Source organism: Streptomyces sp. NPDC003247 (assembly GCF_042888135.1).
Classification (GTDB): Bacteria; Actinomycetota; Actinomycetes; order Streptomycetales; family Streptomycetaceae; genus Streptomyces.
The window spans coordinates 1-57,671 of sequence record NZ_JBIAPF010000022.1 but is presented as its reverse complement, the minus strand read 5'-3'; the positions used below and the strand labels follow the sequence as shown (position 1 = coordinate 57,671).

General features: G+C 73.4%; 42 protein-coding genes and 1 pseudogene (1 of these 43 running past the window's edge). 21 read left to right on the top strand and 22 right to left on the bottom strand.

The genetic code is table 11. The features are described from left to right. Together ACFYWQ_RS41755 and ACFYWQ_RS41750 are read right to left on the bottom strand one after the other, a co-directional pair. Positions 1 to 1,587, bottom strand: the 5' portion of a protein-coding gene (locus ACFYWQ_RS41755; protein WP_389525529.1) for a glycoside hydrolase family 43 protein. It extends 141 nt beyond the left edge of the window; 1,587 of the gene's 1,728 nt are visible here — the first part of the coding sequence; it begins with the start codon at positions 1,585 to 1,587; the stop codon falls past the left edge of the window. A 137-nt stretch (positions 1,588 to 1,724) separates the two neighbouring features. Then, the gene (locus tag ACFYWQ_RS41750; RefSeq protein ID WP_389525526.1) at positions 1,725 to 2,441 is read right to left on the bottom strand and encodes a TetR/AcrR family transcriptional regulator; all 717 of its coding nucleotides are present in this window, start codon (positions 2,439 to 2,441) and stop codon (positions 1,725 to 1,727) included. Positions 2,442 to 2,621: 180 nt separating this feature from the next. On the opposite strand from ACFYWQ_RS41750, the gene ACFYWQ_RS41745 reads away from it, so the two are divergent. The 3 genes from ACFYWQ_RS41745 (at position 2,622) to ACFYWQ_RS41735 (ending at position 7,438) form a co-directional block, all read left to right on the top strand. After that, positions 2,622 to 4,226: a CocE/NonD family hydrolase gene (locus ACFYWQ_RS41745; protein ID WP_389525569.1), complete on the top strand. Its 1,605-nt coding sequence runs from the start codon at positions 2,622 to 2,624 to the stop codon at positions 4,224 to 4,226. A gap of 270 nt (positions 4,227 to 4,496) precedes the next feature. Next, entirely contained in the window at positions 4,497 to 5,321 is an 825-nt protein-coding gene (locus ACFYWQ_RS41740; protein ID WP_389525523.1) for a hypothetical protein, read from the top strand. Positions 5,322 to 5,440: 119 nt separating this feature from the next. After that, positions 5,441 to 7,438, top strand: coding sequence for an NAD-binding lipoprotein (locus ACFYWQ_RS41735; RefSeq protein WP_389525520.1), 1,998 nt, complete (start codon positions 5,441 to 5,443; stop codon positions 7,436 to 7,438). 480 nt (positions 7,439 to 7,918) lie between these two features. On the opposite strand, the pseudogene ACFYWQ_RS41730 reads toward ACFYWQ_RS41735, so the two are convergent. After that, positions 7,919 to 8,845: pseudogene (locus ACFYWQ_RS41730) on the bottom strand (LysR substrate-binding domain-containing protein); the annotation flags it as partial. Positions 8,846 to 8,941: 96 nt separating this feature from the next. Here ACFYWQ_RS41730 and mdlC point away from each other — a divergent pair. The 4 genes from mdlC to ACFYWQ_RS41710 all read left to right on the top strand — a co-directional run bounded on the left by mdlC (position 8,942) and on the right by ACFYWQ_RS41710 (position 14,801). Next, a complete protein-coding gene (mdlC, locus tag ACFYWQ_RS41725; RefSeq protein ID WP_389525517.1) occupies positions 8,942 to 10,522 on the top strand; it encodes a benzoylformate decarboxylase in 1,581 nt (526 codons plus the stop codon). A gap of 43 nt (positions 10,523 to 10,565) precedes the next feature. Then, complete coding sequence (locus ACFYWQ_RS41720; RefSeq protein WP_389525515.1) at positions 10,566 to 12,020, top strand: benzaldehyde dehydrogenase; 1,455 nt, start codon at positions 10,566 to 10,568, stop codon at positions 12,018 to 12,020. 258 nt (positions 12,021 to 12,278) lie between these two features. Next, positions 12,279 to 13,535, top strand: a complete 1,257-nt coding sequence (locus ACFYWQ_RS41715) for an MFS transporter (protein WP_389525512.1) — start codon at positions 12,279 to 12,281, stop codon at positions 13,533 to 13,535. A gap of 189 nt (positions 13,536 to 13,724) precedes the next feature. Continuing rightward, entirely contained in the window at positions 13,725 to 14,801 is a 1,077-nt protein-coding gene (locus ACFYWQ_RS41710; RefSeq protein ID WP_389525509.1) for a tyrosine-protein phosphatase, read from the top strand. A 71-nt stretch (positions 14,802 to 14,872) separates the two neighbouring features. Here the strand turns inward: ACFYWQ_RS41710 and ACFYWQ_RS41705 are convergent, their stop codons facing one another. After that, positions 14,873 to 16,435, bottom strand: coding sequence for a polysaccharide lyase family 1 protein (locus ACFYWQ_RS41705; protein ID WP_389525506.1), 1,563 nt, complete (start codon positions 16,433 to 16,435; stop codon positions 14,873 to 14,875). Positions 16,436 to 17,420: 985 nt separating this feature from the next. Here ACFYWQ_RS41705 and ACFYWQ_RS41700 point away from each other — a divergent pair. The 5 genes from ACFYWQ_RS41700 (at position 17,421) to ACFYWQ_RS41680 (ending at position 22,211) form a co-directional block, all read left to right on the top strand. Next, positions 17,421 to 17,729, top strand: a complete 309-nt coding sequence (locus ACFYWQ_RS41700; RefSeq protein ID WP_389525503.1) for a hypothetical protein — start codon at positions 17,421 to 17,423, stop codon at positions 17,727 to 17,729. A 357-nt stretch (positions 17,730 to 18,086) separates the two neighbouring features. Continuing rightward, positions 18,087 to 18,554 (top strand): DUF4334 domain-containing protein, encoded by a 468-nt coding sequence (locus ACFYWQ_RS41695; protein ID WP_389525501.1) that lies wholly within the window; start codon positions 18,087 to 18,089, stop codon positions 18,552 to 18,554. 40 nt (positions 18,555 to 18,594) lie between these two features. Then, a complete protein-coding gene (locus ACFYWQ_RS41690; RefSeq protein WP_389525498.1) occupies positions 18,595 to 19,689 on the top strand; it encodes a zinc-binding dehydrogenase in 1,095 nt (364 codons plus the stop codon). Between the two features lie 432 nt (positions 19,690 to 20,121). After that, complete coding sequence (locus ACFYWQ_RS41685; RefSeq protein WP_389525496.1) at positions 20,122 to 20,580, top strand: DUF485 domain-containing protein; 459 nt, start codon at positions 20,122 to 20,124, stop codon at positions 20,578 to 20,580. Further along, positions 20,577 to 22,211 (top strand): cation acetate symporter, encoded by a 1,635-nt coding sequence (locus ACFYWQ_RS41680; protein WP_389525493.1) that lies wholly within the window; start codon positions 20,577 to 20,579, stop codon positions 22,209 to 22,211. The genes ACFYWQ_RS41685 and ACFYWQ_RS41680 overlap by 4 nt, the downstream gene beginning before the upstream one ends. 48 nt (positions 22,212 to 22,259) lie before the next feature. Here the strand turns inward: ACFYWQ_RS41680 and ACFYWQ_RS41675 are convergent, their stop codons facing one another. From ACFYWQ_RS41675 to ACFYWQ_RS41615, 13 genes are all read right to left on the bottom strand, one after another. Further along, the gene (locus ACFYWQ_RS41675; RefSeq protein WP_389525490.1) at positions 22,260 to 25,520 is read right to left on the bottom strand and encodes a family 78 glycoside hydrolase catalytic domain; all 3,261 of its coding nucleotides are present in this window, start codon (positions 25,518 to 25,520) and stop codon (positions 22,260 to 22,262) included. A 32-nt stretch (positions 25,521 to 25,552) separates the two neighbouring features. Continuing rightward, positions 25,553 to 28,999, bottom strand: coding sequence for a glycosylhydrolase-like jelly roll fold domain-containing protein (locus ACFYWQ_RS41670; RefSeq protein ID WP_389525487.1), 3,447 nt, complete (start codon positions 28,997 to 28,999; stop codon positions 25,553 to 25,555). 261 nt (positions 29,000 to 29,260) lie between these two features. Then, complete coding sequence (locus ACFYWQ_RS41665) at positions 29,261 to 31,849, bottom strand: beta-L-arabinofuranosidase domain-containing protein (RefSeq protein ID WP_389525484.1); 2,589 nt, start codon at positions 31,847 to 31,849, stop codon at positions 29,261 to 29,263. Positions 31,850 to 32,176: 327 nt separating this feature from the next. After that, positions 32,177 to 32,731, bottom strand: coding sequence for an NADPH-dependent FMN reductase (gene ssuE / locus ACFYWQ_RS41660; protein WP_389525481.1), 555 nt, complete (start codon positions 32,729 to 32,731; stop codon positions 32,177 to 32,179). A gap of 100 nt (positions 32,732 to 32,831) precedes the next feature. Next, positions 32,832 to 33,602 (bottom strand): alpha/beta hydrolase, encoded by a 771-nt coding sequence (locus ACFYWQ_RS41655; RefSeq protein WP_389525479.1) that lies wholly within the window; start codon positions 33,600 to 33,602, stop codon positions 32,832 to 32,834. A 294-nt stretch (positions 33,603 to 33,896) separates the two neighbouring features. Further along, positions 33,897 to 35,237, bottom strand: coding sequence for an LLM class flavin-dependent oxidoreductase (locus ACFYWQ_RS41650; protein WP_389525476.1), 1,341 nt, complete (start codon positions 35,235 to 35,237; stop codon positions 33,897 to 33,899). 28 nt (positions 35,238 to 35,265) lie between these two features. Further along, positions 35,266 to 36,120, bottom strand: a complete 855-nt coding sequence (locus ACFYWQ_RS41645) for an ABC transporter ATP-binding protein (RefSeq protein ID WP_389525473.1) — start codon at positions 36,118 to 36,120, stop codon at positions 35,266 to 35,268. Then, entirely contained in the window at positions 36,117 to 37,046 is a 930-nt protein-coding gene (locus ACFYWQ_RS41640) for an ABC transporter ATP-binding protein (protein WP_389525471.1), read from the bottom strand. The genes ACFYWQ_RS41645 and ACFYWQ_RS41640 overlap by 4 nt, the downstream gene beginning before the upstream one ends. After that, the gene (locus ACFYWQ_RS41635) at positions 37,043 to 37,930 is read right to left on the bottom strand and encodes an ABC transporter permease (RefSeq protein ID WP_389525468.1); all 888 of its coding nucleotides are present in this window, start codon (positions 37,928 to 37,930) and stop codon (positions 37,043 to 37,045) included. Before ACFYWQ_RS41635 ends, ACFYWQ_RS41640 begins: the two co-directional genes overlap by 4 nt. Before the next feature lie 3 nt (positions 37,931 to 37,933). After that, a complete protein-coding gene (locus ACFYWQ_RS41630; RefSeq protein WP_389525566.1) occupies positions 37,934 to 38,962 on the bottom strand; it encodes an ABC transporter permease in 1,029 nt (342 codons plus the stop codon). Between the two features lie 152 nt (positions 38,963 to 39,114). After that, positions 39,115 to 40,686 (bottom strand): ABC transporter substrate-binding protein, encoded by a 1,572-nt coding sequence (locus ACFYWQ_RS41625; protein ID WP_389525466.1) that lies wholly within the window; start codon positions 40,684 to 40,686, stop codon positions 39,115 to 39,117. 484 nt (positions 40,687 to 41,170) lie between these two features. Then, entirely contained in the window at positions 41,171 to 42,085 is a 915-nt protein-coding gene (locus ACFYWQ_RS41620) for a DsbA family protein (RefSeq protein ID WP_389525462.1), read from the bottom strand. After that, a complete protein-coding gene (locus tag ACFYWQ_RS41615; protein WP_389525459.1) occupies positions 42,082 to 42,513 on the bottom strand; it encodes an RrF2 family transcriptional regulator in 432 nt (143 codons plus the stop codon). Before ACFYWQ_RS41615 ends, ACFYWQ_RS41620 begins: the two co-directional genes overlap by 4 nt. 139 nt (positions 42,514 to 42,652) lie before the next feature. Here ACFYWQ_RS41615 and ACFYWQ_RS41610 point away from each other — a divergent pair, with 139 nt between their 5' ends. Continuing rightward, entirely contained in the window at positions 42,653 to 43,159 is a 507-nt protein-coding gene (locus ACFYWQ_RS41610) for a cupin domain-containing protein (protein WP_389525456.1), read from the top strand. Between the two features lie 43 nt (positions 43,160 to 43,202). Here the strand turns inward: ACFYWQ_RS41610 and ACFYWQ_RS41605 are convergent, their stop codons facing one another. From ACFYWQ_RS41605 to ACFYWQ_RS41585, 5 genes are all read right to left on the bottom strand, one after another. Beyond that, positions 43,203 to 45,110: a hypothetical protein gene (locus tag ACFYWQ_RS41605; protein WP_389525454.1), complete on the bottom strand. Its 1,908-nt coding sequence runs from the start codon at positions 45,108 to 45,110 to the stop codon at positions 43,203 to 43,205. A gap of 310 nt (positions 45,111 to 45,420) precedes the next feature. Continuing rightward, positions 45,421 to 46,203 carry an SDR family NAD(P)-dependent oxidoreductase gene (locus ACFYWQ_RS41600; RefSeq protein WP_389525451.1) on the bottom strand — a complete coding sequence of 261 codons (783 nt, stop codon included), beginning with the start codon at positions 46,201 to 46,203 and terminating at the stop codon, positions 45,421 to 45,423. After that, positions 46,188 to 47,489 (bottom strand): histidinol dehydrogenase, encoded by a 1,302-nt coding sequence (hisD, locus tag ACFYWQ_RS41595; RefSeq protein WP_389525448.1) that lies wholly within the window; start codon positions 47,487 to 47,489, stop codon positions 46,188 to 46,190. Before hisD ends, ACFYWQ_RS41600 begins: the two co-directional genes overlap by 16 nt. A 35-nt stretch (positions 47,490 to 47,524) precedes the next feature. Then, positions 47,525 to 48,472 carry a VOC family protein gene (locus tag ACFYWQ_RS41590; RefSeq protein ID WP_389525445.1) on the bottom strand — a complete coding sequence of 316 codons (948 nt, stop codon included), beginning with the start codon at positions 48,470 to 48,472 and terminating at the stop codon, positions 47,525 to 47,527. Beyond that, positions 48,469 to 49,434, bottom strand: coding sequence for a fumarylacetoacetate hydrolase family protein (locus ACFYWQ_RS41585; RefSeq protein WP_389525442.1), 966 nt, complete (start codon positions 49,432 to 49,434; stop codon positions 48,469 to 48,471). Before ACFYWQ_RS41585 ends, ACFYWQ_RS41590 begins: the two co-directional genes overlap by 4 nt. Before the next feature lie 257 nt (positions 49,435 to 49,691). Between ACFYWQ_RS41585 and ACFYWQ_RS41580 the strand changes: the two genes are divergently transcribed. The 8 genes from ACFYWQ_RS41580 (at position 49,692) to ACFYWQ_RS41545 (ending at position 57,530) form a co-directional block, all read left to right on the top strand. Continuing rightward, a complete protein-coding gene (locus tag ACFYWQ_RS41580) occupies positions 49,692 to 49,997 on the top strand; it encodes an antibiotic biosynthesis monooxygenase family protein (RefSeq protein ID WP_389525440.1) in 306 nt (101 codons plus the stop codon). A gap of 95 nt (positions 49,998 to 50,092) precedes the next feature. After that, positions 50,093 to 51,217 (top strand): FAD-dependent monooxygenase, encoded by a 1,125-nt coding sequence (locus tag ACFYWQ_RS41575; RefSeq protein WP_389525437.1) that lies wholly within the window; start codon positions 50,093 to 50,095, stop codon positions 51,215 to 51,217. After that, complete coding sequence (locus ACFYWQ_RS41570) at positions 51,214 to 52,218, top strand: amidohydrolase family protein (RefSeq protein WP_389525434.1); 1,005 nt, start codon at positions 51,214 to 51,216, stop codon at positions 52,216 to 52,218. Before ACFYWQ_RS41575 ends, ACFYWQ_RS41570 begins: the two co-directional genes overlap by 4 nt. Beyond that, on the top strand, positions 52,215 to 53,192 hold the full coding sequence (locus ACFYWQ_RS41565; RefSeq protein WP_389525432.1) for a cyclase family protein: 978 nt from the start codon (positions 52,215 to 52,217) through the stop codon (positions 53,190 to 53,192). Before ACFYWQ_RS41570 ends, ACFYWQ_RS41565 begins: the two co-directional genes overlap by 4 nt. A gap of 47 nt (positions 53,193 to 53,239) precedes the next feature. Continuing rightward, positions 53,240 to 54,610 (top strand): FAD-binding oxidoreductase, encoded by a 1,371-nt coding sequence (locus tag ACFYWQ_RS41560; protein ID WP_389525429.1) that lies wholly within the window; start codon positions 53,240 to 53,242, stop codon positions 54,608 to 54,610. A 3-nt stretch (positions 54,611 to 54,613) separates the two neighbouring features. Further along, on the top strand, positions 54,614 to 55,570 hold the full coding sequence (locus ACFYWQ_RS41555; protein WP_389525426.1) for a fumarylacetoacetate hydrolase family protein: 957 nt from the start codon (positions 54,614 to 54,616) through the stop codon (positions 55,568 to 55,570). Positions 55,571 to 55,726: 156 nt separating this feature from the next. Beyond that, the gene (locus ACFYWQ_RS41550; protein WP_389525423.1) at positions 55,727 to 56,710 is read left to right on the top strand and encodes a LysR family transcriptional regulator; all 984 of its coding nucleotides are present in this window, start codon (positions 55,727 to 55,729) and stop codon (positions 56,708 to 56,710) included. 43 nt (positions 56,711 to 56,753) lie between these two features. Next, positions 56,754 to 57,530, top strand: a complete 777-nt coding sequence (locus tag ACFYWQ_RS41545; RefSeq protein WP_389525421.1) for an SDR family NAD(P)-dependent oxidoreductase — start codon at positions 56,754 to 56,756, stop codon at positions 57,528 to 57,530. Positions 57,531 to 57,671: the final 141 nt, after the last annotated feature.

The window sequence follows — 57,671 nt, the reverse complement described above, 5'->3', positions numbered from 1 at the left end:
GGCGAAGGCCCCGGTGAAGCCCAGGGAGCGGATCCGCCCGTCCACGAACTCCTCGGCGTGCTCGTCCGACAGCACGGCCGCGTCCAGGGGTGAGCCGATGGAGCGCCAGCCCCGGCCGGTGTCGTGGCGGAAGGTGAGCCGGCGTCCTGCGAGGTCGAGGCCCAGGCGGAGGCGGGTCAGGTCGCCGAGCGGCTCCTGGCCGGCCTCGTCCACCGTCAGCGAGCCCCGGTCGCAGGCCGCCACCCGCAGCACCGCCTGTCCTTGGTCGTCGGCGGTGACGTGCAGGAAGTACCAGTTGCGGGAGTTGTAGTAGGCGGTGATGCCCGCCAGGTGCTGGAAGCCGTGGGGCCGGAACTCCATCGTGGCTTCGAGCGTGCAGTGCGGGGAGGTGACCCGCCGGGCGACCAGGCTGGCGCCGGTCAGGCTCTGCGGGGAGCGTCCGCCCCGCAGCCGCAGGTGCGAGGGGCGTTCGGTGAGGGTGCACCAGTCGGGTGTGGCGGGACGGCGCAGAGTGGACCAGTGGGGGCCGAGGACGGGCGCGTCGAACCCCTCGACGTCCCCCGTGCTCCCCGTGTCCCCCGTGCTCCCCGTGTCTCCCGTGGGCTCGTCGCCGTCCTCCGGGGGCGGGGGTCCGGCCGCGGGCAGGGCGGGGGCCGGTATGACGAGCGCGGGCGCCCCGGTCGGGGTGCGCGGCCATCCTTCGGGGGTCCAGGTGACGGGCGCCAGAGCGGTCTCGCGGCCCAGGACGCACGGCCCGCGGCGGCCGTAGGGCCGGGCCACCAGGTAGGCCAGGTACCACTCACCGGTGCGTGTCTCGACCAGGCTGCCGTGGCCGGCCTTCTGCAAGGGTAGGCCGGGATCGTGCCGCGCGGTGATGAGCGGGCCGGCCGGATCGCGCTCGTAGGGTCCGGTCAGGTGACGCGACCGGGCGACGGTGACCTGGTGCTCGTACCCGGTTCCGCCGTCCGCGGTGAGCAGGTAGTACCACTCGCCGCGCCGGTAGAGGTTCGGTCCCTCGATCCACCCGGCCTGCGGCGGCAGGACGACGGGCACCGGGTCCCCGACGAGACGGCGCGAGGAGCGGTCGTAGCGCGTGGCTTCCAGGCCCGCCGAACCGCCGTGGCCGGGGCGCCAGTCGTGCACCAAATTCAGCAGTCGGCTCTCCGCGCCGTCGTGGAAGAGCGAGGCGTCGAATCCGCGGGCGTGCAGCGGGACCGGGTCCGACCACGGTCCCTCGATCGACGGGGCGGTGATCAGGTGGTTGGGGCTGTCGGTGAAGCCTTCCGCGTAGGTGGAGACGTTGCTGTACACCAGGTGGAAGAGGCCGTCGACATGGGTGAGGTTGGGGGCCCACACCCCGCCGGAGTCCGGGCAGCCGGTCAGGTCCAGCAACCGGGCCTCGTCCAGTGCGCCGCCCAGTGGCCGCCAGTGCACCAGGTCCCGGGAGTGGTGCAGCCGCACGCCGGGGAACCACTCGAACGTCGAGGTCGCCAGGTAGAAGTCGTCCCCCACCCGCACGAGGGACGGGTCGGGGTGCGAGCCGGGGAGGATCGGATTGCGGACGACCCGGCTGGTGTGCTGCGGCATGCGTTCCCTCAGGAGTACGGACGGTCCGGCGGGACGGCCGCAAGATCGGCGGCCGGTCCCCGTCGGACCGTAGTGTCGAACGCGGATATCGACAACGGGTCCGTCCCCGGCCCAAGGGGTGCCTGACGTGTGCGGGGTCAGGTCGTGTCGAGGCCGTCGATCAGGCGGTTGAGGAACCGGGTGAAGGTGGCTTCGGGGGTGAGGGGGCGTCCGGGGGCCGAGAGGGCCTCGGCGAGTTCCGGGTGGTGGCCGTCGGCGGCGACGGCGGCGAGGTAGCGGGCTTCGGCCGCTCCCCGGTCGGTGGTCCGCGCGGTCGCGGCCTGGGCGATCTCATGGCCGACGTGCCCGGCCACGAAGGCGGTGAGCTGGGCGAAGATCTCCAGCTTCGCCGCACCGTCCAGTCCGGTGGGTCTCAGGGCGGCGAGGGCGCGCTCCAGGAAGGCCAGGGTGCGGGGGCCGGGGGTGCGGCGGGTGGACAGGGCGGCGGGCAGCCAGGGGTGTCGCAGCATGAGGTCGCGCTGGAGGCGGGCGACGGCCTTCAGGTCGGCTCGCCAGTCGCCGGTGAGCGGGTCCGTCGTCGGCAGTTCCCCGCTGACGTGGTCGACCATCAGTTCCAGCAGTGTCTCCTTGTCGGGGGCGTAGCTGTAGAGCGACATGACGCCGGCTCCGACCTCGGCCGCGACCCGCCGCATGGTGACCGCTTCGAGTCCCTCGGCGTCCGCGAGGGTGACGGCCGCCGCCGTGATCGCCTCACGGCTGAAGGAGGGCCGACGGCCCCTGCGCGGCTCGTCGGGCCGCAGCCAGAGCCGTGCGGGGTCGACGCCCGTGGTACCGGGCTCTCCGTCTCGGGGCACGGTCTCGCGCTCCTTCCCCTGGCTGTCGCGGCGTTCCTTGCCGGGATCATCCAAGCATCCCTTATTCTCGTACACCGTACGGAATAAAGGAGGGGAACAATGCCGTCACGCATGCCCGACACCGCGGCCGGGCCACCCTGGGTTCCACCGGCCGGCAGGCCGCCGCTGTCCTCGCGGATGATGCGGGCGACCTGGCGAGGCCTTCCGGCGAAACGGCACACCGTGGGATGGGAACCTGGGCTGGTGGTGCCGGCCGACGACGGCAGCCCGCTGATCACCGACCACTACTTCCCGCGCGCGGACGGCGACTTCCCCACCCTCCTGGTCCGTTCGCCCTACGGCCGCGGTCTGCCGTGGTCGCCCCAGTACGGCCTGCTCTTCGCCGAACAGGGCTTCCACGTGGTCCTCCAGAGCTGCCGCGGCACCGGCAGTTCGGGCGGTACGTTCGACCTGTGGCGCAACGAGGCCGCCGACGGACGGGCCACGGTGTCGTGGCTGCGCGAGCAGCCCTGGTTCGACGGAACACTGGGGACCGTCGGCCCCAGCTACCTGGGCTACGTGCAGTGGGCCCTCGCCCTGGACCCGCCGCCGGAACTGAAGGCGATGGCGGTGCAGGTGGGCCTGCACGACCCCTACGCGCTGTTCTACGCCGACGGTGCCCTGCGCCTGGAACACGCCCTCGCCGTCGGTGTGGGCATGACCTGTCAACACCAGGGCATGGCACCGTTCCTGAGGGCGACGCTGCGGCTGCAACGCCGCCTGCACGACGTCACTGCCGCCCAGCCCCTGCGCGGGGCACACGTGTCCGCCCTCGGGGTCGAGGTGCCCTGGCTGGACGACGTCATGACACACCCGGACGCCGAGGACGTGTACTGGCGCGGTGCGTCGGCGGCGGAGGCGGCGGAGCGGCTCCGCGTGCCCACGAGTCTGGTCACCGGACGGCACGACGTACTGCTCGACCAGACCCTCGAGCAGTACGACCGGCTGCGTCGGGCGGGATGCGGGACCGCCCTGCTCGTCGGCCCCTGGACCCACACCTCCGCCCTGCGACAGGGATGGCCCGAGGTGTTCGCCGAGAGCCTCGCGTGGCTGCGCGCCCACCTGTGCGCCGACCCCTCCGGCCTGCGCCCGACCGCGGTGCGCGTGCACATCGGTGGCGAGAACACCTGGCGGGACCTCGACACGTGGCCGCCGGCCGCGGCCACCACCTCGTGGTACCCCGCCCCGGGCGGGTACCTCACCCGGCAGACCCCCACGGACTCCGCGCCGCTGACGTCGTTCCGCCACGACCCGGCCGACCCGACCCCGTCCGTAGGCGGCCCTCTGCTCTCCCGCACCGCGGGCCCTCGGGACAACCGCGCCCTGGAGGGCCGCGCCGACGTCCTGACGTTCACCGGTCCCCCGCTGACCGAGCCCCTGGACCTCCTGGGCCCGGTCTCCGCACGGCTGAGCATCTCCACGGACACCGGCCACACCGACGTCTTCAGCCGTCTGTGCGACGTGGACCCGCAGGGCCGCTCCGTCAACCTCTGCGACGGGCTGGGCCGGCTCCGGACCGCCGAGCACGGGCTCGCGCACGTCACCGTGCCGATGAGCGCCACCGCCCACCGCTTCGCCGTCGGTCACCGCATACGCTGGCAGATCAGCGCGGGCGCCCATCCGCGCTACGCCCGCAATCCCGGCACCGGGGAATCGCCGGTGGACGCCACCACCTTCGTACCGGTGCGCATCACACTGCACACGGACTCGGCTCTGACGCTCCCCCGGGGTTCCGGACTCACCTGATCCTCCCGGTGACATCGGTCCCGGCGCACACACCTACGAACTGATGCGCGGCGAAGGGCTGCTTCCGTGGTGACGTGGGGGGCTCGGGACAAGTCCGGGCTGTCGTTGGGGAGAACATCCGCCCCGCTCATCCGTAATATCGGTACGACACGGCATGCAGCAGCAACTGCCGCGAGCCGCGGCACCTGTGGAAAGGGTGCGCGACGGATGTCGCACGGGGCACGGGGTTCCGACCCGTCGCCCGTGGGCCCATGAAGGAGCGTGAGGATCATGTCCGACGTCACGACCGCGTCAAACGGGGTGACCTCCCAGTACGCCGCCCAGGTGGCGGGGGACTTGGAGCGCAACCTCAAGGAGCAGGAACGCATCGCCGGTGAGATCGCCGTGCTCCAGGGGCAGTTGGCGGCCCTGGAACAGGACCGTTCCGTGCTGCTCAACGTCCAGCAGGCTCTCGGCGTCGAGCCCGCCGTGCCACCGGCGGCGGCAGTCGCGGTGGAACCGGCGGCGGCCGCACCGGGACCGGTCGCCGAGGTGCCCGCACCCCGCGGGAAGAAGCAGCCCGCGACGGGCACCGCCCAGCGGAAGAGGACCGGGAAGTCCGCCCCGCCGGCCCGCAAGCAGGACGGCAGGAAGAAGGCGGCCCGGACGACGACCGCCCGGACGACCGAGGCCGGCGCGACGACCGCCCCGACCACCGAGGCCCGTGCGACGACCGCCCGGACGACCGGAGCCGGTACGACGGCCGCCGAGCCGGCCAAGCCCTCGCTGGTCTCCCTGGTCCGCGAGCACCTGGCCGGCCAGAACGAGCCCCGCTCCGCGGCCGAGATCGCCCAGTGGCTGGACAAGCACCACCCCGAGCGCGGCATCAAGACGACCGTGGTGCGCAGCACCCTCGAAGGGCTGGTCGCCAGGAACCAGGCCCACCGCAGCAAGCAGGGCACGTCCGTCTTCTACACCTCCCCCGACGCACCCGAACCGGCCGCCGACCACAAGCAGGAGCCGGAGCAGGAGAAGGGTCAGGAACAGGGGACGGAGCGGGGACAGGCACAGGCACAGGCACAGGACCAGGGGCAGGGGCAGGAGCAGTCCGGCTGAGGACTCGGTCTCGGCCGAGGCGGCCCGAAAGGATGAATGACCCGCTGACACGGCGTGTCGCGGACCCGGGATCAGCACGCTTCGACCCGGGAACGTGAGACGGGTGTCGGGAGGCGCGTGTGGCAGGGCGGCAGCGGCCGAGTTCGCTACGGGACCGAGCCCGTTACCTGTTCGACAGGACACTGGCGCGCAGTACGGGCACACTGCTCGGCTGGCTGGCCGTGTGCTGCCTGTCCGTCGTCGTCCCCCTCAGCACCCTGCTGGTGTGGACCGACCCCGACGCGCCCCGGTCGCTGTCCGGTCGGCTCACGGCCGTGTGGCGCACCAGCGCGGAGACCCTCCGCCTGGGCGGGGTGACCGGCGCGCCGCTGCGCATGCTGCTCTCCGCGGTGCTCGGGCTGATCGCCCTGCTGTGCGTGTCGACGCTGGTGGGGGTGGTGACCACGGGGCTCGGTGACCGGGTGGCCGAGCTGCGGCGGGGGCGCTCGACGGTGCTGGAGCGGGACCACGCCGTCGTCCTCGGCTGGTCGGACCAGGTGTTCACCGTGGTCGGTGAGCTGATGGCCGCGCGCGCCGACCGGGGGCGGGGTGTGGTCGCCGTGCTCGCCGACCGGGACACGGCCGAGATGGAGGCGGCGCTGGCCGCCGTGCCGGGCGTCGCCGGCAGCGCCCGCCTGGTCTGCCGCACCGGCGCGCTGACGGACCCCGCGGCCCTCGGGCTGGTCACCCCGGCCGCGGCGGGGGCGGTGCTGGTGCTGCCGTCGGAGCGCGCGGGCGCCGACGTGGAGGTCGTCCGCGTCCTGCTGGCGCTGCGGGCGCTGCACGGCGGCACGGTGGCCGGGCCGCCGGTGGTGGCCGCCGTGCGGGACGCACGCTATCTGCCGGCCGCGCGGCTGGCCGCCGGTCCGCGGAGCACGGTCCTGGAGACCGAGCTGACCGCGGCTCGGATGCTGGTGCAGTCGGCCCGGCGGCCCGGACTGTCGGCGGCTCTGCGTGACCTCCTGGACTTCGACGGGGCCGAGTTCCACCTGGTAGACGCCCCGGAACCGGCGGGTCTGTCCATGGCGGAGGCCGCGCTGCGCTTCGAGGCGTCCTGTGTCGTGGGGCTGCTGCGGGCCGACGGCCGGCCTCTGCTCGGACCGGCGCCGGACATTGTCCTCGGCAGCGGGGAGCGGCTGGTCGTCGTCGCCCACGACGACCTCGCCGAGGTGCCCACCGACTGCCGTGAGCTCGTCGACCCGACGGCCGTGGCGTCGTCGGCACCGCGGCCCGACGGGCCGTCGCGCACCCTGATGCTCGGCTGGAACCGGCGCGCGCCGCTGGTCGTCGACCTCCTGCGCCGGACCGCCCGGCCGGGATCGGTCCTCGACGTGGTCGGCGCGGCGGACACCGGTCCCGTACCGGCGCGGCCCGCCGGCCTGGCGGACGCGGAACCGCTCACCGTCACGCACCACGCCGGCGACCCGGTCGGTCCCGAAACCCTGCGTGCGCTCGACGTGTTCGGCTACGACAGCGTCCTCGTGCCGGTGCCGGACGCGGACACGGGCCCCGAACGGCCCGACGACCGCACCCTGCTGACCCTGCTGGTCCTGCGGTCGTTGGAGGAGGAGACGGGCCGGGCGCTGCCGGTGGTGGCGGAACTGAGCGACCCCCGCAGCCGGGCCCTGGCCCCGCTCGGGCCGGCGTCCGACGCGATCGTCCGGGGCGAGCTCACCGCACTGCTGATGACGCAGATCTCCCACAACCCGGCGCTGGCACCGGTGTTCGAGGCGCTGTTCGCCGGCCGGGACGGCGGGCTCGCCCTGCGCCCGGCCGGACACTACGTACTGCCGGGCCGTGAGGCGTCGTTCGCGACCGTCGTCGCGGCCGCCCTCGAACGCGGTGAGTACGCGATCGGCTACCGCGTCCACCGCCCGCACACCGCGCACCGTGACGACGAGCTGCGGCTGTGCCCCGGCAAGGCCGAACGGCGCGAGTGGGGTGCCGAGGACGAGGTCCTCGTGCTGACGCCGACCGCCGGTGGGCCCGGCGTCACGGACGCCCGGCACGACGGGCTGCCCGCGATGCGGCGGCACCACGAAGGGGACGACTCGCCGTCCGGTGTGCCGACGGGGTGAGGCGTGGTACGCGGCGGGCGGGCGGGCACGCGGGACGGGCGCGGCGCCGCGCGGGACCCGTCGGCCCCGGCCCACTGCCTCGGTGAACTCGGTGAGCGCCGAGCCGGGCGGTACCGGGCGGCCCGCCGGCATGGGGCAACCCGACGGCATGGGGCAACCCGACGGTGCCGAGCGACCCGACGGCACGAGGCGGCCCCGGCGGTGCCAAGCGGCCTCCGGCGGCATGCGGCGGCCCTGCCGCACTGAGCGACGTCGGGCCACAACAAGCGTCCTGCGGCGCCGAGTTCAGCCCCGCGGCACCGCAACCCGCACCCCACCCCCTGCACCGTCCTCGGCACCTTCGCCGCCCTCGCCGCCCTCACCGTCCTCGGCACCTTCGCCCCCCTCGCCGTCCTCGCCGTCTTCGAGGCCATTCGCCTCGGTCCCCCCGCCGCCAGCCGTCGCCTCGGGTCCGGGCATGTGGAGCGCGCCGTCGGGAGCGGCGGCGGGCGGCAGTTGGGACGGGCTCACGAGTTCGCCCAGCACCTCGGCCATGAAGCGGACCAGCCACCGCTGCGAGGAACTGCGCGAGGACTCGTGCCGGGCGTAGAGCGCCACCTCGATCGGCTCGGTCTCGAAGGGCAGCCGGACCAGGCGCACGCGGTGGGAGGCGCTGAAGACCTCCGCCACGTACTCCGGGACGATGGCGATCAGGTCGGTCTGCTCCAGCACGTAGGGCAGCGTCGAGAAGCGGGTGGCGTCGACGACGACGCGGTCCAGCAGCCCGTGCGAGGCGAGGACCGCGCGGGGCAGGACGTGTCCGCTGGGACCGTAGACGGTCGCGTGCCGCTCCGCCGCGAGCTGTTCCGCCGTGACCGAGCGGCCCCGGATCCGGGGGTGGTCGGCGGCGACCATGGCGACGTAACGCTCCTGGAAGAGCGGGATGCGCACCGTCCGGTGCGAAGTCAGCACCGGGGTGGCCACGAACGCGTCCAGTTCGCCGCGCCGCAGCTGGCTCTCGGCCTCGTCGACGTCGAACGGGCGGACCGCGAACGACACCCGGGGGGCGCGCTCGCGGGCCGCGGCCAGCAGCCGCGGCAGCAGGGTCGTCTCGCCGAGGTCCGACAGGGCGAGCGTGAACCGTCCCGACATGGTCATGGGGTCGAAGTCGTCGGACTGGCGGATCGTCGCGTCGATGTCGGCCAGGGCGCGCTGCAACGGCTCGTAGAGCCGGCGGGCGCCCGCGGTCGGGGTCAGTCCCCGCCCGGTGCGCCGGAACAGCTCGTCGCCGAAGTGCCGGCGCAGCTTGGCCAGGCTGTAGCTGACGGTGGGCTGGGTGACGTGGAGGGTGTCCGCGGTGGCCGTGACACTGCCCGTCTCGTACAGCAGGACGAAGACGCGGGCCAGGTTGAGGTCGAAGCTCCTCATATCGACCGAGTCTATATCGCGGATCCACAACATCTATTGGCGCCCCTCTGGGGTGCTGCCTAGCGTGTCCCGGGTCACCCGGAAAGGAAGGTCCCGTTGCCCTCCGTACGTCATGTCTCCCACGCGTTCCTGCAGCGTCAGGGCCTCACCACCGTGTTCGGCAACCCCGGCTCCAACGAGCTGCCCTTCCTCGCCGAGCTCCCCGACTCCTTCCGGTACGTCCTCGGTCTGCACGAGGGCGCCGTGGTCGGCATGGCGGACGGTTACGCCCAGGCCACCGGCCGCCCGGTGCTGGTCAACCTGCACGCCGCCTCGGGCTCCGGGAACGCGATGGGCACGCTGACGAACGCCGTGGCCTCCCGGACACCGCTGGTGATCGTGGCCGGTCAGCAGGTGCGGTCGGCCATCGGCCCGGAGTCCCACCTGTCCATCGTCGACGCGCCCGCGCTGATGAAGCCGCTCGTCGGCTGGGCCGCGGAGCCGGCGTGCGCCCAGGACGTTCCGCGCGCGCTCGCGCAGGCCGTCTTCGAGGCACGTCTCCAGCGGCGGCCCACGTTCCTGTCCGTGCCGTACGACGACTGGGCCGCCGACGCCGGGGACAACAGCGCGGCCGTGCTGGACCGGCAGGTGCGGCGCTGCTCCGCGCCCGGTCCGGACCAGGCCGACGCGCTCGTCGAGCAGGTACGCGCCGCCCGCCGGCCCGCGCTCGTGCTGGGCGGCGACATCGACTCGGCCGGGCTGTTCGACGACGCCGTGCGGCTCGCCGAGCGGCTGGAATGCCCGGTGTGGGCGGCGCCCTCGCTGTTCCGCCTGCCCTTCCCCAACCGGCATCCTCAGTTCCGCGGGGTGCTGCCGGCGGGGATCGCGCCGGTGGCGAAGGCGTTCGAGGGGCACGACCTCGTGCTCGTCCTCGGGGCGCCGGTGTTCCGCTACCACGAGTACCTGCCCGGCCGGTACCTGCCCGAGGGCACCCGGCTGCTCCAGGTGACCGACGACGCCTCCGCCGTGGCGCGGGCGCCGATGGGCGAGGCGCTGGTCGCCGACCCCGCCGCCGTCATCGAGCTGCTGGTGGAGGCCCTGGACGCGCCCGCCGCGCCGACGGCGGCGTACCGGCCGGTGCCCGAGCCGCCCGGTGCCCGGGGTCCGCTGCTCCACCCCGAGCAGGTCTTCGCCGCGCTGCGCGACGAGCTGCCCGAGGACACCTCCTACGTCGTCGAGTCCACCTCCACGAACGCCGCGTGGTGGCGGCAGATGGACCTGCGCCGGCCCGGCTCCTACTACTTCCCGGCGGCCGGCGGGCTCGGCTTCGGCCTGCCCGGCGCGGTCGGCGTCGCCCTGGCCCGGCCCGACCGGCCGGTCGTGGGCGTCATCGGGGACGGCTCGGCCAACTACGGCATCACCGCCCTGTGGACGGCCGCGCAGCACCGGGTGCCCGTGACGATCGTGCTGCTGCGCAACGGGACGTACGGCGCGCTGCGCTGGTTCGGCGATCTGCTCGGCGTGCCGGACGCGCCCGGCATGGACATCCCGGGGATGGACTTCACCCGCATCGCGGAGGGCTACGGAGTCAGCGCCCGGCACGCCGGTGACGTCGAGGAACTGCGCGCCGTACTGGCCGAGCGGCCGGACGGTCCGCGGCTGGTGCAGGTCGACACCGCTCTGACCACCCCCTCCTGACCGGCCTCCCGACCGACCTTCCACACGAGGAAAGGCACAGCTCATGACACTCCTGGACAGCGCCGTCTGGGGCAAGAGGTTCTTCAGCGACGGCTGGCGGGACGCCGTCCACGCGTATCCGGTCGTCGAGCCCGCGACCGGGGACCAGCTCGGCACCGTGGGCCTGGCCACGGCCGAGGACGCGGGCCGCGCCGCCGCCCGCGCCGCCGAGGCCCAGCGGGACTGGGCGGCGACGTCCCCGCAGCGGCGGGCCGCCGTGCTGCGCCGCGCGGGCGAGCTGTTCACCCGGTACGCCGCCGAGGTCGGGGAGTGGCTGGTGCGGGAAGCCGGCTCGGTGCGGTCCAAGGCGGACTTCGAGGTGGGGCTCGCGGTGGGCGAGTGCTTCGAGTGCGCCGCGCTGCCCACGCACCCGCAGGGCGAGGTGCTCACCTCGGAGGAGGCCCGCTGGTCGTTCGCCCGACGCCGGCCGGCCGGCGTCGTCAGCGTGATCGCGCCGTTCAACTTCCCCCTCATCCTCGGTCTGCGCTCGGTGGCGCCGGCGCTCGCGCTCGGCAACGCCGTGCTGCTGAAGCCCGACCCGCGCACCGCGGTGAGCGGCGGTGTCGTCATAGCGCGGATCTTCGAGGAGGCCGGGCTGCCGCCGGGCGTCCTGCACCTGCTGCCCGGCGACGGCTCGGTCGGCCGGGCCGTCGTCGAGGCGCCCGAGGTCCGGGTCGTGTCGTTCACCGGCTCGACCCCCGTCGGGCGGGCCATCGGCGAGCAGGCCGGGCGGCTGCTGAAGCGGGCCCACCTGGAGCTGGGCGGCAACAACGCCCTCGTCGTGCTGCCCGGCGCGGACGTGGACAAGGCGGCCTCCGCGGGCGCGTTCGGCTCCTACCTGCACCAGGGGCAGATCTGCATGACGACCGGCCGCCACATCGTGCACGAGTCGCTGCTGGAGGAGTACACGGCGGCGCTCGCCGCGAAGGCCGGGGCGCTGCCGGTGGGCGACCCCGCCCGTGAGGACGTGGCGCTCGGCCCGATCATCGACCGGCGCCAGCTGGAGCGGGTGCACGGCATCGTCACCGACAGCGTCGCGGCGGGCGCGACCCTCGTCGCGGGCGGCGAGATCGTCGGCAACGGGTACCGGGCCACCGTCCTGAGCGGGCTGACCACCGACATGCCCGCGTGGCGTGAGGAGATCTTCGGTCCCGTGGCGCCCGTCATCGGCTTCTCCACGGTCGAGGAGGCCGCGCGGATCGTCGACGACTGCGAGTACGGGCTGTCCGTGGGTATCCTCGGCGACGTCGGTACGGCGATGAGGCTGGCCGACCTGATCGACTCCGGCAAGATCCACATCAACGAGCAGACCGTGGGCGACGAGCCCAACGCGCCGTTCGGCGGTGTCAAGGCGTCCGGGACCGGATCCCGGTTCGGCGGCGCCGCCGCCAACGTCGAGGCCTTCACCGAGACCCAGTGGGTGACGGTCCGCCCGGACATCGCCGACTACCCCTTCTGAACCCGCTCAGCTCCCGCGCGGGCCCGTGGCGTCCACGGCCCGCGCGGCACCGGCTCCCCCGTGAGCCGTCACCCCCTGCGGCCCGCCGGCGCTCGCTTCCCCGCGAGCCGTCACCACGGCGGTCCGCCGCAGCTCGCTCCCCGGCGAGCCGTCACCACGACGGATCAGGGGTTCCGCCGTCCTTCCGGCCGCCGGACCCCCGCTTTCCGTCAGCCGCACACCCCGTCCTCCGTAGCCGCCCTTGGGGGGAATGCCGTCATGGCCTCCACCACCACGTCCGCCACATCCGCACAGACCGGCAGAGCCGGCCGCAACGCCTGGACGGTGATCCTGTGCTGGATCACCGTCCTGCTCGAGGGCTACGACCTCGTCGTCCTCGGCGCCATCATCCCGACGCTGCTCAAGACCCACCACCTCGGCATGACCGCCGCCGACGCCACGACCATCGCGACGCTGTCGCTCGTGGGTGTCGCCGTCGGAGCCGTCCTGGTGGGTCCGCTCGCCGACCGGCTGGGCCGGCGTCTGCTGCTCATCGGCTCGGTGGTCGTGTTCTCGCTGTTCACGATCCTGGTGCCGCTGGCGGACTCCGTCACGATGTTCGCGTTGCTCCGTCTCGTCGCCGGTCTGGGCCTGGGCGCCTGCATGCCGGTGTCGCTGACGATGATGGCCGAGCACATGCCGGCCGGCCGCCGGGCCCGGGCCAGCACGCTCACCATGACCGGCTACCACACCGGTGCGGTCATCACCTCGCTGCTGGCCCTCCAGGTGACCGACAACTGGCAGGTCCTCTTCTACATCCTGGGCGTGGTGGGCTTCCTCGTCGCCGCCGTCCAGTGGTTCCGCCTGCCGGAGTCGGAGGCGTTCGTGCAGGCCAAGCAGGTGAGCGGCGACCGGCGGGTTCCGTTCACGGAGCTGCTGAAGCCCGCCTACCTCCGTGCGGGCATCGGCGTCTGGCTGGCCTCGTTCATGGGTCTGCTGCTGGTCTACGGCCTCAACACCTGGCTGCCCAAGCTGATGAACGACGCCGGCTATCCCGTGCCCACGGCCGTCACCCAGCTCCTCGTGCTCAACCTCGGCGGTGTCGTCGGTCTGGTGCTCGGCGGGTTCGTCGCCGACCGGCGCGGCATCAAGGGCACCGCCCTGGCCTGGTTCGGGGCGGCGGTGCTGATGCTGGCGTGCCTGAGCGTCAAGATGGACAGCGACCTGCTGCTCAACACGGTCGTCTTCTTCACCGGCGTGTTCGTCTTCTCGGCCCAGGTCCTCGTCTACGCCTACGTCACGCAGTACTACCCGGCCGCCATCCGCGGCACCGCCCTCGGCTCGGCGTCCGGCATCGGCCGCATCGGCTCGATCATCGGCCCGTCGATCACCGGCGCCCTGGTCGCCGCCGGCATCGGCCACCCGTGGGGCTTCTACTTCTTCGCCGTGGTCGCGGTCCTCGGTCTGCTGGCGGTGCTGACGCTGCCGCGCACGGCGGAGCACGCCGAGGCCGAGGCCCCGACGACCGGCGGCTGAGCGGCCCGCCCCTCCTCGGCGGCCCGGACCCCTCCCCCGGGGTCCGGGCCGCCGTGCGTGTGCGGGGGCCGGTCGGGTCGGTGCGCACGGGGCGTCATGGGGGCGTCGGCCAGAGCATGGCATCGGGACGACGACGGCACTTCGGGGACTGTTCACCTCCGGCTTCCCTCCGTGGCGAACGATCCGGCCATGACTCACATGACACACGTCAGGACGGCCGCGCGCGCCCTGACGGCGGCCGCCGTGCTCGCGGGCGTCGCCGCCCCCGCCGCCGTCGCGGCCCCGGCGTCCCGCCAGAGCGCCTCGGAGCGCATCCCCTTCACGGCTGCCGAGGTCACCGCCCAGGACGACGGCTCGTACCGCATCACCTGGGAGGCGCCGGGCGTGCGGCGCGTCGCCGTCCGCGCGGGCGGGCGTACCGTCGCCACCGGCGGCCCGACCGGTTCGGTCACGGTCAGGGGCCTGGCCGCCGCCGACCGGCAGTGGTTCGACCTGGTGCCCGACCGGGGCGGCAGGCTGCGCCTGGCCGACCGGCTGATCAAGCTCGACGGCGCCGTCAACTTCCGTGACGCGGGCGGCTACCGCACCGCCGACGGCCACTGGGTGAAGATGGGCGTCGTCTACCGTTCGGACGCGCTGAACAACCTCACCGACGCCGACCTCGCCAAGCTCAGGCGGCTCGGTCTGTCCGTCGACTACGACCTGCGCATGACGTCCGAGCGGACCGCGGCGCCGGACCGGCTGCCCACCGGTGTGCGCTACGTGGTGGCCAACGTCAGCGGCGACGCGGCGGGCGGCGGCTACACGATGCCCACCACCGCCGAGGGCGCCGCCCAGATGATGATCGCCGGCGAGAAGGCGATGGTGAGCGGCGAGACGGCGAAGGCCGCCTACTCCACGGTCTTCGACGGCATCACCGCCGACGCCGACGGCTCGCTGTACCACTGCACCGCGGGCAAGGACCGCACCGGCTGGGCCAGTGCCACCCTGCTCACCGCCCTCGGGGTGCCGCGTGGGACGGTCATGCGGGACTACCTGGCCTCCAACGACTACCGTGCCGAGGCCAACGCCGCCGCCCTCGCGGCCCTGCCGGCCGACCAGGCCGCCGTCTACAAGCCGCTGCTCGACGTCCGCGCCGAGTACCTCAACTCCGGGTTCGACGAGGTCGAGGACGCGTACGGCTCGTTCACCGCGTACGAGAAGAACGCCCTCGGCCTGGACGCCGAGGACGTCAGGAAGCTGAAGTCCCGGTTGCTGGTGGGCTGACGGCCGACGGGAACCGTCACTCGAACGGGCCGCGGTTCGAGTGACGGTCACCGTCGTGCCGTCGGGGACCCCTACTGGTCGTAGGTCTCGAACTCGGCGACCTTCGGCGTGGCGGTCGAGCCGGTGATGTCGAAGGTGACCTTGCTGAGGGAGGTGCGCGGGAACGAGATGGTCCCCGCCCCGCTGCCGGAGGTCAGGACGGCGCCGGTGTCGGCGTTGAGGACCCGCCAGGACCCGATGGCGCCCTCGGACCCGGACGCCTCCCGGATGACGATGGTGGAGACGGCGGTGGCCGAGCCCCACTTGATGGAGATGGAACCGGTCGAGCCGGTCGGCGACCAGTAGGTGCTCAGGTCACCGTCGCGCACATTGCCGTAGCTGGTGCCACTGGCCTTGCTGGAGCCGTCGGAGCCGGCGCCCAGGCTGAGGTTGGTGCCGCTGGGCTGGGTCGCGCTCGACGTGGGAGTGGGCGTGGGCGTCGCGGAGGTGGCCGTGGCGGTCGGGGTCGGGGTGGACGTCGGTGTCTGCACCGTGCAGTTGCCGTCCGACACCTGGAGCCCGGTGCCGGCGCCCGCCGTCCGGCTGACGACGTCCGGTACGCAGGCGGCGGCGTCGAGCGTGTACGCGTAGGGGATGCTGACGGTGGTGTTGGACTGCGGGTCGGGCCCGGCCGGGTTGTTCTCCTCGCCTGCCTCGGACCAGGTCACGTTGTCGAAGACGTTGCCGCTGACCTGCCAGTAGCCGGCCTCGTCGGTGTAGAAGGTGCCCAGGACGTCCTTGGAGTCCTCGAAGTAGTTGTTGTCCACCTTGGCGCGGGCCCCGGCACGGGAGTTGATGCCGGACTCGTTGAGGCTCACGTAGTGGTTGTTGTAGATGTGGGCGATACCGCCGCGCAGCAGCGGCGTGCGGGAGTCGATGTTCTCGTAGAGGTTGTGGTGGAACGTGACGTAGCCGTTGGTGAGGTCGCTCTCGCTGGACCCGATGAGGCCGCCCCGGCCGGAGTTGCGCAGGATGCTGTACGACAGCGTCACGTACTGGGTGTTGTCCTTCATGTCGAAGAGGCCGTCGTAGCCCTCGGACTCACCGCCCGACGCCTCCAGGGTCGTGTGGTCGACCCAGACGTTGCGGACGTCGCTCTCCATGCCGATGGCGTCCCCGCCGTTGGACGTGGGCGAGCCGGACTTCTTGACGTTCTTGACCGTCACGTTCTGGATGATGATGTTGCTGGCCTCGCGGATGTGGATGCCGAGCTGGTCGAAGACGGCACCGCTGCCGACGCCGACGATCGTGACGTTGCTGATCTGCTTGAGCTCGATCACCCCGTCGGCGGTGTTGCAGCTGTCGCCCGACACCTTGGCCGTGTTGCCGTGGTTAATGGTGCCCTCGACCTCGATGGTGATCGGGGTGGTGCTGTCGGCCCGTCCGCACAGAGCCGCATGGATCTCGGTGCCCGTGGTGGCCCGTACCGTCTCGCCGCCCGCGCCGCCGGTCGTTCCGCCGTTCTGGGTGGCGTAGCCGGTGGCGCTGCCGGTCGCCGCCGACGCCTCGGGCATCGACAGCGTCACTCCGACCGCGGCCGCGATGGCCAGGGCGGCCGAGGCGGCGGAGAGTCTCAGTGCGACTGGTCGTCTCATCGTGCGTCTCCTGATCCGTCTTCGAACATGGGGAGGTGCTGCGGTACGCCGACCTCGCGTCGGCTGTCCGGGGCGGCTGCCGGATCGGCAGGGGACCTCGTGTCCCGGGCGGCCCGGCGGGGCCGGTGGGGCCGGTCGCCGGGCAGGCCGAAGTCGGCCCTGGTGCGGATGGCTCTGTCGACGCGCCCGGGCGGCCACCGCGGCCCGGAGCGCCTCGGACCGCCGGCGCGGGGCGGACGCTCACGTCCGTGTGTCCCCCGTGCCGGCGTGCTGACGGACGGCGGCGGCCCGGCCCCGGCGCGGTGACCGCCGGGGCAGGCGGCCGGCCCGCCGTCCGTCAGAGGAAGCCGCCGCCGCCTGGAGCGCGGTGGACGGCGTGGTACGTGTGCGGCATGGCGTGCACCCTTCGTTCCTCGGCACGCCGGCGTCGCTGGACAGCCCCGTGCCGGATCTCCGGCGGCTCGTGCACACGTCGCGGCGGCCCCCGCGACGAACGGCCCCCTGGGAGCGGTCCCACACTCACCAGAAAGCGCTTTCTCCTGTTCCGACCGCGACAATAGGGCGGGGTGCGGCCGGCTGACAAGGGTCTGTCACGGGGGAGGTGCGGTCGGCGACGGATCGTGTGACAGATCGTCAATAAGCGTTGGGACGCGGCGGTTTGGGGACCGACGGCAGGTTCGACGGATTCGACGGTACGGAGGGTCGACGACATCGCCGTCGCCGTCCACATCGAGACCGGCGACGGCAACGGGAACGGTTCCCTCGGCCGGGCCGACGGCTTCCTGAAGACCCGGTGCACCCTCGAAACCGCCGTGCACGAGCTCCGGTTCGACGAGGACGGCTCCGGCAGAGGTGCCCGGCGCGGCCCGACACCTGCCGGTGCGGGTCCACGGGCGCGGGCCGGGGCCGCCCGCGCCGCAGCACGGAGTCAGTACGTCCGGGTCACGGACGGGTGTTCCCCCGCATTCGGCGAGCCGGACGGGGCATGAACCACTCCGTGATGGCCTGTGCCTGCGCCGACATACCCGGCGCCGCCCGTTCCACCGTGCTGTTCGGCCTCATCATGCCGATCGCGCTCGCGCTGCTCACCGTGGCCGTGCTGACCGTCGTCTGCGCGGTTGCCTGGACCGCGGACCGTCTGCTGCGCCGCCCGCCCACCCGGGCGGAGCGGCACGACACCGACGCCCCGCCACCCGGTGCCCCGGCCGGCCCACCCTCGGACCCGGAGCCCGAAGCGCGGACCGGGCTGGACGCGTTCACCTGGACCGAGGAACACCCGGACCCGCGGCACTGAGTCACGGTCCCGGGCCCCGGGGTGCCGAGAGCCCCGAAGCGCTGGGGACAACGGGGGCCTGGGGCGTCCTTGAGCACCCGCCGGGGCGGGGTTCGGCACGCCGCCCATGACCGCTACGCCGGGCCCGCCTCGATCGAGGTGTTCCCCCACAACGGCCACGAGGACGGAGCCGAGTACGACCTGCCGCGGAAGCCGGCGACACTGCGGCAGGTCCTCGGCGGCCGACCGGCGTACCCTCCGGGCCGTGTTCTTCCCTCCTGCCCACTTCCCTCCTGCCCCTGGCACTCCATGAAACAGTGATACATAATGCCAATGTTTGTTTCATGCAGTGGTCTCCCACAGAGGGAAGGACAGCCGATGGACATCGACGAGGCGCGCGCCCGGTTCGCGGTCCTGCGCGGCAAGGACTCCGCCGTCCCGGCCGGGGAACTCGACGCCGTCTGGGCCGCGTTGCCCACCGTCCGCGTCGAGGACGTCCTCGGCGAGTGGCGCGGCAGCGGGTTCGACACGGGGCACCCGCTGTACCGGCGTCTGCGGTCCTCCGGCTGGTACGGCAAGTCGTTCCTCTCGGCCGACGACGCCAAGCCACTGATCATGCGCGGGGAGGACGGGCGGCTGTACTCCGACACCGAGCTGGGCAAGGGCGAGGCCAGTCTGTGGATGGTCGAGTTCCGGGGCGAGTCGACGGCGACCATGGTCTACGACGGCCAGCCGGTCTTCGACCACTTCAAGGCGGTCGACGACCGCACCCTCATGGGGATCATGAACGGCAAGGGCTTCGGCGAGGACGGTCCCTTCTTCTACTTCATCCTCGACCGCGTCTGAGCGGGCCGGCCGGTCCCCCCGACGGAGACGGAGCCTGAGCGTGAAAGCCGCAGTGGTGGACGCGGAGGGCGGCGGATTCGCCCTCCAGGACATCGACATCGCCGAGCCCGCGGGCCACGAGGTGCTGGTGGAGGTGAGGGCGTCCGGCCTCTGCCACACCGACCTCACCCTCGCCACCCACGCCCTGACCCGCTACCCCCCGCCGGTGGTGCTGGGACACGAGGTCGCCGGTGTCGTCACCGCCCTCGGACCGCGCGCCACCGCCTTCGCCGTCGGCGACCACGTGGTGGGCTGCCTCGTCCAGTGGTGCGGCGACTGCCCCGCGTGCCGGGACGGCAGGAGGCACCAGTGCGGCCGCCCCGGAACCACCCTGCGCGATCCGCACCGGCAGGCCCCCCGGCTCAGCCGCGCGGGCCGGCCGGTCACCCAGGCGATGGGGCTGGGCGGCTTCGCCGAGCGGGTCCTCGTCCACGAGAACCAGCTGACCGCCGTCCCGCGGCGGATGCCGTTCGCCCCGGCCGCCCTGCTGGGCTGCGGGGTGCTGACCGGCGTGGGGTCCGTGCTCAACGGCGCGCGCGTGCGGGCCGGGGAGACCGTCGCCGTGATCGGCGTGGGCGGCGTCGGGCTGAACGCGGTGAGCGGGGCGGTGATCGCCGGCGCCTCCCGCATCGTCGCGGTCGACGTGCGGCCCGGCAGACTGCGGCGGGCACGCGCCTTCGGCGCCACGGACGTCGTCGACTCCACGGCCACGGACGCCGTCGCGGCCGTGCGCGAACTCACCGGGGGCGGGGTGCGGCACGCCTTCGACGTCGTCGGCGTGGCGGCCACGACGGACCAGGCGCTGCGCATGACCGCCCTCGGGGGCGCCGTGCACGTGGTGGGCCTGGCGGACGGGAAAGAGGAACTGAAACTGTCCCTGCCGCGGCTGCTGCTGGAGCAGAAGCGGCTCCAGGGCCTGATCATGGGGTCGGCCGACCCCCGGCGCGACATCCCCCGCTACGCCGACCTGTACCTGCGGGGCCGCCTGAACCTCGACGACCTCGTCTCCCGGCGGATCGCGCTCGGCGAGATCGACGCCGGGTACGCCGCCCTCCGGGACCCTGCGGTGGCACGCGTCGTCGTCACGTCCTTCTGATCCGCCCGACTCCTTCTGATCCGCCCGACCGGACCGGCCCGCGGCGGTCTCCGCGCACCGGACGCCTCCGGTACGGCGGGCCGCCCCGGAATCTTGGCCGAGGCAGTCCCGGCCGGCCCCCGTCCGCCGGCCCCCGGGCGCCGCGCGTTTTCCGCCTCCCTCCGCCCCGGCGGACCCGGGACGACAGCACCCCGCCCGCCCGGCCCACCGCAGGTCAGCGGCCCCCACCCGACCGGGAGTGACATCTGACATCCCACCGGAAACAGGAGTAACACCTCTGGATCCGTCGCGTATCAGCCGTCCACCGGCCACTTCCGGAAAAACCCTCCACGTCGTACGCGTGGCCGAATACCGTGCGAGGACCCGAGCCGCTCCCCCACGCCGTCACGCGCCCGTTCACGCGGGGCCGCCGCCGCTCCAGGAGATCCGTACATGTCCTACGGGAACGCCGAGCCGCACCCCCGACCACCCGCCCTCCCCCATCCCGCCCTCCCCCATCCGGCCCTCCCCCCGCTCCCGGCCCTCGACAGCGGCTCCCACGACGGGCGGCCGGACGGCGGGGCCCCTCCCCGCTCCCGCGCCGGCGACCACGGCGCCCTGCGCCGGCTGCGGCGGACGTACCGGCGCCAGCGCCGCGTGACCACCGTCCTGGCCCTCGGCTACTTCACGGCGTTCCTCGTCCTGTCCGCGAACGAACCCGACCTCATGGCCCGGCCGTTGCCCGGCGGCCTGCCGCTCGGCGTGGTCCTCGCCCTCTCCCACGTCCCCGTCACCTGGCTCGCCGTGCTGCTCTACGAACTCACCGCGCGACGCTACGTCGACCCCCTGGCCCGGCGCATCGAACGGCACGCCTCGTGGGGCTCCGCACCGGGCCGGGGGCCGGGCCGGTGACCGTCTTCGACGGGACGGCGCAGACCTGGTCGCTGGTGGCCTTCTGCTCCGCCGTCAGCTTCACCCTCCTGCTGTGCGTGCTGACCGGACCCGACAGCGACGACCTCGCCGAGTTCTACACCGGCTACCGCTACCTCTCCCCGCTGCGCAACGGGCTGGCCATCGCCGGGGACTACATCTCCGCGGCGACCGTGCTCACCATCGGCGGCGTCATCGCGCTGTGCGGCTACGACGGTGTCGTCCTCGCCGTCAGCACCCTGCTGTCCCTGCTGGTGCTGATGTTCCTGCTCGCCGAACCGCTGCGCAACACCGGCCGGTTCACGATGGGGGACGCGCTCGCGCGCCGCACGTCCGGCCGGTCGGTGCGGATCGTGGCCTGCCTGGTGACCATCGCCTCGCTGGTGCCGATGACGCTCGTCCAACTGGCCAGCACCGGCCAGCTCCTGGCGTACATCCTGGGCTTCTCCAGCGCCTCCATGAAGACCGGCTGCGTGGTCGGCGTGGGCACCCTGATGATCGTGTACGCGGCGGTGGGCGGCATGCGCGGGACCGCGCTGCTGCACATCCTCAAGATGGTCACGCTGCTGGGCAGCGGGGTCGTCGTCGCCGTGCTCGTGCTGCACGCCTTCGACTTCCGTCCCGCGGCCCTGTTCCACAGCGCGGCCGAGCGCAGCGGGGCGGGCGCGGCCTACCTGCGCAGCGGCCTCCAGTTCGCGGGCGGGCCGTACCCGCGTCTGGACATGGTGACGACCCAGTTCGCCATCGTGCTGGGCGGGGCGTGCCTGCCGCACGTCACGATGCGCATGTACACCGCGTCCGACGCACGGCAGGTCCGGCGGTCGATGTCCTGGGCGGTGTCGTCCGTCGCCCTGTTCGTGCTGGTCGTCACCGTGATCGGGGTGGGGGCGACGGCCCTGGTGGGACGGGCGGGCATCACGGCCGGCGATCCGCGCGGCAACACGGCCTATCTGCTGGGCTCACGGGCCGCGTTCGGCGAGCACGTCTCGCGTCCGGAGACGCTGCTGTTCACCGCGGTCACCACGGCGATCTTCCTGACGCTGCTCGCGTCGGTGGCCAGCATGACGCTCGCCTGCGCGAACTCCCTGGCGCACGACGTCGTCGCGTCCCGCCGCTCGGGACTGACCCCGGTGCGCGAGACGGCCGTGGCCCGCGTGTCGGCGGTGGTGGTGGGCGTGCCGGTGATCGCGCTCGCCGCGCTCGTCCAGCACCGCAGCCTCCAGCCCCTCGCCACGGTCTCGTTCTGCCTGGCGGCGTCCGCGATCGCGCCGGCGCTCGTCTACAGCCTGTTCTGGCGGCGCTTCACCCGGACCGGCCTGCTGTGCACGCTCGTCGGAGGCTCGCTCGCCGTGCTGGTGCTGATGCCGGGCACCCGTCTCGTCTCCGGTTCGCCCACCGCCGCCTTCCCCGAATCCGACTTCAACTGGTTCCCGTTCACCACGACGGGCCTGGTCTCCATCCCCCTCGGCTTCGTCCTCGGCTGGCTGGGCACGGTCCTTCCCGGCCGGCGGGCGCAGCGGGAGGCGCGGCGCGGCTACGAGTCGGTGGAACGTCTCATCCTGGCCGGACCGGAGGGCGGGATCGCCCCCGGGCGCACCGAGCCGGGACGCTGACCGGCCCGGGACGCGTTCCAGCGCGTCCCGGGCCGTGCACCCGCCGGGTCAGGCCGGGTCGGCGGCGGGCGGCGTGGAGCGGAAGGTCCAGTGGCCCGAACCGACCGCGTACACCGCCTCGGTGGCCGTGGACCCGATCAGGCGCGCGCCCCGGGGGGCGGTGGCGCGGCCGTCGGAGGCCGGGACGTGGATCTGTGCCGTGCTGCCCGCGGGGACGTCCACCGTGAGCCGGAACCGGTCGGCGGTGCGGGCCCAGTCGGTGCGGGCGACGCCGTAGGGGGTCCGGTACGAGCCCGATGCCGAGGTCAGGTCGCCCTCGACGGCGGGGTCGACGAGCAGTTCGGCGTAGCCCACGGAGTCGGAGGTCTGCGCGATGCCCGCGATGCGGCCGGTGAACCAGGAGTCGATGGCGCCGAGCATGAAGTGGTTCTGCGACTGGCCGGGGCCGCCGTCCCAGGACTCGCCGAGCGTGGTGTTGCCGGCGAGCACCTGGTAGCCGTAGCTGGGGCTGGTGGTCCGGGTGGCGATCCGGTACACGATGTCGTCGCGGCCGGCGCCGGACAGGACGCGGAAGGCCGCGGGCAGGGAGATCTCGCCGAGCTGGAGGTGGTAGCCGGCGCTCTCGACGGATCCGGTGAAGTGGGCCAGCAGCCGGTCCCGCTCCCCGGCCGGGTAGGCGCCGATGTCCAGGGCGAGGGCCTCCGCGCCGTGGCCGCCGCCGGCGAAGGTGCCGGTGGCCTGGTCGTAGTACTTCGCGGCGAGGGCCCGGGCGGAGGTGTCGGCCTCGGCCCGGTAGTCCGCGGCGGCCGTGTCGTCGCCGAGGACCCCGGCGATCCGGGAGAGGGCGTCGACGACGCGCCAGTAGCCGTAGGTGCCGGCCACCGCGCGCGGGAAGGTGCGGTCGGGGGTGAACCAGTCGCCGAGGCCGTAGTCGAGGATGCCGCCGGAGACCTGGGTCTTGAGGAAGGCCGCGTACTGCCGCATGCGCGGGTAGTAGGTGCGCAGGGTGTCCCGGTCGCCGTAGGTGGTGTAGAGCTGCCAGGGCACCAGGACGAAGGCGCCGCCCCAGTTGGAGTCGTTGCGGTAGGCGCCGGGCAGGCTGGTGTACTCCGGGACGGTGCTCGGGATCAGGCCTTCGGCGGTCTGGGCGTCGGCCATGTCACGGACGATCTTGCGCAGGTGGGCCTGCATGTCGTAGTTGGCGGCGAGCGCCGGGAAGACCAGCTGGTCCTGCTCCAGCCAGCCCAGCTTCTCCCGGCTCGGGCAGTCGGTGAGGACGCTCATCATGTTGCCCTCGACGGCCCGGCGGATGATGCCGTGGATGCCGTTGATCAGCGGGTCGGAGCTGGTGAAGGTGCCGGCCGAGGCGTTGTCGGTGCGCAGCACCTTGCCTCGCACGGTGACCGTCGCGCCCTCGGGCACGCCCTTCAGTTCCAGGTAGCGGAAGCCGTGGTAGCCGAACGTCGGGTGCCAGGTGGCGGTGCGGGTGTCGCGGGTGGTGTAGCTGTCCCACAGGGGCGCGCCGACGTTGCTGATGGACTGGAAGGCGTGGCCGTCCTTGAGGCTCTCCGCCGGGTAGACGCGGATCTCCGTCCCGGCGGGCGCGCTGACGGTGATCTCCGGCCAGCCGGCGATGTTGCGGCCCAGGTCGAAGACGCGGCTGCCGTCGGCGCCGTCGACCTCCGTGCCGGTGAGGGTCTCCACGACCCGGATCGGCTCGGTCTCGCGGGCGCTGAGCGCGGCGGGCGCGGCGGCGGTGCCGGGGGCGCTCACGGTGACCGCCCGGTCCCAGGAGCGGCGGTCGCCCTTCGGCTCGTCCCAGTGCGGGATCTCGCGGCGGGCGTCGTGGTCCTCGCCGCCGTACCAGTTGCTGGAGGTGGTGGGGCCGAGCGTGGTACGCCAGTCGTCGCCGCTCGTCACGGTGCGGACGCTGCCGTCGGCGAGGGTGACCTCGAGCCGGGCGATGAGCTTGGGGTCGCTGATGTTGCCGTACAGCTTGCGGTAGCGGTCGGCGGTGCTGACGACGTTGGACATGCCGTTGCCGAGGGCGACGCCGAGGGTGTTGGCACCGGGGCGCAGGCGGTCGGTGACGTCGTAGGTGGCGTACTGGACGCGTTCGCGGTAGTCGGTGTTGGCGGGCTCCAGCACGGCGTCGCCGACCGGTTCGCCGTTGAGGGTGGCGTCGTAGACGCCGAGGCCGGCGATGTACAGACGGGCGCTGCGCATGGCGCGCGGCAGCTGGAAGTCGTCGGCGAGCAGGGGCAGTCCGGCGGGCAGGTACGGCTTCGGCGGCCGCTGCCCGGTGACGCCGGCGAGCGTGGTGAACGGTCCGGCCGGGGCGTCGGCCGCCGACAGGGCGTAGTCGACGGGGAAGTTCGGGACCTTCCCGTCGTCGGTGAGGACGTCGGCGCGCGGGTATAGCGCGACCTGGTCGAAGGTCTTGACCGACTTGAGGTCGAGGGTGAGCGTGACGGGGGCGGCCGAGGTGTCGGCGGAGGTGTGGGGGGCGCTGGAGTAGCCGGCGGCGGTCTGGAGGGCGCTGTTGGGCAGGCCGTCCACGGCGAGGGCGGGCTCGTAGGTCTTGCGGATCGTGGTGGTCTCGGAGGCGGTGACCGCGGCGCCCTTGGCGAGCCCCGAGGTGTCCGTCGCGGAGTCGCGGACGTCGATCTCACCGAGCTGGAGGCGCCAGGTGCGGGCGTCGACGCTCTCCTTCAGCGGCAGGCCGAGGCGGGTGACGTCGAGGCGGAGGTAACGGGCGGTGGTGCGGGGCAGCTCGACGACGACCGGCTCGATCTCGCGTTCGCTCAGCCGCCAGTCGGGATGGGTGATCCACTGGGCGTCCCAGTCGGACGCCCGGGTCAGGCCGGTCTCGAAGACGGCCGTGTCGCTCCAGCCGGAGTCCTCGCGGGAGCCGGACCAGAGCATGACGCGCCAGTAGACGCGGTCCCGGGAGCCGAGCGCGCGGCCCGCGTAGGTGGTCTCCGGTACGGCGGAGGCGACCTTGCCGGAGTCCCACAGGTCGGGCTTCCCGGAGCGCAGGCGTTCGGGGGAGGTGGCGGCCTGGACGCGGTAGGCGCTCTGGAGGGTGTTCGCGGCGCGGGCCGCCGTCTCCCAGCTGAGCACGGGGGTGGTGTCGTCGATGCCGAGCGCCTCGTCGAGGTGCTGGGTGCGCAGGTGGACGGGGCTGACGGAGGTGGTCGCGGCGGAGGCCTGCACGGTGCCGGACACGGTGGTGACGAAGGCGGTCAGCGCGGCGGGCAGCAGCAGGGCGAGGCGCCGGCGTCCGGCGCGGGGTCTGGATCTGGGCATGGCGGTCCTTCGGGAGAGGGGTGTGCGGCTCGTCAGACGCGGTCCAGGCCGACCGTCACGCGGCGCTTGAAGCGCAGGGTGACCGGGCCGAGCAGGCCGGAGGGCAGGGGCTTGTTGCGTTCGTTGGAGAGGGTGTTGGAGACGCGTACGGCGAGGCGGTTGCGTCCGGGCACGAGCAGGCCGGTGACGTCGGTGACGAACGGCGCCCACAGCAGCGGGTCGCCTTCGGTGCCGTTGACGGTCACCGCGGCCACGTCCCGTACGTCGCCGAGGTCGAGCAGCACACGCCGGCCGTCGAGGACGGCGCGGTCCAGGTCGATCTCGGTGGTGTAGGTGCCGGTGCCGGAGAACAGCGGGGCGCGCGCGGTCCAGCTGCCCAGGGGGCCGGTGACCGGGGTGTCCCCGTCGCGGTCCAGGGTGAGGGTCCAGTCGCCGGTGACGGGGAGCGCGGTGAGCGGGTCGTCGACCCGGACCGTGCCGCGGTGGGTGCGGCCGGCGTCGGTGCCGGTGAGCCCGTGGCTGCCGGGCTCCGACACCTCGACCGTCGCGCGCAGGGAGCCGCCGTGCCGCTCGACGGAGAGGACGTCGACCGGGGCGTCGGTGAGGTGGGGCACGGCGGCCGCGGTCCGGCGGACGACGACGATCCGGGTCTCGTACGGTCCGAAGGCGAGCGGTACGTGCAGGCCGCGCCTGGTCTCGCGGAACGCGGGTGCCGGACGGGTGTCGCCGGTCGCCGGGTCCCACAGCTCGGGGACGCCCCCGGCGGGCAGGACCGCCGTGGTCGACACGGCCGTGGCGCCCTCGTTGTTGAACAGGAAGGCGGTGTCCTCGCCGCGGGTGACGCGCAGCGCGCGGATCGTGTCGCGGGCCGGTTCCAGGACGGCGGCGGCCCCGGCGGCGTGGGCGGCGGCGCCCAGGGCCGCGGTGCCGTCGACACGCACCGCGTGTCCTCGCCCCAGGGCGCGGCTGCCGGGGACGGCGTCGCCGAACAGGTCGGACAGGGCGCGGGCCAGGGAGCGGTCGTTGCCGTCGGCGTCGTCGGCGGGCAGGGTGCCCACGGCGACGACGGTCCCGCCGGCCCGGACGAAGGCGCCCAGGGCGCGGACGGCGGCCGCGTCCAGGATCGGGGTGAGCGGCAGCACGACGAGGTCGTAGCGGGCGGCGCCCACCGCGAGGCGTCCGGCGCGCACCCGGGCGTGGGCCAGCAGCTCCGGGTCGTCGGTGAGGGCGCCCTCGTGGAGGAGGTCGAAGTCGACCTGGGCGCGTTCCAGCGCGTAGGCGGCGTCGGCGAGCGCGCCGTCGACCGCGCCCTGCCGGTCGGTGCCGGTCCACTGCTCGGCGGCGCGCTGCGGCTGGAGGATCGCGGTGCGGGCGGCGGAGGTGCCGCGTGCGGCCTCCATGACCCGGCCGATCCACTCGGCGAGCGGGCGCATGGACCACCACCACGGGGCCCGGGGCCCGAACGGCGGCGGGAAGTAGACGACGGCCTCGTCGGTCCACAGGGCGTGCAGGACGGTCAGGTTGACCCCGCGGGCGGCCTGCGCCCCGACGGTCGCGTGCACGAAGCCGGGCGTGACCTGCCAGCCCATGTTGCCGAACATCTCCATCAGGGCCCGCTCGCGGCCCATCTGGTGGGCGACCGAGACCGGGTTGCGCGGGAGCATGGTCTGCTCCCCCGCCACGTACTCGGCGGTGATGATGTCGCCGCCGGGGACCTGCGCGTGCTGGTTGACCTTGTGCAGGTCGCCGGTGGTGGGGATGCGCTTGGCGGGGGACGTCTCGTCGTAGAGCGGGTTGGTGATCAGCGCGACGCCCCGCTCCTCGCACCAGCGGGCCTGCGTGCGGAAGTAGGCGGCGAACCGGTCGGACACGGCCTGCCAGTAGCGGCCGCGGGTGATCCGGCCGGTGCGTCCGAGGTCGTCGAAGGCGCTGGCGTAGGCCACGCCGGGCTCGACATCCACCGCGCGCAGCGCCGCGTCGAGCGTGGGCGACCAGGGCAGCCGCTTGAAGTGGGCCTCGGCGGAGGCGAAGAACGGCTCGTCGTCCCAGAAGCCGGGGACGACGGTGCCGAAGAAGCGGCGGAAGCGGCGGTGGTACTCGCCGGGGACGATGTCGAGGAAGAGCCGTACGGGCTCGTCGTCGAGCAGGTCCACGTAGCTGCGGCTGTAGCCCTGGGTGTCGTCGATCAGCGGTGTCCCGCCGAACAGGTCGATCTGCCAGCGGCCAGCCGGGGCCTGCCAGACGCCGTCCGCCGTCAGCCGCGCCGTCAGGTCGACGACGTCGGACGCGTCCGTGGCACCGGCCGGGCGGGCCGCGGCGGCGACGGCCTCGGCGCCGAGGGAGGCCCGTTCGGGGAAGTCGCCCGCGGCGGCCGGATCGTCGAACGCCGTCGTGTACAGCGTGGTCCCGTCGGCCACCGTGACGGTGAGGGCGTCCCACAGGCCGCGCTCGTCGCCGACCGCGCGCACCCCGACCCCGCCGGCGGGGTGGCGGTCGTCGACGGCGGTGCCCTTGTCGCGGCCGTCGAGCGTGACGGAGAGGGAGCCGCCGCGGAGGGTGACGGCGAGGGTGTGGTACTTGGTCTTGTTGAAGCCGTCGGTGCGGGTGCTGCGCAGCAGCTGGACGGGGTCGGCGTCGCGGGCCAGGCGCTGCACGGTGACCACGCCGGTCTGGTCGAAGGAGACCGCGTAGCCGTCGAGCGCGTCGGCGGAGGCGCGGACGACGAGCCCGGCGGCGGTGTGGTCGGCCTTGCCGCTCGCGGTGACGGTGAGGTCGGTCCAGTCCTCGCCGCCGCGCAGGGCGGTGGCGCCGCCGAGGACCGCGGCGTCGGCGACCAGGTGTCCGGCCTCCACGCCCACACCGGTGCTGCGGCGCAGCTCGGCCCGGACCGGGCCCTCGACCACGGTGGTGGAGCGCCACAGCGCCTTGAGCCGGAGGTCGGGGCGGGGGGCGTAGGTGCGGGAGCCGACCGTGCCGCCCTTGACGATGTACTCGCCGGCCCGGCCGCTGGGGAAGTGGTCGTCGTTGAACAGCCAGACCCGCATGCCGGTGCGCTCGGCGGTGCGCAGCACGTGCTCGACGACGTCGAACCAGTCCTCGGTGAAGAAGACGGGCCGCATCGCCTCGTTGTCGAAGGAGAAGAGGATCACCTCGTACATGCCCTTGTCGCGCAGGTCGGCCATCTGCCGGTCGACGAGTTCGGGCGTGACGGGGCCGTTCCAGTACCAGTAGACGGTGGGGCGGCTGTCCCTCGGCGGGTCGGTGAAGCGCCGCGCGGTGAAGGCGGCGGGGCCGGCCTGCGGTGCGGGGTCCGGGGTGGCGGCGGAGGCGGGCGGTACCGCGAACCCGAGGCCGGGCAGTCCGGCGGCGACGGCGGTGCCGACGCCGGCCGCGGCGACGAAGCCGCGTCTGGACAGGGGGGTGGCGGGGGCGGCGGTGTCCGCGTCGGGGCCGGGGGTGTCGGGGGTGGTGTCGGACATGCGGGAGCTCCTGCGGGAGGCGACGGCGTGCGGGCGCAGCCGGGAGGGGACGGGTGGGGGTGAGCCGGGGAGGCCGGGGACGGGACAGGCGGGGAGACCGGCCGGGAAGGCGAGGGACGGGACAGGCGGGAGACCGGCCGGGAAGGCCAAAGACGGGACAGGCGGGAGACCGGCCGGGAAGGCCAAAGACGGGACAGGCGGGAGACCGGCCGGGAAGGCCGGGAGCAGGACGAGTGGGGAGGCCGGGGTGGGTCGGAGTGCTCAGCCGGCGGCCAGGGCGGCCACGTCGGAGGCGCTGAGGGCCCGGTTGTGGACCCGCAGGTCGCGTACCGCGCCGTGCAGGTACGGGTGGGTGCTGTTCTGGGAGCGTCCGAGGTACGTGCGGGTGGTCGCGCCGAGCAGCAGCGGGCTCGCCACCATGGCCGCGTTGCGGCCCGCCTCGACGCCGTCGAGGTAGAGCACGCCGGTGCCGCCGCCGAGGGTGAGGGCCACGTGCGTCCACCGGCCCACGGGCAGCGGTCCGGTGGCGTCCACGACGTCCTCCCGCTCCATTCCCGCGATCTTGAGTGCGGCGCGGGCACGCCCGGCGCCGGTGGTGGCGGCGAGGAAGAGGTACGTGTCCTTGTGGTAGCCGAAGTCGAGGACACGGGCGGAGGCGGCGAGGGTGTCGACCCGGACCCGGAGGCTGACGGTCAGTTCGTCCAGGCCGCTGACCAGGCCCGCGGGGAGCACGACATGGCCGCCGCGGCCGTCCAGCGCCACGGCCGGACCCGTGCCGTCCTCCGTCCAGTCCGCGCCGGCGGCCAGGGTCGCGGCGGCGAAGGTGCCGGTGGTGTCGGCGGCGGAGGTGCCGCTCCCCTCGTCGAACGGGTAGCGGGCGACGTCCCGTTCGGGGGACCGGCGGGGGGTCACCGCCCAGTAGACGGTGTAGCGCTGGTGGTGCACCTCGTGGAACGGCCGCAGTTCCACGGACCGGCCGTCCGCGAGCGCGGTGAACCGGGTGGCGGTGTCCGGGACGGGGCGCAGCGACTCCGGGCGGATCGTCGGCAGCGTGGCGAGCGCGGTGTCGCCGTACTGTCCCGCCAACACCAGGGGCCCGTACGACACCGTTGTCACCTGGGGGTTGTCGGGTGCCGGGGTCCACACGGGCCGGCGCGGCAGGGTCAGCTCGACCGTGTCGCCGGGGCGCCAGGTCCGTTCCACCGTGGCGTACGTGCCCGGCCGGAGCCGGGCGGTGACGGGGCGGCCGTCGACCTCCAGGACGGCCGGGCGCCCGGTGCCGGCCACCCAGGCGGGGATGCGGACGTGCAGCGCGAAGCGTCCCCGGCCGCGGGTGACGGTGAGGCGGGTGCGTCCGTCCGACGGGTAGTCCGTCTGCTGGCGCAGCGTCACTCCCTGCTGGTGCCAGTCCACTTCGGAGGGGATGAACAGGTTCACCCAGAGGGCCGGCGGTTGCCCGTCGCGGGAGCGGAAGTAGACGGAGTCGGCGAACTTGGTGTGCGTCTCCAGCCCGGTGCCGTGGTCGCAGGAGAAGTTGTCGTAGTCGCCGCTGTAGCTGCCGGGGGCCGAGCCCAGACCGCCCTTGGGTTCCCGCCGGGAGCCCGCCCACAGGCCGGTGTAGTAGGTGACGAACCCGTGCTCGGAGTCGGGGTCCTGCTCGCCCAGCATCTGGTTGTAGAGGGTCCACTCGTAGTGGTCCATGAGGTCGGTGCGGCCGGGCCGGTGCAGGAACAGGTGCCGGCCCAGCTTCAGCATGTTGTAGCTGTTGCAGTTCTCGCAGGTGACCTCGGAGAGCCGGCTGGCGATCTCGCCGGGCGGCCCGAAGAGTTCCTGGTTGGAGTTGCCGCCGATGGCGTACGAGTGGTGGCGTACGACGGTGGTCCAGAAGGTGTCCGCGATGTCCAGGTAGCGGGACTCCCCGGTCGCCTCGTAGGACGGCACGGCCCCGACGATCTTGGCGATCTCGGTGTTGGCGTGGCGTCCGGCGAGCTCGTCCCGGCCGGCGGCGAGGGGCGCGTACAGCTCCTCGTGGTCGAAGCGGCGGGCGGTGCGCAGGTGCGCGGGGTCGCCGGTCTCCTGGTACAGCCGGGTCAGCACGTCGTTCATGCCGCCGAACTCCACCTTGAGCAGGTTCTGCATCCGCTCGTACGACAGCGGCGCGGTGCGGGCGTCGGCCCACGCGGCCATCTCCCGCAGGACGTCGAGGGCCTGGCGGTCGCCGCCGAGGCGGTACTGGTCGAGCAGCCCGGCCATGATCTTGTGCAGGGTGTAGTACGGCGCCCAGGGCTTGCCGCCCGCCTCCAGTTGGTCGAAGACGGACTCGGGGAACGCGGAGAGGTAGCCGCGGGTGAAGCCGGCGGCCGGCGCGGCCCGCTGGCACTCGGCGAGCGCCGAGACCAGGGCGCGCCCCTTCTCGGCGTACGCGGGGTCGCCGGTGTGGGCGTGCGCCTGGGCGAGGGCGCTGAGCAGATGGCCGGTGGTGTGGCCGCGCAGCTGGATGTCGGGGGCCTCCCATCCGCCGCAGGGTTCCGCGGCGGAGGGCAGGCCCACGGTGCGGCGGAAGGTGTGCAGGAGCCGGTCGACGTCGACGAAGAGCAGATAGGCGCAGGTGCGGCGCATGTTGGCGAGGAAGGGGCTGTCCAGGAGGCGGACGTCGGACAGCTCGAAGGCGGCGAGGGCGGGGCCGCCGGCCGACGGCCCGGCGGCCGGCGGCCCGGTGACCGGGTGGGCCGCGGGTGCGGCGGCGTGGGCGGCCGCGGGCGGCGCGATGGTGGTGACGGCCGCCGCGGCCGTGGCGGTGAAGAGGACCTGACGGCGGGACGGACCGGCGGTGTCGCGAGGCACGGACAACGTGCGGACTCCCTTCGGCGGGGCGCGGGAGCGCGGAACAGCGGCCGTCGCTCCGGCACCGACGAGCGAAGCGCTGCACTGCGCGGGATTGAATCGTTTTACGGTGCAGGCGCAGACGCTAAGCTCGGCCATGAGAGGCGTCAAGGTTTTTCACAGGTATTGATCGAACTCCGCCGACAAGGGAACATGAAGTCCCAGGTGGGGCAGGAAGGTTGACTGCACGGTCACCCTCCGGCCACAGCCTGGGACTTCACCGTCACCCGTAAGGAGTGATTTTGAAACGTTCAATTCAGGGTGGGCCGCCTCCGTGACGGAGCCGGCCCGGCGTCACCGGGAGACCGGCGCGGCCGCCCGGCCGGACAGTGCGGCGGAGAAGTTGTCCGTGACCTCGGCCAGGGCGTCCGCCGCGGCCGGTGCCACGGTCGGCGTGCCGTCGTCGCCGAGGATGATGTCCTTGTCCAGGGTGAACCAGCCCGGCACGATGTGCGCGGCGCCCATGGAGTTCAGGACCGGACGCAAGGCGTAGTCGAGGGCCAGGACATGGGCGGTGCTGCCGCCGGTGGCAAGCGGCAGCACGGTCTTGTCACGCAGGGCGTACTGCGGCAGCAGGTCGAGCAGCGCCTTCAGCAGGCCCGAGTAGGCGGCCTTGTACACGGGCGTGCCGATCACGATCCCGTCGGCCTCCTCGAACAGGGCCGCGGTCCGGACGATCGCCGGGTGGGCGAAGTCGGCGCCGAGCAGCGCCTCGGCGGGAAGGGTCCGCACGTCCAGCGCGGTCACGTCGTGGCCGTGGAGGCGGAGCCGGTCGTCGAGGTGGCGCAGGAGGCTGGTGGTGCGGGAGGTGACGGAAGGACTTCCGGACACGGACAGGACGGTGGGCATGGGCAGGGCCTTCCGGTGATGCGGGCGGGCGGGGAGCGGGGTGGGACGGCCGGTGGGCGGCGGTCGCCGCGTCACCTCGGAGCGCGGGCGCCGGGCGCGCTCACCACGCGCTCGTCTCCACCGTGACGAGGGGCCGCAGACCGTCGCGGAGCGTCTCCAGGAAGGTGACGACCTCCGCCGCCACCGAACGGTGCTGAAGATCGTTCAGGACGTCGTGATGGGCTCCGCGGACCACGGAGAGACGCGCCTGGGGAAGGGACTTCGCCAACCGGGCGAGGGCGGCGCGGTCCGCGAGCGGATCGGCGTCGCCGACGAGCAGGAGGGCGGGTACGGCGATGTCGCCGCCGTACGCCGCGGTGAGGACGGCCTCCGGCAGCGCCTCGTCCAGGGAGCCGCGGCGGACCTCGGCGTCCTGGGAGAGGACGCCCCGGTGGGTGGGGCAGGAGGTGCGCACGTCCAGCTCCTCGTCCCACCCGCCGCCGTCGGCGGCGGCGTCGTGGCCGGGCAGGCCCGCGAGGACCACGGCGTGCGGCTGCCGGGCGGAGGGGATCTCCGCGTGGGCGAGCAGCGCGGCGACGGCCGCGGCCCCCGCGTCCGCGCCGACGAGGACGACGGGTTCGGCGACGCCCTGCTCGCCCGCGGTGCCGTCCACGGCCTCGGCGAGCCGCCGCGCGAACCGGCCGAGCGCGCCGGCCGGATCGCCGCCGTCGAGGTCCGGGGCGTCGACGACCCGGACGCGGTAGGCGTCGGTGGCGAGCCGCCTGCCGAAGCGGTCGTACGTCGCCCGGGTCTCACCCCGCCCCGGGACGACGACGACCGTGCCCCGGACGAGAAGGCCCTCGGGGCCGTGGTGGTCGGTGTACTCGGTCATGGTGAACTCCTGACGGGGGAAGGGGTGGACGGGGATGCCGGGGCGGGTGCGGGGGTGCCGGCGGGCACGCCTTCCCCGCCGACGGGCGGTGAGGTGCCCGGCCGGAACCGGGAAGGCGTTCCCGGCCGGAACCGGGGAGGCGTTCCCGGCCTGCCGCCGGCCGACTTGGCGTGGTCGGGCGGACTCCCCGCACAGGACGGGAAGTCGGCGCGGCCGGACAGACTCCCCGTACGGGAAGGGAAGTCGGCGCGGCCGGGCAGACGCCCTGCGGGTCGCCGGGCCATGCCGCCGGCCTCAGTCGCTCACGAGCTGGGGTGCGCGGGCGTGGCGGTTGGCCGGTACGGGCAGGCCGAGGTTGCCGCGCAGGGTGTCGGAGGCGTACTCGGTGCGGAACAGGCCGCGCTTCTGAAGGATCGGCACGACGCCGTCGACGAAGCGGTCCAGGTCCTCCTTGGTGCGGAAGGCCAGGTTGATGCCGTCGAAGGTGCCCGCGCCGAACCACCGCTCGATGGTGTCGGCGACGGTGTGCGGATCGCCGACGAACGGCGACTGCCGGAACTGGTTCACCGACTCGGCCACCTGACGCAGCGTCAGCTTCTCCTCACGGGCTCGCTCGATGAGCTTCGCGGCGCCCGTGCGGCCGCCCTTCTCGGCGAGGTGCGCGACGTCGGGGAAGGGCGCGTCCAGGTCGTGGACGCTGAAGTCGTAGGCGCCGAACGAACGGCCCAGCAGGGCGAGGTTGCGGTCGAAGTCGTTGTCCTCCTCGAAGATCTCCCGCTCCCGGCGGCGGGCCGCCTCGTCCGTGCCGGCGACGACGGGGCCGCCGTGGATGAAGATCTTGATGTGCTCGGGGTCGCGGCCGTACGCGGCGGTGCGCCGCTTGATGTCGGCGTAGTACTCCTGCGCCTGCTCCAGGGTGCCGCCCGGCGCGTAGATGCCCTCGGCGACCTGCGCGGCGAGGTCGCGGCCCTCCTCGGAGACGCCGGCCTGGAAGATCACCGGCTGGCCCTGCGGCGAACGGGAGAGGTTCAGCGGGCCGGCGACCTCGAAGTGCTCGCCCACGTGGTTCAGTTCGTGCAGCTTGGCCGGGTCGAGGAAGACGCCCCGCGCCACGTCGGCGGGGAAGGCGTCGTCCTCGTAGGAGTCCCACAGGCCGCGGGCGACCTGGACGAACTCCAGGGCACGGGCGTAGCGGGTGGTGTAGTCGAGGTGCTCGTCCAGCCCGAAGTTCTTCGAGGTGCCCGTGTCGAAGCTGGTCACGACGTTCCAGCCGGCGCGGCCGCGGCTGATGTGGTCGAGCGAGGCGAACCGGCGGGCGAGGTTGAAGGGCGAGTTGTACGTCGAGCTGGCGGTGCCCACCAGGCCGATGTGGCGGGTGTGGGTGGCGACCGCGGACAGCAGCGTGAGCGGCTCCAGCCGGTTGAGGTAGTGCGCCGGGTAGGTGGCGTTGATGAACTGGCTGTCGACGATGAACAGGGCGTCGAACAGGGCGTGTTCGGCCGCCTGGGCCAGGCGGATGTAGTAGTCGATGTCGATGCTGGCGTTCTTCGCGACCCGGGGGTCCTTCCACAGGCCGTGCTGGCCGGGGCCGCCGACGCCGTACGGGTGGAGCGCGAGGTGGAGGGTGCGGGACATGGGCTGTTCCTGTCTGTGGTGTCGGGGGTCAGGCGTGCAGCAGGGCGCGCAGGGCGTCGCGTTCGGCCCGGTCGGCCGACGCGCCGCGGAGGGTGGGCGCGGAGCTGACGAGGAGGCGCGTGTAGAGGTGCCGCGGGCGGTTGACGACGTCGGCGGCGGCCCCGTCCTCGACCAGTTCGCCCTGGTGGAGGACGGCGATGCGGTCGGCGACGCCGGCGACGGAACCGAGGTCGTGGGAGATGAAGACGAGGGCCACGCCACTGGCGCGGAGCTCCTTGAGGATCTCCAGGATCCGGACGCGGTTCGCGGAGTCCAGGGCGCTGACCGGTTCGTCGAGGAGGACCAGCCGCGGCTCGGTGACCAGGGCCCGGGCCACGGCGACGCGCTGGCGCTGGCCGCCGGAGAGTTCGCCGGGCAGCCGGTCGAGGAGGTCCTCGGTGAGGTGGACGCGGGCGAGGAACGCCCGGGCGCGGGCGGCCGCCTCGGTACGCGGCACCCCCTGCACGAGGAGGGGCTCGGTGAGGGAGTCCGCGACGGTGAGGTCGGGGTCGAGACTGCGCAGGGGGTCCTGGAAGACGTACTGGACGACGCCCTTGCGGCGCAGGTCGCGCCACTGCCGCCGGCCGTAGGAGCCGACGTCGTGGCCGTCGACGACGATCGAGCCGGCCGAGGGGCGCACCAGGCCGAGCACGGCGCGGGCGAGGGTGGACTTGCCCGAGCCGGTCTCACCGATGAGGCCGACGGTCTCCCCCGGCGCGACGCTCAGCGAGACGTCGCGCAGGGTGCTGCGGCGGCCGTGGTGCACGTGCAGGCCGGTGATGTCGAGGACGGGCCGCGCGCCGGCCTCGGCGGCGGGCGGGCCCGGGGACGGACGGGCGGTCACGCGGCCTCCTTCGGGGTGAGGAACTTCTCCAGGCCGTACTGCTCGTGCTCGGCGATCAGCAACTTCGTGTACGGGTGCCGCGGCTCGTGGAGCACCTGGCGGGTCGGGCCGTGCTCGACGACCTCGCCGCGCCGCATGACGAGGACCTCGTCGCACAGCTGGGCGACGACCGCGAGGTCGTGGGAGACGACGACGAGGGCGAGGCCGGTGCGTTCGCGCAGGTCGTCGAGGAGGTCGAGGATCTCGGCCTGGACGGTGACGTCGAGGGCGGTGGTGGCCTCGTCCGCGATGAGGACGCGCGGGCCGGCCGCGACGGCGGCGGCGATGAGGACCCGCTGGAGCATGCCGCCGGACAGTTCGTGGGGGTACTGGTCGTGGACCAGCTCCGGGTCGCGCAGGTGCACCGCCCGCAGCAGGTCGACGGCCCCGAGGCGGGCCTCGCGCCGCTTGAGGCCCTTCTTGACGCGGAGGACCTCGGCGATCTGCGCGCCGACGCGCCGGGAGGGGTTGAGGTAGGAGGCCGGGTCCTGGAAGACGGCGCTGATGGTGCTGCCGCGCAGGGCCGTCCACTGCCGGGGGGTCAGCTCCTCGATGCGGGTGCCGTCGATCTCGACGGAGCCGGCGGTCACCTCGAAGGGCGGCGGCAGGATGCCCAGGGTGGCGCGGCAGGTGAGGGTCTTGCCGCTGCCGGACTCCCCTACGATGCCGACCGCCTTGCCCGGGGTGAGGTCGAAGCTCACCCCGTGGACGATCTCTCGGTCGCCGGCCCGGTCGCCGATGCGGACGTCGCGCACGGACAGCACCGGTGGAGCGGTGGGGGCCGGAGCGGTGCCGCCGGACGGGGTGCGGGCCGGCGCGGTGCCGCCGGACGGGGTGGGGGCCGTGGTGGCGGGCTCCCGGTCCGTCGTCGGGGACGGGGATGTCATGAGGCACCTCCGGAGGGGGCGTGGCCGGCCGCGGCGGGGCGGTCGGCGCGGGCCTTGCGGTGGTCGACGAGGGCGCGGCCCGCCTCTCCGGACACGTCGCGGACGGCGTCGGCCAGGAGGTTGGCGGCCCAGACCGTGACCATGATCAGCAGCGCGGGGGCGAGGGGCGCCCAGGGCCGCTGGCTCAGGTATCCGAGGTCGGAGGCGAGCAGGCCGCCCCAGGTGGGGGCGGGCGGCTGGACGCCGATGCCGAGGAAGGTCAGGCTGGAGACGATGACGAACCCGACGCCGATCGTCTGGGCGAGCGCGACGGCGACCGGCGGGAGGACCTTGGCCCACAGGTGCCGGCGCACCACCCAGCCGACGGAGGCGCCGGAGATCAGCGCCGCCTCGACGTACGGGGAGCGGGCCACGGCCAGGGTCGCGGCGCGGGACACGCGGTAGAACAGCGGTGAGACCAGGACGCCCGTGACGATCATGGCCTGGGTGAGGCCGTTGCCGAGGAGGGCGACGACGGCGACGGCGAACAGCAGGAACGGCAGGGCGACCAGGGTGTCCGCCAGCCGGAGCGTGACCCACTCGAAGGCCCGGCCCAGGTGGACGGAGAGGATCCCGGGGACCGTCCCCACCACCAGGGCGGTGAGCGCCACTTCGAGGGAGCCGAGCACGCTGACGCGGGAGCCGTCCAGGAGCCGGCTGAGCACGTCGCGGCCCAGGTAGTCCGTCCCCAGCCAGTGGGCGCCGGACACGGGGGCGAGGGTGGCGTCGCTGGTGGCCAGGGGGTCCTGGGGGGCGAGCAGCGGACCGAACAGGGCGAGCAGGGCGACGACGGTGAGGACCGCCACCGCGATGCGGCCGGAGGTGAGGGCGAGGACACGGCGCATGGTTCACACCCCTCGTCGGGCGGCCGGCGTGACGCGCGCCAGCACCAGGTTGACGATCAGGTTGAAGGAGACGACCAGCACGATCGACACCACGAGGACGCCCTGTACGGCGGGCACGTCGCCGGCCTGGGCGGCGTCGTTGGCGAAGCGCCCGAAGCCCTGGAGGCCGAAGATCCACTCCGTGACGACGGAGGCGCCGACCAGGGCGGGGAACTTCAGGCCCAGCGTGGCCAGCGTCGGGCCGAGGCCGTTGCGCAGGACGTGCGCGAAGAAGATGCGGCGCGGGCCGATGCCCCGGACGACCGCACCGGTCACGTAGTTCTCGCGGTAGGCGGCGACGAGGCCGGCCCGCAGCTGCCGGGCCACGTCGGCGACGACGTCGAAGCTCAGTGCCACCGCGGGGAGGGTGATGTGGGCGAGCCAGGGCCCGAAGCCCTGCTCGGCCGGCACGTATCCGGCCGAGGGGAACAGGTCCAGCCCGACGGCGAACACGGCGACCAGCACGATGCCGACCACGAACGCCGGCATCACCGAGATGACGGTCACGAAGCCCGTGATCGAGCGGTCGATCCAGGTGGTGCGCCGTACGGCGGCCAGCGTGCCGAGGGCGAATCCCGCGACCACGCCGATGACGAGCGCGAGGGTCGCCACCGACAGGCTGACGCCGAGGCCGAGGCCGATGAGCGTGGAGATGTCGGCGCCGTTGGACCAGCTCGTGCCGAGCTGTCCGTGCAGCAGATCGGAGAACCAGTCCCCGTACTGGACCAGGAAGGGCCGGTCGAGGCCCCACTCGGCCTCGATGCGGGCGATCGCCTCGGGGGTCGCGTCCTCGCCCAGCTGGATCCGCGCCGGGCTGAGCCCGCTGAGGGATCGCAGCGCGAACGTCACGAACGTCGCGACCAGGAACACCGGTACGAAGAGCGCGACGGATCGGGCCAGGGCGGCCAGGACGCGGCGCAGCGTGTGCCGCGTCCTGGCCGCGGCGCCCCCGCGACGGAGGGCAGGCCCGGCCTGCGCCTCGGTCGTCGTCATGGGGTGCCCCTTCGTCTGCGGCGGAACGGTGTGCGGCGGGACGGTCTCCCCGTCGGCGGTCGGTGCGGAGACGGTCTCCCCGTCGGCGGTCGGTGCGGAGACGGTCTGTTCGGAGACGGTCGGTTGCGGAACGGTCGGTGAGGGCACGGGGATCAGCCGCCGCTGGAGATGGTCACGCCGGTCCAGTCGATGTGGGCCGGGTTCTTGGGCAGGTCGGAGATGGTCTTGCTCTTGGCGATGAGGTTGGGCTGGGAGTAGGTGAACACCAGGGCCCTGCTCTGGAGGCCCGCCCGGGTCGCGGCCTGGAGCACCTGCGCGTACTGCGGGTCGTCCAGCGGCGTCCGGCGGACCTTCGAGACGGCCTCCTCGAAGCCGGCGGGCTCGTAGGGGGAGCTGAGGTTCAGCGGGCCGTCGGGGCCGAAGTGGGCGGTGAGGGTCTGCACCGCGGAGTCGCGTCCCGTGGTGCCGTAGAGCGAGAAGGTGAGGTCCTTGGCGAAGAACGGGGTGGACCAGTTCTTGTCGATCTTGATGTCGACGGTGATGCCGACCTTCGCGAGCTGCGACTGGACGATCTCGGCCTGCGGGTCCTCCGACGGGATGACCAGGTCGAGCTTGATGTCGCCGGACTCGTACCCGGCCTCGGCGAGGAGCTTCTTCGACTTCGCCGGGTCGTAGGGGTAGGCGTCCGCCGACTCGGGGTCGTAGGCCACGTACCCCTCGGGGAACGGCTGGTCGGTCGTCTCGCCGTAGCCGAACGTCAGCTTGTCGACGAACTCCTGACGGTTGATCGCGTACCGCACGGCGTCGACGACCTCGGTGTCGTCGAACGGCGCCTTGTTGACGTTCAGGCTGATGTTGGAGGCGTTGAAGCCGGGCTGGACGAAGACGTCGAGGCCGGCCTTCTTCGCGGCGTCCGCCTGGCTGGGGTCGATGTCGGCGAAGTTGTAGACGCCGGTGCGCAGGCCGGAGACGACCGTGGAGGCGTCGGGGGCCGAGGTGAGTTCGACGTTGTCGATGTGGATGTTGTCGGCGTCCCAGTAGTCCGGGTTCTTCTTGAGGACCGCCTTGGTGCCCGGGACGAGCTGCGTGACGGTGAACGGGCCCGCGCCGACCGGGTTCCGGTCCAGCTCGGTGGGGGACTTCGCCGCCTTGGGGCTGGCGATCTGGAGGACGCGCTGCCCGAGCAGCTGCGGGATCTGGTAGTCGACCTGGGTGAGGTGGACCACCGCGTCCAGACCGTTCGCCTCGACGGACTCGATGGAGGTCAGGTCGCCGAAGAGCGCGGAGTTCTTCTGCTTCTGGGCCCGTTCGACGGCGGCCTTGACGGCCGTGGCGTCGACCGGTTCGCCGTCGCTGAACTTCAGTCCGGAGCGCAGGTGGAAGGTGATCTGGTCGCCCTCGTCGTTGTACTCCCAGCTCTCGGCCAGGTCGGGGACGGCGTTTCCCTGCTCGTCGGTGCGGGTCAACGAGGCGTAGACGAGGGCGAGTTCGCGGAACTGGGCGCCGCTGCCGGAGACGACCGGGTCCCAGTGGGTCGGGAAGTAGGAGGAGGTCCACTTCAGGGTGGCGCCGCCCGCCGAGGCGGCGGCTCCCCCGCCGCAGGCGCTCAGGGCGGCGACCAGGACGGTGGCGAGGGAGGCGGCCAGGGCTCCGGTCCGCGGGCGGCGAGCTCGGGCGGGTCGCGGTGTCGGTCCGGGGCGGCGGGCGGTGAGTCGTCCGGGCATCTCGTTCTCTCTTCGATGACTCCGACGCGTGGCGTGCGGCGGGATCGGCGGTGTGGGAGCGGCGGTCGGTCCGCACGGCGCACACCGGCGCCCGGACCCGTGAGGGCACGCCGAGGACGGGTGGGGGCAGCTCGGCGGGGCCCGTACGGCAGGGGGCGTCGGTGAAGGCGACGGAGGAGGACCGGTGTGCGGCAGGGGGACGCGGTGTACGCGGGAATGCGGGGGCAGGCGCGGGCGGCGGGTACGGCGGCTGGGCCGGCGATCCGGTGCCGACCGGGAGGTCGGGCGCCTGGGGGCCGTGGGCGGCGGTCGGTCAGCGACAGAGAGCGCTACAGGTGCGCCGCAGATCCACGTAGCGGCACACCACACCGGGGTGCGTCGTGAGCATGTCGCACATCCTGGGGGCAGCCGCGACCGGCTGTCAATGGACACCAAATGGTGTCTCATTCGGTGGGACGGTGCGTGACGCCTGGTCAGGGGCGGGTCAGGGCGCGCCGGGTGGGCGGAGCGGGGAGGCGGGGTGGACGGTGGCCTCCTCCGGGTCCAGCCACAGCGGGCCGTTGCCGGTGTCCACCCGGAGGGCGCCGGCCGGGGGCCACGGGCCCCGCGTCAGCAGCCGGGCCTCGGGATCGGTCAGGGTGCGGTGGCGGGCGAGCGCCTCGTGCGGGGCGAGCGGTTCCGGCCGGGAGAGCGAGCCCGGGCACAGGGCGTCGACGGCGGCGGCGTACTCCTCGTACGTCCGCCAGCCGGGAACCGCCCGGTGGGCGCCGGGGACCCGGACGAGCAGGGTGGGCAGGGCGTAGCGGTGGCCGTCGGCGGTCTCCTTGGCGGTGCCGGCGTGCGGTGAGCCGCTCTGCGCGGCCAGCACGTCGGCGACCGGCCGCCGGGCCTCGGCACGGTCCGCGCGGACCTGCTCCAGTACGGCGGGTGAGGCGGCGTCGGCCGCCAGCCGTACGGGGTCGAGGCCCGGCACCCCGCGGGCCGCGGCGAGCGCCGAGGCGGGGGTGTCGGCGGGGTCGCCGAGGACGAAGACGGTCTCGCGCAGCCGGCGCAGCACCCGCTCGGCCACGTCGGTGCCCTGGCGCTCGGCGGCCTTGGCGACCAGTGACGCGGGCCAGGAGCTCGCGGCCACGCGGTCCAGGCGCACCGCGCGCGGGGAGCGGGTGTGGGCGGTGATGTCCTCGACGTACCGCGCGTACCAGGCGGTCTCGGCGGCGGGGTCGGGCGGCGGGTCGTCGTCGTGGTCGAAGAGGATGCAGAACACGCGGCGCCAGCGGACCCGGTCCGCGAGTGCCGCCCGCAGCAGTCGGAAGACCGGCTCCGACCCCCAGGCCCAGGGACACAGCGGATCGGTGTACTCGACCACCTCGGCCGCCGGGCTCCGCTCGGTGCCGGTCACGCGGCCCCCTTCCCGGCCGGTGTCACCTCGTCCGCGGGCAGCAGCGCGGCGACGGTGACGCCGCCCAGGACCGCCGCCGCGTCCGCCTCGATCCGGCGCCACACGCCGGGCAGTCCGGTCGCGGGGCCGGGGTAGTCGAGTCCGGTCAGCGCCGCGCCGCGCAGGGTGATCAGCTCGCCGTCGACGGCGCGGGCGACCTCCAGCAGGGTGATCTCGTGGGCGGGCCGGCCGAGCCAGTAGCCGCCCTCGCAGCCGCGCTGGCTGCGGACGAGGCCCGCTCTGCGCAGCTCACCGACGACGGACTTCAGGAAACGGAACGGGATCTGCTGCGCGGAGGCGATGGCCTCGCAGGTGAGCGGGCGGGAAGGTTCGCGGGCGAGCTCCAGCAGAGCCCGTGCGGCGTAGTCCGCCTTCGCGGAGATATGCATGCGCACATCATGCCCGAGAGGGCCTGCGCACGCGGTCGTTCGCTCTGATCCCGCCTTCTGTTGCGGGAACATTGCCGCAGGTGAAGGGCAATGGACACCTCTTGACATCCTTTTCCGGGCCCGTTTAGCGTCCCGGCTCATGAGCGAGCCGTTGACGACGCCCGGTGAAGGCTTCCACCCCCATCTGCACGACGTTCCCGAGCCGCCGAAGGCGCCCCTGAGCACCCGGCTGCACCACATCCGCGCCGACGGCCTCGACGGGGACACCGCCCAGAGCGGCGGCATGCGCCGGTTCGCCGCCGTCAGCGGGCGGACCGTGGGGTCGGAGAAGCTGTGGATGGGCCAGACCCACGTCGCTCCGAAGACGTCGTCCTCCGACCACCACCACGGCGCGTCGGAGACCGCCATCTACGTGGTGAGCGGGCACCCCGAGTTCGTCTTCCTGGACGACTCCGGCGAGCGGCCCGAGGAGGTGCGGCTGCGCACCTCCCCCGGCGACTACGTCTTCGTCCCGCCCTTCGTGCCGCACCGCGAGGAGAACCCGGACCCCGCCGAGGAGGCCGTGGTGGTCATCGCCCGCAGCACCCAGGAGGCGATCGTCGTCAACCTGCCCGAGCTGTACGCGCTGCCCGCCGACGGCGGGTGAAGGCCTCCGCCCCGAGCGCACCGCGGGGCGGAGGCCGGCCGGGTCACGCCACGGTGAGCGTGATGGCGCCGGTGTAGGTGGCGCCCGGGGCGAGGGTGGTGGCCGTGCCGTCGACCGTCGCGGTGAGCGTCCGGCCGTGCGGCGCGCTCACCGACGCGTCGGCGGCGAGGGTGAGCGAGGTCAGGTGCGAGGTGCCGGTGACGGTCCAGGCCGAGCCGCTGCCCAGCGTCACGACGACGCCGTTGTTGACGGCCGGCTGCACGGTGTTGGTGACGATGCCCAGCTCCTGGAAGTTCGACGCGTCGATGGTCGTCACCCGGTGCTTGGTCCGGGACGCGGAGATGACGCCCCGCACCGTCGTGTCCTCGAAGGTGAGGACCATGTTCTTGCCGGTGCGCATGCCGTTGTAGAAGTCGCCCTCCAGCTCGATGGAGGTGAAGGTGGCGGCTCCGTCGGTGGCGTGGGCGGCGGTGACGTCGAAGGAGGAGTCCTTGGCGGGGTCGTCGGTGGGCTCGGTGTAGACGCCGACGTTGAGCATCTTGCCGTCGACGTTGACCGGGCCCGGGTCGTCCAGCTCGATCATCTGGAGGACGATCCCGTCGCCGGGGTTGAGCCGGGCGCCGTGGGAGCCGTCGACGGTGATGGCGGTCTGCTGGCCCTTGTTGAGGAAGGTGGCGCGCTCGGAGTTGACGACGGTGCCGCCGTCGAGGGTGAGCTGTCCCGCGCCGAAGAACATGTAGCCGAAGTGGCCGGAGTTCACGACCGTGTTGCGGGCCGCGAGGGCCTTCAGCTCGGCCGCCGAGAGTCCGAGCTCCAGTTCGGTGTTGAGCGCGGCCACGGTCTCCCGGGTGCTGTCGCCGTAGTGCACGACCGCGGCGGGGCCGGCGATGATGGTGGCGTAGCTGCCGACGTCGAACCGGCAGCCGAGGACGCGGACGGTGGCGTCGCCGATGGCGTAGGTGCCGTAGCCGTAGGCGCCGGTGTTGCCGACGCGGCTGTTGACCGCGGTCAGCTTCAGTCCGCTGCCGCCCTCCACCGACAGGGCGCCCCAGGTCTCCGACAGCACCGTGGAGTTGAGGTAGGTCGCCTTGCTGCCCTTGCCGACGAGGTTGGTGGCGCGGACGTTGCCGTCCAGGCCCAGCATCCACGGCACGGACTGCATGTACGGCGTCTCGACGGTGGCCTGGTAGTCGGCGGGCAGGGTGCCGTTGCGGGTCTGGATGGTGGTGTTCTTCACGACGACGTTGGCGCCGTCGTCGGCGATGACGGCGGTGCGGACGACACCCTCGGTGGTGATCTCGCCGTCCTCGACGACGAGGGTGGTGGCGGCGCCGTCGCCGACGACGGCCGCGCCGTAACCGGCGAAGTCGCAGCGGCCGTTGCCCGTGAAGGAGAGGGTGGGGCGCTGGAGCGTGTAGGTGGCGTCCTGGACGAAGACGCCGTTGAAGCACTCACCCGTCGAGGTGATCGACACGTTGCGGGCGAGGGCGTCGGTGACGCGGCCGCCGAGGACGGCCGTGAGGACGGACCGGTCCCGGTCGACGCCGTCGGAGCCCACGTACAGCGCCTGCCGGAAGGGGAAGGTGAGCGTCTCGTACGTCACCTCGTTGGTCTCCGCCACGGTGAGGACCACGTCGCCGCTGTAGGTCCCGGGCTGGATCAGGGTGACGGTGCCGCCGGTCACCGTCAGCCGCTGGCCGGTCTCGACGCCGTCGACGGTCAGCGACAGGAGGTACCCCTCGGGAGCGGTGAGCGTGCCGCCCTCCGCGACGGTCAGCCGGCTCACCCGGGTGGTGGCCGCCACCTCGTACGTCTCGCCGGAGCCGACCGTGATCCGCGAGCCCGACGCCTTCGGCGCCGCGGAGGCGGCGCCTGCGGCGGCCGGGATCAGCAGGGCCCCGGCCGTGGCGGTACCGGCCATCAGGATCGAACGTCGGGTGATCAGCGTCATTGCATGCCTTCCCACGGGGTCGTGTGCGCGATCGCGCCAAGTGACGGGCGGCCGTCGACGACGGGTCGACCGGGCCCGGAGCAGGCACCCTGAGGTGCGCTGGGAGGGAGTGAAGCAGCCCTGCACCAGGGGGAACAGGCACCGCACACACGCATGCCGGAAGCTGATGCCTCGGATCGCGCCGCCCGTTCCATGGCGGTCACACAGAGTGCCCACAGAGGGATTCCGGGCGGACGCACGAACGGCGAGGCGGGCGGCTGCCGAGCCGTCCGCCTCGCCGTTCGTGAGGCGCCGTGTACGACGCCGTGTGCTACGCCGGGGCGATCATCCCCGCCGACAGGTCGATGTCCGCCCCGCACAGGCCGGGCATGGCCAGCATCGCGACCAGCGCCCGTGCCACCTCGTCCTCCTCGACGAGCCGGTTCAGGGCCGCGCGGGAGGCGAAGGCGCGCTCGGCGGCCTCGGGGGTGGTGCCGGTGAGTTCGGCCTCCAGACGGAAGTTGCGGTCCATCCGGGGGCCCCGGACCGGCCCGGGGGACAGCGAGTTGACGGCCACCCCGTGCGGGCCGACCTCGCCGGCCAGGGTGCGGGTCAGGCCGAGCAGCGCCATCTTCGAGGCGGTGTAGGGCGTGCGGTTGAGCAGCGGCCGCTTGCCGCTCACCGAGGCCACGTTGACCACGTCACCGCGCCCGGCCGCGACCATCGCGGGCAGGAACGCCCGGCACATCAGGTAGACACCGCGCACGTTGGCGGCGAACACGTCGTCCCACTCGTCGGGTTCGATCTCCGTGAGCGGCTTGACCGGGCCCGCCACCCCCGCGTTGTTGACCAGCAGCGACACGTCCTCGTCGGCCAGGGCGGCGGCGAGAGCGGCGACCGAGGCCGGGTCGGAGACGTCGCAGACGGCCGTACGGGCGCCGCCGCCCTCCTTGCGGACGCGTTCCGCCGCCTCGGCGAGCGCGCTCTCGTTGCGGCCGGTGAGGACCACCCGGGCCCCGGCGCCCGCGAGGGCGAGGGCGAAGGCCCGGCCCAGCGGACCGCCGCCGCCCGTGACCAGGGCGGTCCGCCCCGCCAGGGTCACCGCGGGTCCCACGGCAGCTCGTCGCCGGCGGCCAGGGTGGCGCGCAGGTCGCCGGAGCGGGCGTGGCCCTCGAACAGCTCCACGCGCGCCGCGCGCCCGCAGAGCCGGCCCAGCTCGGCCTGCGAGGCCGGGTCGGTGACCTCCTGGTAGGTCACCGTCTTGAGGTACTTGCCGACCCACAGGCCGCCGGTGTAGCGGGCGGCGCCCCGGGTGGGCAGGACGTGGTTGGTGCCGATCACCTTGTCCCCGAAGGAGACGCAGGTGCCCGCGCCGAGGAAGAGCGCCCCGTACTGGGTCATCCGCTCCAGCGCCTCCCGCGGGTTCGCGGTCAGCACCTCGACGTGCTCGGAGGCGAACTCGTCGGCCAGCGACCACAGTTCGTCCATCGAGTCGACGACGATGACCTGGCCGTGGTCGCGCCAGGCGGGACCGGCGAAGTCGTTGGTGGGCAGGCCCGGCAGCAGCGCGTCGACGTGCGCGAGGGTCTCGCGGGCGACCCGCTCGGACGTGGTGATCAGGATCGCCGGGGAGTCCGGGCCGTGCTCGGCCTGGGAGAGCAGGTCGACCGCGCAGGTGAAGGGGTCGGCCTCGTCGTCGGCGAGGACGAGGATCTCGGTGGGGCCGGCGAACAGGTCGATGCCGATCTCGCCGAACAACTGGCGCTTGGCCTCGGCGACATAGGCGTTGCCCGGACCGGCGATCAGGTTCACCGGCTTCATGGTGTCGGTGCCCACGGCCATCGCGGCGACCGCCTGGACACCGCCGAGCAGCCAGATCTCGTCGGCGCCCGCGAAGTGGGCGGCGGCGACGGTCGCGGCGGGGATCTCGCCGCGGATCGGCGGGGTGCACGCCACGACACGCGGGACGCCCGCGACCTTCGCCGTGATGATCGTCATGTGGGCGGAGGCGGTCAGCGGGTAGCGCCCGCCGGGGATGTAGGCGCCGGCCGCCTGGACCGGGACGTGCTTCTGGCCGAGCCGGACGCCGGGCAGGGTCTCGATCTCGAACTCGCCCATCGAGTCCAGCTGCGCCTCGGCGAAGGCGCGGACATTGGCCTGGACGGCGTGGATGTCGTCGACGACCTGCTGCGGGACCGAGGCGACGATCTCCTCGATCTGCTCGGACGACAGCCGGAAGGACTCCGGGCTCCAGGCGTCGAACTTCTCGGAGTACGCGCGCACGGCGTCGTCGCCGCGTTCGCGGATGTCGGCGATGACGCCGGACACGGTCGCGCGCACCTGGTCGAGGGAGGCGGTGACCTGCGCCTTCGGGACGGCGTGCTTCAGGGTGTCTGCCACGGTTGCGGCCTTTCCGGAGGTGAGTGGGACGAGGATCAGACGGGCGGGGCTTCGAAGAGCACGTCGGGGTCGTTGAACTGCTCCTTGGCGACCGACTCGCTCATCGGGTCGGCGGTGCCCCACTGGTCCTGGGTGATCGGGTCGTCGACGTCGTGCCGGCCCGGGTGCCAGAGGTCCTCTTCGAGGACGGCGAGTTCGGTGGTGTACTCCACGGTGTTGCCGTGCGGGTCGTGGAAGTAGGCGAAGGTGTTGTCGCCGGCCAGGTGCCGGCCCGGCCCCCAGGTGAGTTTGGTCCCGGCGCGCAGCGCGCGGCCGGTGCCGCGCATGTACTCCTCGACGCCGCGCATCTCGAACGAGGCGTGGTGCAGGGAGACGTGGGGGCCGCGGGCGATGGCGAAGGAGTGGTGCAGGGGGCTGCACCGCAGGAAGTACATGAGGTCGCCCATGTGCGTGGAGTACAGGGTGTCGGTGAGCCGGAAGCCGAGGTGCTCGACGTAGAAGTCCCGCAGGCCCTCCGGGTCCCGGGAGTTGATCACGCAGTGCGAGAGCCGTACGGGGATGGCCTCGCGCTCCTCGATCCTGCGGTGGGTCCGGTTCTCGACGTCGGCGGACACCTCGACGACCCGCCCGTCGGGGTCGAAGAACCGCAGTCCGTAGCCGCCGCCCGGGGTGTCCAGTGCCCTCGGCTCGTGGACCAGCCGGATGCCGGCCCGGCCGAGCCGCACCGCGAGTTCGTCGACGGCCGCCGGTGACACGGCGCCGAAGGCGACCAGGTCCATCCGCTTGCGTTCGTCCTTGCGGATGCGGACCACGTACTGCTCCGGGCTGCCCTCGGCGGCGAAGAAGGCGAGCCCGCTGTCGTTCGCGACCTCGGTCAGGCCCCAGGTGGTGCCGTAGAAGGCGCGCTGGCGGTCGAAGTCCGGTACGGCCAGGTCGACGTGGCGCAGATGGGTGATGGGCTGGAAGGGGGTGCTGGTGGTCACTGTCCGCTCCTGACGGTGTTGCGCTGGTGGCCCAGGCCGGTGATCTCCGCCTCCAGGACGTCGCCGGGCCGGAGGAAGACGCCCCAGTGCGCGCCGTTGCCGGCCGGGGAGCCGGTGAGGAGCAGGTCGCCGGGGCGCAGGGTGGTGGTCGTGGAGACGTACGCGATGAGCCGCGGGATGTCGAAGATCATGTCCTTGGTGGACTCGTCCTGCCGGACCACGCCGTTGTGGCGCAGGGTGATCCGCAGGTCGTTCGGGTCGCCGACGAAGGCGGCCGGGACGAGGAAGGGGCCGGTCGGCAGGAAGGTGTCGGCGTTCTTGGCGGTGAACCAGTCGGTGCCGATGGCCTTCAGGTCGGGCCGGTAGAGGCGGTCGCGGGTGGTGAGGTCGTTGCTGATGGTGTAGCCGGCGACGTGGTCCATCGCCTCCTCGGCCGGGATGTTCCGGCCCTCCCTGCCGATGACCAGGGCGAGTTCCAGCTCCCAGTCGTGCTGCTCGCCGAGCGCGGGGAGCACGATGTCGTCGTAGGGGCCGGTCAGCGCGCGGGGCGAGCCGAGGAAGACGTACGGGACGCCGGAGCGGATCCGTTCGTCCATCATCTTCTCGGCGTCGGCGCGGGCGTCCTCGGGGGTGGCGCCGTGCACGCTCTCCTTCTCGGCGGCGACCAGATCGACCACGTGCTTGCGGTAGTTGGCGCCGCTCTGGAGGATCTGGCCCGGCTCCAGCGGGGTCAGCACCCGCAGGGCGGCCAGGTCGTGCCAGGCGCCGTCCGTGCCGGCGGCGAGGTCGTGCAGGCGGGGCAGCCAGGCGTCCCACTCCTCGACCAGGGCGCGGACGGACGGCACCAGGTCGGACAGGTCACGGACGCGCGCCCCGGTGACCAGGCCCGGGAAGACTCCCGAGGCGCTGCGGAAGGTGCCGAGCGCGAACGCTCCGGCGTGGGAAGGAAGCTGATCGGGCACGGGCGGCTCGCTCTCCTCGTACGGACGGTGGCTCGCCGTCGACGCTAGGCACCGGGGGCGGGCGGCGGAAATGGCCGTTGGCGATGGCTGCCATCAGCAGGGGAGTCCGGGCCCTGCCTGCGGTGATGTGCGGCCGCCGGGCGGCTGCTCCATCGCCGTGCGGGATGCATGGGGTGCCCCTTGGCGATGCCTCGATCCGTTGACCCTGCACGGACCGCCGATCAGGCTCGGAGCCACCCCGAGACCCAGGAGAAGCCGTGATCGTCGAACATGCCGAGCTGACCGTCGAGGAAGGCCGCGAGGAGGAGTTCCAGGAGGCCTTCGGCAAGGCCCGCGAGGTGCTCGCCGAGGCGGACGGCTTCCGCTGGGCGGAACTGCTGCGCTGCGAGGAGCGGCCCCGTGTCTTCCTCCTGCTGGTCGGCTGGGAGTCGGTCGAGGCGCACACCGTCGGCTTCCGGCAGTCCGAGCGCTTCGGGCGCTGGCGGGCCCTGGTGGGGCCGTTCTTCGCCGCGCCGCCGGCCGTCGAGCACTTCCGTGAGCTCGGCCCGCGGTTCTCCGGCTGACCCCGCTGCCGCCCGCATCTCCGACGTCCCCGACGTCTTCTCCGTCTTCGTCCCCGACGTCTTCTCCGTCTTCTACGTCTTCACAAGGATCGCCCATGCCCGTGAACAAGGTGCTCGTCGTCGGCGGCGGCATCACCGGAAGCGTGCTGTCCCTCGCGCTCGCCCAGCGTGGCGCGCAGGTGGAGCTCGTCGAGATCTCACCCCAGTGGTTCGGGGTGGGTCATGGCATCACCCTCCAGGGCAACGCGCTGAAGGCGCTGCGCTCGGTGGGGGTGCTGGACCGGGTGCTGGCCCGGGCCGTGCCGTTCGACTTCATGCGGCTGCGCCACGCGGACGGCTCGCTGATCAGCCGGCTGGACACGCCCCACACCGGCGGCCCCGAGCTGCCCTCGACGGCGGGCGCGCTGCGCGCCGACCTCCAGGACGCGCTGTGCGACGCGGTGCGCGCGCACGGCGTCCGCGTCCGCCTCGGCCTGAGCGTGGAGCACCTGGACCAGGGCGCCGGCCACGTGGACGTCGGCTTCACCGACGGCACCACCGGCCGCTACGACCTGATCGTGGGCGCGGACGGCATCAACAGCCGGATGCGGGCCCTGATCGGTATCGACACCGTCCCGCACCCCGTCGGCATGTCGATCTTCCGGGTGGTCGCCGACCGGCCCGCCACGATGGACTGCGCCGAGGTGTACTACGGCGGCCCGCGCTTCAAGGCCGGCTACAGCCCGATCTCCCCGGACCAGTGCTACGCCTACCTCCTCGACGAGAACCTCGACGCCTCCCTGGTCGGCCCGCGCGCGCCCCTCGCCCTGCTGCGCGAGCGCGGCGCCGGGTACGGCGGCACCTGGGGCGACATCATCGCCGCGCTGCCGGACGACACCGCGGTGGACTACCGCTGGATCGAGGCGGTGCTCGTGGACGAGCCGTGGCACCGCGGCCGCACGATGATCGTCGGTGACGCGGCGCACGCCTGCCCGCCGCTGATCGCGCAGGGTGCCGCGATGTGCATGGAGGACGCGGTGCTGCTGGCGGAGCTGGTCACCGGCCAGGAGCCGGTGGAGAGCGCGCTGGAGCGCTTCATGTCCCGGCGGCTGCCCCGGGTGCGGATGGTGCTGGAGAACTCGCTGCGGCTGGCCGAGTGGGAGATCCACCCCGGCACCCCGGGCATCGACCCGGCGCTGATCATGTCGCAGACGCTCGACTCGCTGACGGCGGCGGCATGAGCGCGCCGGTCGTCGACTTCCACGGCCACCTGGCCGTTCCGGCCGCCGACGCCCTGGTCGCGGGCACGCCCGGGTTCGCCGCCGAGCTGGCGGCCGAGCAGCGCGCCCACTCCCCCGAGTCCCTGGCCGCCAACCGGGCGCAGCTCGCCCGGCTCGCGGTGCGGCTGACGGACGTGGCGGCCCGGCTGGCCGACCTGGACGCGATGGGCGTGGACGTCCAGGTGGTCGGCCCGATGCCGATGCACCACTACTGGGCGGACCCCGAGCTCGCCGCGCGCCTGGCCCGTACGGTGAACGAGGCGGTCGCCAGGCACTGCGCGGCCGCGCCCGAGCGGCTGTACGGCCTGGGCACGGTCCCCCTCCAGCACCCCGGCCTGGCCGTGACCCTGCTGGAGGAGGCGGTCACCGGGCACGGCCTGTACGGCGTCAGCGTGTCGACCACCGTCGAGGGCCGCGAGCTGGCCGATCCGGCCCACGACGAGGTGTGGCGCAGGGCCGAGGAGCTGGGCGCGGTGGTCTTCGTGCACCCCTGGGGCTGCTCGCTCGGCGAGCGGCTGGCGACCCGCTACCTCGGCAACACGGTCGGCCAGCCGGTCGAGACGACGGTCGCGCTCTCGCACCTGATCTTCACCGGGGTGCTGGACCGCTTCCCCCGGCTGAAGCTGGTGGCCGCGCACGGCGGCGGATACCTGCCGACGTACGTCGGCCGCTCCGACCACGCCTGGCGGGAACGGCCGGACGCGCGCGGCTGCGCCGAGCCGCCCAGCTCCTACCTGCGCCGGATGTGGTTCGACGCGCTGGTCTACACCCCGCGCGCGCTGCGCCGTCTGGTCGAGGAGGTGGGCGCCGACCGCGTCGTCCTGGGCACCGACCACCCCTTCGACATGGGCGTCACCGACCCCGTGGACCGTCTGGACGCCGCCGGGCTGGCGCCGGCCGAACGGGACGCGATCGCCGGGGGCAACGCCCTCGACCTGCTGCTGAAAGGACGTGTCCGATGACCACCGCACCCCTCGGTCCGATCGAGGAGGAACTCGCCAAGGCCCGTGCCGCGTACCGCAACTGGGGCCGCTGGGGCGAGGACGACGTGCTCGGCACGCTCAACTTCATCGACGACGCGATCCGGGCCCACGCGGCGAGCCTGGTACGGCGCGGGCGGGCGTTCTCCCTGGCGCTGGAGTTCAACGAGGACGGGCCGCAGCGCGGCTTCCGCGGCCGGATCAACCCGGTGCACTACATGAAGGACACCGGGTCCGACGCGGCCGCCGGCACCCAGGGCTTCCCGCACGGCTTCGGCGGCGCCGACGACCATGTGGTGATGCCGCTCCAGGCGTCCACGCAGTGGGACGGGCTGGGCCACATCTTCGACAACAAGCAGGCGTGGAACGGCCGTCCGTGCACCATCGTGAACGGCGACGGCGACTCGGTCACCGGCATCGAGCACATGGCCGACGCGTTCACCGGGCGCGGGGTCCTGCTGGACGTGGGCCGCGCGATCGGTGACGACCACGGCGAACTGCCCGACGGCTTCCCGATCCTGGAGGAGCACCTGCGCGCCACGATCGAGGCGCAGGGTGCCACCTCGAACGTCCGCCGCGGCGACCTGGTCCTGGTCCGCACGGGACAGGTGGGGCGCGTACGGCGGCTCGGCACCTGGGGCACGTACGCGGCCGGGGACGCGCCCGGCCTGTCGTTCGGCACCCTCGGCTGGCTGCACCGCACGGAGATCGCCGCGATCGCCTCGGACACCTGGGGCCTGGAGGTGCGGCCGTACGAGTTCGCGGAGCCCGCGATGTCCCCGCTGCACCAGATCGCCATCCCCAACATGGGCCTGCCGCTGGGCGAGATGTGGGACCTGGAGGCGCTGGCCGCGGACTGCGCGGCCGACAGCGTCTACGAGTTCCTGCTGGTCGCGGCCCCGCTGCCGGTGACCGGCGCGGTGGGAGCCCCCGTCAATCCGATCGCGGTGAAGTGAGTACGACCATGAGTTCGACTACGAGCACGGCAGTGAGCACGGCGCACATGGACACGAACCGTTTCTCCGGCACCCTCCACCTCCCCGGCGACGAGGACTTCGAGGAGGCGTGCCTCGGGCGGGTCTTCAACGCCCGCCGCCCCGCCGACCGCCGGCCCGCCGCCGTGCTGGAGGCGCTGACCGAGCAGGACGTCGTCGAGGGCGTCCGGCTCGCCCGGGAGCGCGGCTGGCAGGTCGCGGTGCGCTCCGGCGGGCACAGCTGGGCCTCCTGGTCGGTGCGGCGGGACGCGCTGCTGATCGACCTCGGCGGCTTCCGCGAGATGGCGTACGACGGGACGACCGGGATCGTCACGGCGACGCCGAGCGTGAAGGGGGGCGACGAGCTCAACCCCTACCTGGGCGGGTTCGGCCGCTTCTTCAACGGCGGGCACTGTCCCTCCGTGGGCATCGGCGGCTTCCTGCTCCAGGGCGGGCAGGGCTGGAACGCGCGCGGCTGGGGCTGGGCGGCGGAGAACGTCGTCGCGATCGACGTGGTCACCGCCGAGGGCGACCTGGTGCGGGCGGACGAGTCGACGAACAGCGACCTGTACTGGGCGGCGCGCGGCGCCGGTCCGGGCTTCTTCGGTGTCGTCACCCGCTTCCACCTGCGCACCCGCCCGCTGCCGAAGCACCTGGCGCACACCGTGCACGCGTATCCGCTGGACCTGTTCGACGAGGTGATGACCTGGCTGCACGGTATGCACCACACCGTGTCGGACCTGGTGGAGATCGTCGCCCTGACGCAGACCCCGCCCGGCGCCGACGCGCCGGTGCTGCTGGTCACGGGCGTGTCGATGACCGACACCCCGCGGGAGGCGGCCGAGGCGCTGGCGCCGCTGCACGCCAACCCGTACGCCGACCGGGCGCTCTTCCGCGTCGAGGCCGAGCCCACCACGCTCGCCGAGCAGCTCGCGGGCCAGCGCACCGCCAACCCCGAGGGCCACCGCTACCTGGTCGACAACGCCTGGCTGACCGGGCCCGCCGAGGAGGTCGTCCCGGCGATCCGGAAGGCGTTCACCACCCACCCGACCCGGCAGACGTTCACCATCTGGTTCTCGATGGCTCCCCTGCGCCCGCTCCCGGACATGGCGTTTTCGTTGCAGTCGGAGATCTACTGCGCCACCTACGTCGTGCACGACGAACCCGAGCGGGACGGCGAGCTGCGGGCCTGGCTGGACGGCGCGATGGCGGCGATGCAGCCGGTGACCGCGGGCCAGTACCTGGGCGACTCCGACTTCACCGTGCGGCAGCTGCGGTTCATGGGCGACGCGCAGTGGCGGCGGCTGAACGAGATCCGCGCCGTCCGCGACCCCGAGGGCCTCTTCGCCGGCTACCTGAGCGCGGGGACCGTCACCAACACCAACCACTGGGAGCACTGAGGCATGCGTTTCGCGGCATACGAGGACGAGGGCGTGGAGCGGGCCGGGGTGGTGCGGGACGGGGTGATCCATCCGCTGCCCGTGGGCGAGACCGTGACGGCGCTCGTCGAGGACGGGGCCCTGCACACCGCCGGGGAGGAGGCCCTCGCCCGCCCCGGTGCGGTGCGGGTGGACCGGGTGCGGCTGCTGCCGCCGCTGAAGCCGCCCTCGATCCGGGACTTCGTCGGGTTCGAGGCGCACATCGAGGGCGTGTCGAAGTCGCTGGACGGGCTGGAGCACGTACCGGAGGAGTGGTACCGGGCCCCGAACTTCTACTTCACCAACCCGCACGCCGCCTACGGCGCCCACGACGACATCCCCGTGCCGGCGGGCTGCTCGGTGCTCGACTTCGAGCTGGAGGTCGGGGCGGTGATCGGCCGCAGCGGGCGCGACCTCACACCGGAGGAGGCCCGCGAGCACATCGTGGGCTACCTGGTGTTCAACGACTGGTCGGCGCGGGACCTCCAGAAGCCGGAGAAGAACCTCGGCCTGGGCTTCTCCAAGGGCAAGGACTTCGCCAACACGCTGGGGCCGTACCTGGTCACCGCCGACGAGGTGGAGGACCGGCGCGACGCGGACGGCTTCCTGGACCTGGAGATGACGGTCACCCTCAACGGGAAGCTGATCGGCCGGGACACCCTCGCCAACGTCTCGTGGACGTTCGAGGAGATGGTCGCCTACGCCAGCCGGGACGCCTGGGTGCGCCCGGGGGACGTCCTCGGCTCGGGCACCTGCGGCTGGGGCGCCCTGGCGGAGTTCTGGGGCCGCGTCGGCGAGCGCACGCCGGCACCGCTGCGTCCCGGGGACGAGGTGACGCTGACCGTCGAGCGCCTGGGGACGCTCAGCAACCGCGTGGTGGCGGGGCGTACGGACGCCTATCTTCCGCGGGCCCGCCGGCGCGGCCGCACCCCGCGTCCGTGACCCGACCGTGATACGGCCCTGACCTGGCCGTATCACGCGATCCGATGGCTGTCATCGGATCGCTGTGAGTTCCCTTCCGGTCTCTTCCTAGTCGGGGATCGGCTGGTTACAGTCCCGTGAACCGGACTTCAACGACGCGGCCGGAAGGGAACACGCATGGGTCTCGGAGCGATCGACCTGAATCTTCTGGTCGCCCTCGAAGCACTGCTGGAGGAGAAGAACGTCACCCACGCCGGGGTGCGGCTCAGCACCAGCCAGTCCGCGATGAGCGGCTCGCTCGCCCGGCTGCGGCGCCACTTCAACGACGAGCTGCTGGTGCGGGTGGGCCGCGAGTACGAGCTGACGCCGCTGGCCGAGCGGCTCCTCCCGGTCGTGCAGGCCTCGCTGTACAAGGCGGAGGAGGCGCTGACGCTGACCCGGCGCTTCGACCCGCAGCGCAGCCGACAGCGGTTCTCGCTGGTGATGTCCGACTACGTGATGACGGTGCTGGTGGAGCCGCTGCTGCGGGTCATCGCGCAGGAGGCGCCCGGGGTCCGGATCGACTTCCACCCCATCGTGGACGGACAGCTGGAGACCGAGACCCACCTGCGCTGCCACGACCTGATGCTGGTGCCGCTCGGCTACCAGCTGCCGGGGGTGAGCGAGGCGGTCATGCACGACCGGTTCGTGTGTCTGGTCGACCCCGGCAACCCCCGGCTGGCGGACGGGCGGCTGTCCCTGCGCGACCTGGCGGAGATGCCGCACGCCGCGTGCGCCATCGGCAAGAGCCTGACCCCGGCCGACCGCCAGCTGGAGACCCTCGGCATCACCCCCAGGGTGCAGGTGACCACGCCCGGCTTCAGCGTCCTGCCGCTCGTGGTGACCGGCACCGACCTGGTCGCGCTGGTGCCCGAGCGGCTGGCGCGGCGCTACGAGAGCTTCGCGGCCTGCGCGGTCGTGCCGACGCCGTTCCCGGACGTCCCCCTGATCGAGGCCATGTACTGGCACAACAACCGGCACGCCGACCCGGCGCACCGCTGGCTGCGCGAGACCGTGCGGCGGGTGGGCGCCGCGCTGGACGAACCGCTGCCGCGGGAGATCACCGCCGCGGATGCCAGCCATGGCGAACACGCGTTTCCGGAGCTGCCGGTCGCTTCCTAGCGTGGACGGGAGAGACATCCCGCACTCGTTCAGTGGAGGAGCCGTGAGCCGTACGCGTCTGGCGGGCCGTACCGTCGTCGTCACCGGAGCAGCGCAGGGCCAGGGGGCCGCGGAGGTGACGGCGGCCGCCCGGGAGGGCGCGACGGTGATCGCGACCGACGTCCTGGACGAGACCGGAGAGAAGCTGGCCGCCTCCCTGCGCGGGGGCGGCCTCGACGTGTCCTACCGGCACCTGGACGTGTCCTCGCCGGACGACTGGGCGGCGCTCGCCGCCGGGCTGGACGTCGTGCACGGCCTGGTCAACAACGCCGGCATCCCGGTCCGGGCGCGGCTCGGGCAGGTCGAGCTGGACGACTGGAACCGCGCGTTCGCCGTGAACACGACCGGAGCGCTGCTCGGCATCCAGGCGCTCGCCCCGCTCATGCCGGCCGGGTCCGCCATCGTCAACGTCGGCTCGGTCGCGGGCCTGACCGCCCACCACGCGGTCGCCTACACGGCGAGCAAGTGGGCGCTGCGGGGCCTGTCGAAGGTGGCCGCCCTGGAGCTGGCCCCGCGCGGCATCCGCACCAACGTCGTGCACCCCGGCTACATCGAGACACCGCTGATGGCCTCCGCGAACCCGGTGTTCGTCGGGGCCCATCTGGCGATGACCCCGCAGGGCCGCCCCGGCACGGTGGACGAGGTGGCGCCGCTGGTCGTCTACCTGCTGTCCGACGAGTCCTCGTACGTCAACGGCGCGGAGATCACGGTGGACGGCGGTTACTCGGCGCACGGCCCCGTGAAGGCCATCACCGACGCCCTGGACGGCGTCGGTCCCTGAGGCACGGCTCGACCGCTCATGGCCCCGGTGGCGGGGGCCCCCCGGGCGCCGCCCCCCCCGGGGGGGGGGGGTGGGGGGGGGGGGGGGGCCCGCGCGGGGGGGGGGGGGGGGGGCGGCGGTGGGGGGGGGGGGGGGCGCCCC

Excerpts from the sequence above, each read along its gene's own strand:
- ACFYWQ_RS41700 (WP_389525503.1), top strand. The coding sequence starts at position 17,421 with ATGAACCACTCCGTGATGGCCTGTGCCTGCGCCGACATACCCGGCGCC.
- ACFYWQ_RS41710 (WP_389525509.1), top strand. The coding sequence starts at position 13,725 with ATGACTCACATGACACACGTCAGGACGGCCGCGCGCGCCCTGACGGCG.
- ACFYWQ_RS41675 (WP_389525490.1), bottom strand. The coding sequence starts at position 25,520 with ATGCCCAGATCCAGACCCCGCGCCGGACGCCGGCGCCTCGCCCTGCTG.
- ACFYWQ_RS41570 (WP_389525434.1), top strand. The coding sequence starts at position 51,214 with ATGAGCGCGCCGGTCGTCGACTTCCACGGCCACCTGGCCGTTCCGGCC.
- ACFYWQ_RS41630 (WP_389525566.1), bottom strand. The coding sequence starts at position 38,962 with ATGACGACGACCGAGGCGCAGGCCGGGCCTGCCCTCCGTCGCGGGGGC.
- ACFYWQ_RS41560 (WP_389525429.1), top strand. The coding sequence starts at position 53,240 with ATGGACACGAACCGTTTCTCCGGCACCCTCCACCTCCCCGGCGACGAG.
- ACFYWQ_RS41565 (WP_389525432.1), top strand. The coding sequence starts at position 52,215 with ATGACCACCGCACCCCTCGGTCCGATCGAGGAGGAACTCGCCAAGGCC.
- ACFYWQ_RS41655 (WP_389525479.1), bottom strand. The coding sequence starts at position 33,602 with ATGACCGAGTACACCGACCACCACGGCCCCGAGGGCCTTCTCGTCCGG.
- ACFYWQ_RS41685 (WP_389525496.1), top strand. The coding sequence starts at position 20,122 with ATGTCCTACGGGAACGCCGAGCCGCACCCCCGACCACCCGCCCTCCCC.
- ACFYWQ_RS41550 (WP_389525423.1), top strand. The coding sequence starts at position 55,727 with ATGGGTCTCGGAGCGATCGACCTGAATCTTCTGGTCGCCCTCGAAGCA.
- ACFYWQ_RS41605 (WP_389525454.1), bottom strand. The coding sequence starts at position 45,110 with ATGACGCTGATCACCCGACGTTCGATCCTGATGGCCGGTACCGCCACG.
- ACFYWQ_RS41575 (WP_389525437.1), top strand. The coding sequence starts at position 50,093 with ATGCCCGTGAACAAGGTGCTCGTCGTCGGCGGCGGCATCACCGGAAGC.
- ACFYWQ_RS41705 (WP_389525506.1), bottom strand. The coding sequence starts at position 16,435 with ATGAGACGACCAGTCGCACTGAGACTCTCCGCCGCCTCGGCCGCCCTG.
- ssuE (WP_389525481.1), bottom strand. The coding sequence starts at position 32,731 with ATGCCCACCGTCCTGTCCGTGTCCGGAAGTCCTTCCGTCACCTCCCGC.
- ACFYWQ_RS41695 (WP_389525501.1), top strand. The coding sequence starts at position 18,087 with ATGGACATCGACGAGGCGCGCGCCCGGTTCGCGGTCCTGCGCGGCAAG.
- ACFYWQ_RS41720 (WP_389525515.1), top strand. The coding sequence starts at position 10,566 with ATGACACTCCTGGACAGCGCCGTCTGGGGCAAGAGGTTCTTCAGCGAC.
- ACFYWQ_RS41740 (WP_389525523.1), top strand. The coding sequence starts at position 4,497 with ATGTCCGACGTCACGACCGCGTCAAACGGGGTGACCTCCCAGTACGCC.
- ACFYWQ_RS41640 (WP_389525471.1), bottom strand. The coding sequence starts at position 37,046 with ATGACATCCCCGTCCCCGACGACGGACCGGGAGCCCGCCACCACGGCC.
- ACFYWQ_RS41670 (WP_389525487.1), bottom strand. The coding sequence starts at position 28,999 with ATGTCCGACACCACCCCCGACACCCCCGGCCCCGACGCGGACACCGCC.
- ACFYWQ_RS41715 (WP_389525512.1), top strand. The coding sequence starts at position 12,279 with ATGGCCTCCACCACCACGTCCGCCACATCCGCACAGACCGGCAGAGCC.
- ACFYWQ_RS41745 (WP_389525569.1), top strand. The coding sequence starts at position 2,622 with ATGCGGGCGACCTGGCGAGGCCTTCCGGCGAAACGGCACACCGTGGGA.
- ACFYWQ_RS41615 (WP_389525459.1), bottom strand. The coding sequence starts at position 42,513 with ATGCATATCTCCGCGAAGGCGGACTACGCCGCACGGGCTCTGCTGGAG.
- ACFYWQ_RS41625 (WP_389525466.1), bottom strand. The coding sequence starts at position 40,686 with ATGCCCGGACGACTCACCGCCCGCCGCCCCGGACCGACACCGCGACCC.
- ACFYWQ_RS41555 (WP_389525426.1), top strand. The coding sequence starts at position 54,614 with ATGCGTTTCGCGGCATACGAGGACGAGGGCGTGGAGCGGGCCGGGGTG.
- ACFYWQ_RS41635 (WP_389525468.1), bottom strand. The coding sequence starts at position 37,930 with ATGCGCCGTGTCCTCGCCCTCACCTCCGGCCGCATCGCGGTGGCGGTC.
- ACFYWQ_RS41610 (WP_389525456.1), top strand. The coding sequence starts at position 42,653 with ATGAGCGAGCCGTTGACGACGCCCGGTGAAGGCTTCCACCCCCATCTG.
- ACFYWQ_RS41650 (WP_389525476.1), bottom strand. The coding sequence starts at position 35,237 with ATGTCCCGCACCCTCCACCTCGCGCTCCACCCGTACGGCGTCGGCGGC.